Here is a 55,494-nt window from a genome sequence, read left to right as displayed (position 1 = left end):
TTCTGACTGCAAAATCCACGCCGTATTTTCGCGCAACACGCTCAAAGGTGCGGATGCTGGCACTGGACACCTCAATGGTGGATGCACCGCCGCCTTGCTGCAACAGGTGCTTTACCGACTGCTTACCTCGGTAGACTTTCGGGTTCTGCGTTTGGCGCTGCATTTCTGCCAGCGCCTTGCGGATCAGACTTTTCAGCAGCCTTTCCGTCAGCTTTGCGCCGGTCGTGATCACAACCACTGTCTTTTTCTCCAGTTCCTCCTGCATGGTGCATCACCATCCTTTCGGTGCAGGGGAAAACGAAAATCACTTGCTCCAGCTTTCGCTGTCACCGAGGATGGCGGTATGGGCGTTGGCAGCCTCCATGACGGCGTAATATGCCCAATGCTTACGGCTGACATCCGGGAAGGTGTTCAGCTTGCGAAGATTGTCCGCGATGTAGTCCTCATCTGCTTCGCGTCCCAGCAGGCGGTTGACGATGGTAACGACTTCGGCGCGGTTGATCTCGCGGTCTGCGTGGAACGAGCCGTCCCCGTAGCCGTTGATCCAGCCGTGGAGTGCCGCGTATTTGATGTACTCCGCCGCCCAATAGCCGGAAGAAACATCGTGGAAGCCGCTAAACTGCTCCATGATCTCCGCATCGCCGTCGCCATAGACATCAAAGAAGCGGACCGCCATCGTGGTAAATTCCGCGCGGGTAATAGCGTCATTCGGCGCAAAGATGGTCTTGCTCTTACCGTAGGTAATGCCGTTGTTGGCGAGGTATTTCACATAGCCGCTATACCATGCGTGTGCAGGAATATCCGTGAACTTGGTATTTGCCGCCGTGGAAATGGTGTCGCCGTTCTTCTCAGCAAGCAGTCTTGCGAAGATGGCGGCGGCTTCACTGCGGGTCATGCTGCGGCTGGGGCCGAAGGTGCCGTCCGTGTAGCCGACGATGTAAACGCCGTGTCGCTCGGTCTTCTCGATCTCCGGGACGGTAAGCTCGCCGTTCTTGTCGGTCTTGCCTTTTTCCGTCTGATTCAGGTCGCCCTTGACAGTGATATTCTTGTTTTCCTGCGGGTTCTTCTTGTGGTCGGTGAGAATGACCGTCACTTGATGCTTGGCATCCATATCCGTACCGTCGGGCAGCTTGACCGTAATATTGCCGGTCTTTCCGATGGAAACATCACTGCCGGAGATGGGACGCTTGGTATCCGTGCGGATGACATTGACGGTCAGCGTCCAGCGATCGCCGTCCGCATCCTCATAGCCAGTAGTGACCTTGCCGTCCTCATTGGTCTTACCGCTGCCGGTGGGGACGGTGATCTGACCTGCCTTGTCGGTCTTGCCGGAGGCGTAGTTGTCGTTCTTGTCCGTGACAGAAATGCTCATACCGGAAACGACACTCTTGTCCTTGACAAGCTGTACGGTCACGGTGGTCTGGTCATCATAGTCCAGCAGGCGGCTATTGGGCAGGCGGATGGAGATGCTGTTGTCCTTATGGAGCGCAACGGCGGCATTCGCCACAGGATTTTTGGTGTCGGTATCGGTGACGGTCACAAGATAGCCGCCCACAACGACTTCACCCTTGCTGTCCGTGGTGCCGCTGTTGTAGACTTTCTCGATCTCTGCCGCTTCCAGCTTCTCACCGCAATTCTCGCACTCTTTGTGCTTGCTGCCCTCGGAGTCCGTAGTCGGCTCCTTGTCGATGATCCAATCACCCGGCTTGTGACCGGTAGGCTCGGTGTAATCAGTCTTGGTAGTATCTCCGCAGAGGGTGCAGGTGTTGGTGGTGTAGCCCATCTCCGTGCAGGTGGGGGCGGTCACTTCACGCTTGTAATCGTGACCGAGCGCGTTTTTCAGCACAGCGCCGCACTTGGTGCAGAGCTGCGGCTGGGTGCAGGTGGCGGCATCGCCGGGGACATGACCTGCCGCCTCATTACCCTCGATGCGGTGATAGCCGCAGCGGGTGCAGCGGTATTCCATCACGCCCTCGCCGGTGCAGGTGGCGTTGGTGACGAGCGTGCCCTCGTCCCAGCTATGACCAAGCGCGTCGGTGTAGTCCGTGACGAAGCTGCTGCCGCAGCCGTCGCAGCGGTGGATGGTCTTGCCGCCGTTTTCGCAGGTAGCAGCGATGACATGGGATTCGTAATTGTGGGGCAGTGCCGCCGTGATGTCCTCAATGTGATGATCCCCGCAGACGGAGCATTCCCGGACGGTATAACCGGGGCTGGTACAGGTGGCGGCCACGGTATAGACCTCATAGCTGTGTTCGCCCTTGGGCGTTGCCGTCTGCTTCATCTCGCCGCAGCGGGAGCACAGTTCCAGCAGCTTGCCGTCCGTATCACAGGTGGCGTCGCGGATGACGATGCTCTGCCATGCGTGACCGAGGGAGTCCACATAGTCGCGCTTTTCGATCTTGCCGCAGTCCGTGCAGAGATAGCGGTCATAGCCGAGGGTGGTGCAGCCGGCTTTGGTGCTGTCCAGCAGAATATACTTGTGGTTTTCACCACAGCCCTTGTCGATGCAGCAATTTCCATTGCAATTCTTGTTCTGGCAGCCGCAGTTTGGATTCCCGCAGCCGCAGGCGCAGGAGCCATCGTCTTTGGTGCTTTCATCTCGCAGCCAGACCTTCGCCACGCCGTTCTCAGTCATTTCCTTGCCCTTGTAGGTGTAGGTGATCTCATAATAGACCATGTATTGACCGGCTTCTGTATAATTGGGTGCAGAGGTCATGGTGCAGTTGTCTGCGCTATTGCCATAGCGGATAGCAGTGTGGACGCCTGCTTCTGAGAGGTCGCTAACCGTAATCGTGTGCGACTTGCCGTCTGCGATGCCGTAATAGTCCGCGATGACCGCCTTCGCAGCCGTGTAGTCATAGCGGGCGTAATCGCACAGGCTACACTTCTCCACCTCTGCAAAGCGGCCATTCGCCGGCTGGGGCAGCACTTCTGTTACCATGCTGTGACGCTCCAGTTTACTGCTTTCGGTGTGGTTCGTGCCGTAGCAGAACGCGCAATAGGTGCCGCCCTTGGTGGTGACAGTATGGTAAGTGTCGTCTGCGTACTCGTAGGTCACGGTTTCGTCGAGTTTCTGCGTGAACTCGGCAGCACAGTCATACAGCCAGTACACATTTTTCAGATAGCCGTAGTCCGTCGTTGCCATATTGGTGTTGATACCGCCGCAGGTTTCGCAGACGGCTTTCGTGTAGTGATACCCGGTATAGGTCGCATTCTTGCCGGGAACACCATCCATCGTGTCGCCCTTGCCGTTGCCGCCGACCATAGTACCGTCCGAGTATTTCACATTGCGGCTGAGTGCAGACTGACCGTTTTTCGTGTACTCCGGCACACGAAACGCAAGAAATGAGGTCTGCTTGCCGCACTCATGGCAGGTAAAGGTTTCATGAGTTATAACACTATTAGCATCCAGCTCATTCGTGCGACCGGATGCCTGCATCCAGTGTTCCGCAGGGTCATGGTAGCTGTTCTGCTGTGCCGCAAAGGCGGTAGGAAACATGGAGAACATCAGGGTCAGAGCAAGAAGCCCTGCCAAAATCGACCTCGGTCGATGGGGATTGGAATGAAGTTTCATAAAATTACCTCCATTTTTTGAAATTTGATCGTGAGCCGGGTGCTCCAGGGTGGCACGGCAATCCGACGCAGGATGCAAAACAGTCTGCGTCGCTGGTCATCGTTCTGCGTCATTCAGTGTCCTTTCTCAGCGTGATGCCGCCGGCACCGCAGAAACAGAAAACGCGCACCGGGCGCGTTTCTGCCACGGTGCGCGTTAGATTTTAACGGTGAATCTACCGCTGCTTATGAAAAAAGCAGCTACCGATCACCATACAGGTCATGATTGACCAATGCGGTGTAGTAGCTGCTGAGTGTAGTGGGTGCATTGTAGAGCGCCGTGAGTAAGTACGCTCGGATATTTCGGACTTTGGTGGTGTTTTGGAGCATACTGTCCAGCACATACTCGATATGGCTGGCGTCCAACTTGAGTAGGCGGCTTCGCACGACCTCCGTTGGCAGGTCCTCGCCGCCGATGCGGATCGTTGGCTTTCGACTGGTGACGGTATCTACCAGCAAGTCCATGATCTCGTCCAGTAATTCATCGTCCGCGTGACCGTTCTGACGGAGGTATGCAAGGTCGATATTTTCTTCCAGAAGCTCTCTGTACTCGTCTGTCGTATCCATCGCATCCATCTGTTCCGGCTCGCTCACCGGCTCTGTGACTTCCTCCTGTACCGGATAGATAGATGGATCAGTATCACTGATGTAAGTATTATTCTTGTAGTTCTTATTATTACGCTCCGCTGAGGGGAAGTCATCATACTCACTAACAGGCGTTGCGGGTACTTCCTTTTGGGGGCGATGACTTCCGGTTTTAGGAATAAAGTTCTTGACATAAATTTTAGCAGGTCTGCCCATGCCTTGCTTCTTTCGCTCGATAAGACCGACCTTTTCCAATTCGGCATACAGGGCGATTGCCTTGTTGTGACCGCAGCCAAGAGCACTCATGATCTCGCTCATGCGAAAGTAAATGAACACACGCCCATCCTCGTCCATCCAGCGGTTGCGTGCGGACAGGCTCATGCGGTCCAACATAAGCGCGTACAGCATCTTTGCCGACACAGAAAGCGTCTTGTAGGTGGGACTGAAAAGGATTTTGGGGATGCGGAAGAAAGTGTACTGCTCAGCTTCCAGACCGTAGTAGTAATCCAAAGTGATAGGTTCTGACATTATGATTGCCCTCCATTTCTGCGACGGCGTAGGGCAATCCGGGCAACAAAAAACGGCACCGTTCTAAAACAGTGCCGTTTTTCGCTTATTTTGTTGTAACCCAAGCCTTTTCAGCCGTCTTTTGTGTGATTAGGTTTTGTTCCTTATCAACATCAGACCTTAGGGTCTTCCTTTTTTTATCAAGGACTACCCCGATTTACAGGAGTTATCGCCTATGCCCAGCAATATACCATCAAAGTCCGATGAAAACGGCGCAGCCGAATTCATTAAGCACCAGAAACTATGTGACTTGGATTACTATTCCCGCTTTTCGCGCGAGGAACTGGAAACCAAGCACGCCGATATTCTGCATTTGTACGAGGTTCTTAAGAAAGACACCCGCGTTTGGATTGCCTTATCGTTCGCCCTGATTCCGGTCAGTGCGCTTATCTTATGGGACTTTTATCTGCTGCTCACCAATCCCACCTATGCCTTTTATGCATCAAAAAATATAAACATCTCAGAGATTATAGATCTTCTCATACATATCGGAGCCCTTCTGCTGCACGCAGCATGCATCGCATTTTCCGTTTCTGACGGTTTCTATCTCGGCTTTCTTCGCCGGCAGAAAGAGACGGTCGAAGAGTTGCTTACCATCAACGAAACCAAGTAAAGGAGGCTCTTCTCTATGCATTTCTACATTTTCAAGCGCAACGAAACACTGGACGTACTTCTGCTCCCCCACAAGGGAACAAACATGTACAGCTTCGTGAATCTTAGCAAGGCCATATCTGTCCTTGCTTATTTCCCAGCATTGATGCCGCTATTGCTGACCTTGACGACCGGCAGAAGCGTGGCTTAATCCTGAAATACGATATTATTGCTTAAAATCAAAAGATTCCCTCTGCCCATTTTGAGCAGAGGTTTTCTTTTGCCGCAAGCCGCCCATCGCTTGCGGATTCGATTCTTCATTTCTTTATCATTTTTTCGGGACACATACATTCCCTTGCCGATTCCTTTCCTTTGGGCAAAGAAAAAAGCACCAGCAATGAGAAAAGTCATTACTGGCACTTTTAACGTGTCATTTATTGATTTTTTACCGTTACGGTATCACTGCTCACGCATCTTTGCGAAGCACTCGCTGCAATATACCGGGCGATCAGATTTCGGCTCGAACGGAACGCGAGCCTCGCCGCCACAAGCAGCACAGGTAGCGGTGAAGAACTCACGCGGACCGCGTGCAGCGTTCTTGCGCGCGTCACGGCAGCTCTTGCAGCGCTGCGGCTCGTTCTGGAAACCGCGCTCTGCGTAAAACTCCTGCTCGCCGGCGGTGAACACGAACTCCTTACCGCATTCCTTGCATACTAAAGTCTTGTCTTCGTACATGGTTTTTACCTCTCTTTGATACTGTTCCCTCGGGAAACTTGAAATATATGCGTACAGACACTGCGCCTGCTATCGCCTAAATAGGTTTAATGGCTGCCGATTTTCGCTTGATGCGCTGGACGGCATTATCCACAGATTTGATTGGTTTGTGCAGCGCTTCGGACATCTCTTCATACGATAAGCCGTCCAAAAACAACGTCAAAACCTGTGCCTCAAATTCAGACAAAAGCGAGTAGAGCTTCTTTTTCCGCTCTTCCCTCTCCTCATTGCCGATAACAAGCGATTCAGGATCACCATTCGGTGCAGTTACCCGGGTACGCGATTCCGCAAGGTCTTCAAACAGAGGTCGATCGATTGACATGGACTGATTGAGCGGGTCGTGCTTGAGCGACGCTGCCGCCTTCACTGCGGAATAAATCTTCCGCGTGATGCACAACCGTGCAAACGCTCCAAAGGGTGTGCCCTTGCTCTCGTCGTACTCCCGGACGGCATTCAGCAACCCGAGCATGCCCTCCTGCATCAGATCCTCTGCATCGGCGCCTGCCAGAAAGTAGGGCCGCGCACAGGTCTTGACCAGACGGGTATAACGACGGATCAGATTCTCCATCGAGAGTCCGTCTCCCTGCCGTGCCAGACGGCACAGCTTTTCATCCGGAATCCCGTTCGATGGCTGTATTTGATAATCATTTCTCATGTCAATAGCTATTATACGCGGTAGAATTGGAAATGTCAAGAAACGATTGTCATCTTTACCTATATCACACAAAAACGCGCTTCTATTTTTGTGTAATTATGACAATATCGTTGACGTTTTACTCTACAGTTACCGACTTTGCCAAGTTGCGCGGCTTATCGACATCACAGTTGCGCTCCACTGCGATATAGTATGCCAAAAGCTGCATCGGAATAATCGAGAGCGAAGCGGAAAATTCATACAGGCACTTCGGCAGGCGCACGATGTGCTGGCAGACCGACTCGTCCCCGGTGAAATCGTCCGTGGTGACGAGCACGACACTTGCGCCGCGCGCTACAACCTCGCGGATATTGGAGACCGTCTTCTCAAACAGTGCCGGCTGCGTTGCCAGAGCAACAACCAGAGTACCCTCCTCGATCAGCGAAATCGTGCCGTGCTTCAGCTCACCGGCAGCGTACGCCTCCGAATGAATGTAGGAAATTTCCTTCAGCTTGAGCGAAGCCTCGAGCGCGGCGGCATAGTCCAGTCCGCGTCCAAGGAAGAACACGCTCGAGCGGTTTGCATACAGCGTAGCGATACGCTGCATATCCGACTGGCATTTCAGGGTCTGCTCAATACATTCCGGCAGACGCTGCAGCTCAGCGCAGAGCGCACGCTCGTCACCGATGGAGATGAGGCCGCGCACACGCGCGATCTTGACCGAGATGAGATACAGCGCGGAGAGCTGCGCGGAGTACGCCTTGGTGGTGGCGACCGAAATCTCCGGGCCTGCCCATGTATACAGCACACCGTCTGCTTCGCGCGCAATCGTCGAGGAAACGACGTTTACGATCGCAATCGTGAACGCACCTGCCTGCTTGGCCAGACGCATGGCAGCCAGCGTATCCGCCGTCTCGCCGGACTGGCTGATAACGATGCACATATCCTTTTTGCCGATGATCGGGTTCTCATAACGGAACTCGCTGGCAACCTCTGCCGTGCAGCGAATGCGGCACATTGCCTCAATCACGCGCTTGCCGACCATGCCTGCGTGCAGTGCAGAGCCGCAGCCGATGATATGGATATGCTCGATCTCACGCAGACGCTCGTCGGTCAGACCGTTGTCCTCGAATACAACCGCATCATTTTTGATACGCGGCTTAACCGTATCGGCAACTGCCTTGGGCTGCTCCATGATCTCCTTGAGCATAAAGTGCTGGTATCCGCCCTTTTCCGCTGCGGACATATCCCACGTTACGGTCATGATTTCCTTCTCTACCGTATCGCCGAACTCGTTCATGACAACTACGCTGTCCGGGCGAACGATTGCAACCTCGTTATCATCCAGAATAATGTAACGCTTGGTGCGATTGATAATAGCGGTAATATCGGATGCGATCATGTTCTCGCCCTCACCGATACCGATAACCAGCGGGTTGCCGCGGCGTGCAGCAACGATCTCCTGCGTGTTATCCATCGAGACTACGCCCAGTGCGTAAGAGCCGCGCAGACGCTGTACGGCCTGCAGAACGGTCTTTGCCAGATCCTCCTGCTTGCCGGTGTGCAGATAGTCCACGAGGTGCGCGACAGTCTCCGTATCGGTCTCGGACTTAAACTCATAGCCGTGTGCCTCCAGACGCTCACGCAGCTCCTTGTAGTTCTCGATAATGCCGTTGTGCACAACTGCTACCTTGCCCTTGCCGCCCAGATGCGGATGCGAGTTGCGGTCGGACGGCTCGCCGTGCGTTGCCCAGCGGGTGTGGCCGATACCGCAGGTGCAGTACATGTCGCCGCCTTCCTCCTTGATCTTCTCCTCAAGGTTTGCAATGCGGCCGCGCGCCTTGACAACGCGCAGACCGTCCTTCGTGAAGGCAGCCACACCGGCAGAGTCATAGCCACGGTATTCCAGGCTGTACAGACCCTTGATGAGAATCGGAAGCGCATTCTCGCGTCCGGTGAATCCAACGATTCCACACATAAAATAATACTCCTTTGCAACGGTAAATATAACATATCTTCCGCAACATTTCAGTATGAGCCTTAGGCAACACGGAACAATGAAAGCTGCGGCTTCTTGCACGAACTCCGGTCGCGCTGCCGCGCCGCTTTGTGAAGATTTTACGTCCTGACTGCGTTGCGATTTTACGATAATACATCAAGCATTACCGCCAAACACGCCTTGTTGGTCCGTAAAACTCTCTCACAAATCGCTCTTGTTTAATTATTCCGTATTGCCTTACCTCAATATATGCGGTGAATTTCTAATTTTGGGTATAAAAATAGTGCGTTACGCATAACTGCTCTGTCGATACGGTCGCCCGTATGTTTTAACAGCCTGCTGACGATCAACCCACTTGTGACCGAAGGGCACCCGCCGAATACTTTCGATTAACCCTTTCCTCGTCAACTGCGATACCGGCTGCACCGCAGTTCTGGCGCTTAGCATATTATGGAATTGTGCGCAAATGCTCCCACCTCCCTGTTCAGAATGAAGAAAGTGGGTGTGCAAACCACACCCACTCCTGTTGGCTCTTTTACATTATACAACAGACTCGATGACTTTGGCAACCTTTTTTGCCAAAGTATCTACCTGCTCACTGTTCGTGCCCTCTACCATGACGCGCACAAGCGCCTCCGTGCCGGACGGACGAACCAGGATTCGGCCGTTATTGCCCAGCTCCGCAGAAGCCGCATCGATAGCCGCCTTGACCTCGGGCAGCTGCTGCAGGGTAGCCTTTTTATCGTTCGGCACCTTGACGTTGATCATCAACTGCGGCCACGGCTCAACCTCAGCTGCGATCTCCGAGCACTTCTTGCCGCTCGCCTTGAGGATAGACATAAACTGCAGTGCAGTCAGCTCACCATCACCGGTGGACGCATACTCAAGAAAAATAACGTGTCCGGACTGCTCGCCGCCCAGAATGTAGCCCTTCTTGAGCATCATTTCGAGCACATAGCGGTCACCTACATTGGAGCACTCGATCTTCATGCCGTTCTTATCGGCGTAGGCGTGCAGACCCATGTTGGACAGAATGGTGGCAACAAATGCACCGCCGCGCAGCTTGCCTTCCTTCTTCATGTGCGCCGCGCAGACTGCCATAATGCGGTCGCCGTCCAGCTCTTCGCCGGTCTCGTCTACGATCAGGCAGCGGTCCGCATCGCCGTCAAAGGCAACGCCAAGATCAAAATTGCCTGAGCGGACACGCTCCTTCAGCTGACCGAGATGGGTGGAGCCGCAGTTATCGTTGATATTGATGCCATCCGGCTCATAGAAGCGGATTTCCGCCTTGCACTCGACCAGACGCATGAGGCGCTCCACCGTCGTGGAGGAGGAGCCGTTTGCACAGTCCACCGCCACGCGCAGGCCGGACAGGTCGCCCTTGATGGTATCTGCAAGATGGTCGGTGTACTCGACTACCGGGTCGATCTCGCTTTTGAGTACACGGCCGATCTTCTCGTGGGTCATCTTCGGAATAGACTCGAAATCGTCGATCAGGTCCTCAATCCTTGCCTCGGTTTCGTCCGGCAGCTTGTAGCCGTTGCCTGCAAAAATCTTGATGCCGTTGTACTCAAAGGAGTTGTGGCTTGCGGAAATGACAATACCCGCATCTGCCTTGTGCTTGATGGTGAGGAAAGCGACCGCCGGCGTCGGGATAACGCCGAGCAGCTCTACATCCGCGCCAACCGAGCAGATGCCCGCGACCAGCGCGTTCTCCAGCATATCCGAGGATACACGAGTGTCCTTGCCGATCAGCAGCTTCGCCTTGCGGCCGTGTGCAGACTCCTGCGTGAGTGCATATGCCGCTGCCGCGCCGATCTTGAATGCCAGCAGTGCATCAAGTTCCGAGTTCGCTACACCGCGAACGCCGTCTGTTCCAAAATATCTACCCAAATGAAACACCTAACTTTCTTGTATGATAAAGGCGGGAAAACGATTGAATTACAGCATTTGCTGTCCGTCCGCCGGTTCCAGATTCAAATGACGGTAAGCCTGCAGCGTCACGCAGCGTCCGCGCGGCGTGCGGCTGAGAAAGCCGATCTGCATGAGATACGGCTCATAAACATCTTCCAAGGTGATCGCTTCTTCGCCGATGGTCGCGGCCAGCGTGTCCAGTCCGACCGGACCGCCGCCGTAGTTCTGGATAATGCTTTTGAGCATTCTGCGGTCTACGTTATCCAGACCTAACTCATCAATCTCGAGTGCACGAAGCGCAATATCGGCACTTTTTCTGTCAATCGTACCGGTGCCGATTACCTGTGCAAAGTCTCGCACACGGCGCAGAAGCCGGTTGGCGATTCGCGGCGTACCGCGGCTGCGGCGTGCAATCTCGAATGCACCCTCGTGCTCGCACGGTACATTAAGAATGCCTGCCGAGCGTTCAACAATACCGCACAGCTCCTCCGGCGAATACAGCTCCAGACGAAGCATGACGCCGAAGCGGTCCCGCAGCGGACTGGTCATCTGACCGGCACGCGTAGTCGCGCCGATGAGCGTAAATTTCGGCAGGTCGATACGGATCGAGCGCGCCGAAGGCCCCTTGCCGATGATGATATCGAGTGCATAGTCCTCCATCGCAGGATAGAGAATCTCCTCTACCGCACGGTCGAGGCGATGAATCTCGTCAATAAACAAAATATCATTCTCTGAGAGATTTGTCAATAAAGCCGCCAAATCTCCCGCTTTTTCGATTGCCGGACCGCTCGTAACACGGATATTCACGCCCATTTCTGCGGCAATGATGCCCGCGAGTGTGGTCTTGCCCAGACCCGGCGGGCCGTACAGCAGCGTATGGTCGAGCGATTCACCGCGCATTTTCGCGGCCTGTATGTAAATACTCAGGTTTTCCTTGGCTTTTTTCTGACCGATATAGTCCGCCATGGATTTCGGACGGAGCGAATTCTCGGTCTCGTCCTCGCTGAGCTGGCGGGTGGAGATGATGCGCTCATCATCCGTCATGCCGCCGGAAAATTCAATACTCAAAGGTACACTCTCCTACTTGATCAGGCTTTTATCGTCCAAAATCAGGACTTGACCAGCTTTTTCAAGCACTGACGGATGATCTCGTCCGCCTCCATGCCGGCAGCATCCAGACCCTCCATCGCGTGCAGCGCCTCTGCCTGCGTATAGCCGAGCACCATAAGCGCCGCGACTGCCTCCTGCGTGTGGTTGACACCGCCGGAAGCGGCGGCTGCCGCCACCGGAGACGCTGCAGATGCGGTCTCGAGCTGCTCCTTGCTCATCTTGTCGCGCAGCTCGAGTACAATGCGCTGTGCGATCTTCTTGCCGATGCCCGGCGCCTGCATGAGCATTTTTTCATCGCCGGTGATGATGCTGAGCGCCAGTCTGTCCGGCGGTGCGACCGACAGGATGGACAGCGCCGCCTTCGGGCCAACGCCGTTGACACTGGTCAGCATCAGGAAACAGGACTTCTCCTCCTCGTCGATAAAGCCGTACAGCTCAAACACGCCCTCACGGACATTGAGCCAGGTCAGCAGACGCGCTTTTTCGCCGGTTTTCAGCTTGCCGATGGTGTTCTGCGAAGCGTGACAGGCATAGCCTACACCGCCGCAGTCGATCACCGCAAGACCCTGCTGGAGCACGGAAACCGTGCCGTCTACATAATAAAACATCTATTTAAACCTCATAATAAGCCTTCATAGCGCATGGCCTGCCGGGAATGCCCGTGGCAGATGGCAAGCGCGAGCGCATCCGCTGCGTCATCCGGACGCGGCAGCTTGGTGAGATGGAGAATGCTTTTCGTCATTTCCATCACCTGCTTTTTCTCTGCGCCGCCATAGCCGACAACGGACAGCTTCACCTGATTTGGTGTATAGGATACCGGATGCAGTCCCTTCTGGGCCAGCGCCAGCAGAATTACACCGCGCGCCTGCGCAACCTGAATGCCGGTTGTGACGTTTTTCGAGAAGAAAAGCTCCTCGATTGCCACCTCGTCCGGGTGAAATGTGTCCACCAGCGTACAGATATCATCGTAAATCTCACATAAGCGCAGGTGCATTGGTATTCCGGGAGCGGTTTTTGCCGCACCGTACTGCACCGGCGTAAATTTCATATTATCGAACCGCACCACGCCGTAGCCAATCGTGCCGTAGCCCGGGTCGATGCCAAGAATCGTTATCATTTCTTTATAACCTCAAAATTATACCACGTTTGCACACATTGTGCAATAAATTTTAGTGGCAGGTGAATGAAAAATTGAGAATGGCGAATTAAGAACTGCGGTTACGCGCTAATCGCGTTATTGAATTGCCACCCTGTGGGCGGACACATTCATTCTCCATTTTCCATTCTCAATTCTTCTTCTGTTGGCATAACCGCGCCCTTATGCTGCACGGTATACGCCGAGCATTCGGACGAAAATGTCAGATAATCCGCGAGCTTCTCCTGCGGGATGTCAGCGAGCGTTTCCGCTGTCACACCGTCGCGGGTAAGCTGATACAGGAACGACCCGATGAACGAATCGCCCGCTCCGGTGGTATCCACGACCGTCACCAGCAGCGCTTTGGTCTCGGCGCTCGCGTTCGGCGTGTAGACTGCCGCGCCGTCCGCGCCGCGTGTCACAAGCAGCAGCCTGCAGCCCTGCGAAAACAGAAGTTCTGCCGCTTCCCTCTCGGTTTTGCAGCCGGTGCAGAATTCAACTTCATCATCCGACAGCTTCACGAGGTCTGCACACGGCAGAAATTCACAAATTGCTGCCTGACAGCTTTCCGGGCTGTCCCATAGTGGCAGGCGCACGTTCGGGTCGAACGAGAGGAACGCGCCTGCGTCCTTTGCCAGCCGGATGGCCTTGCGATGTGCCTGCTTGACAGGTGCGTCCACCAGATCGACCGAGCAGAAGTGCAGCACGGCACAGTCCGCGAAAATATCCGGCGTGATCTGTGCTTCATCGAGAAACAGGTCTGCCGAGGGATTGCGGTAGAAGGAAAACTCACGGTTGCCGTTCTTATCAAGCGAAACAAACGCCAGCGCGGTATTCGCCCGTCCGGTGCGGAACACACTCGAGGTATCCACGCCGTTTGCGTGCAGCGTTTTGAGAATGTGCGTACCGAATGCGTCCTCTCCCACCTGCGAAATCATCTGCGCTCTGCCGCCGAGACGCGCCACTGTGGTTGCCACATTGGCCGGCGCACCGCCCGCGACACGTTCAAACTGCACGACCTCATCAAGCGCACAGCCGCGCTGCTGCGGCACGAAATCAATGAGCAGTTCGCCGATTGCCACTACTTTTTTCATCGTTCATTCCCCCAGAATATGTCGGTAAATCGCCTGTGCGACACCGTTTTCCATATTGCTGCCGGTGATAACGTCCGCTGCTTCGCGGATGCACGGCTCGCTGTTTGCCATGGCGACGCCCAGCCCCGCCATCTGCAGCATGGTCAGATCGTTTTCGCTGTCACCGATGGCAATGACGTTGGCCAGCGTGCAGCCGAGGTGATGCGCCAGCCATTCCAGTCCGCGTCCCTTGTGCACGCCCATGCGGTTGACCTCGACGTTACGCAGTTCTCCGCCGTACATGACGGACGGTGCCAACTCGAAAATGCCGTATTTATCGAGTGCAGCTGTCAGCGGCGCGATCGCATTCGGGTCATCGTGATAAAGAATCGCCTTGGTGAACGGGCGCGGCTCGCGCGCGATCACCTCGCGCCACGCATTCCCGTCCTCGACAAAATGATAGCCCTCGTCGGCTTCGTCCATGACAACCCGTCCGCGCCGCTGCAGATTCTCGAGAAAATGCCGGAAGGCATGTCCGTAGTACAAATCCTGTGTGGTATACAGGCATGGGTCGGTGTCAATGGCGGCGCACTCGTTCAGGATAATGTCCACCATTTCTGTGCTCAGACCGTCGAAAAACGCCGGTTCCCTGTCGTCCGGATGCTGCACTGCCGCACCGTTTGCGGTGACGAGCCAGTCCGGTGCGGCTTCCAGCTGTTCGCTGAAGCGGCGCACCTCGCGCACGTTGCGTCCGGTACACAGCACGATCTGCACGCCCGCCTGCTGCGCCATGCGTACCGCGCGGGCGTTCTCCGGCGTGATGCGGCTCTGCGCATCCAGCAGCGTTCCATCTAAATCCAATGCCAGAATTTTGTATTGATTCGTCATATTCATACTCGTTTCCTGTTCTCATTCGCGCAGCATGGCACGCCGCGCACGATAATCGGGTAAATAGCGCTCCACCAGCGCCCAGAACTGCGGTCCATGGTTTTTATGTGCAATGTGCGCCAGTTCATGCACCACCACATAGTCGATAGCGGATCCAGGATAGTCCATCAACCGCCATGAGAAGCAAATACTGTTTTTGCCGCTGCACGAGCCGAACCGTGTTCTCGCTGAGGTGATCTTCAGTCCGGCCGGGTACAGGTTCATCAGTTTTGCGTAATGCTGCACCTTGGGCGGCAGCTCTATTTTCGCTCGGCGGATAAGCTCAGCCTGCTTGGTCGCATCCGGCTCCGGATGTGCCGCACGGCGGGACTGCTGATCGGCAAGTACGCGGGCTATCCAATCCGCATGCTCCGCGACAAACCGTTCAATACGGTATTTTGCCAGCCGCAGCGGCGCACGAACGATCACACGCCCCTCGCGCGTCACCTGCACGGCAAGCGTCTTGCGTTTGGAGCGAACCAGTTCGTACTCGATCATATTACTGTCCCTTGCGCTCCAGATTGCGGTTGTAGAAGAACACCGCGACCGAAATGCCGCAGATCAGCAGATAGCCGAGGACGCTCCAGCCGTCCGGCAGCTGACCGAACAGGAAAAAGCCGAGGACAGCCGAGAAGATGACCTGCGTGTAGTCGAACACCGAAATCTCCTTGGCCGGTGCGTTGGCGTATGCGAGCGTTACGCCGAACTGTCCGAGCGCGGCTGACGCACCTGCGCCGATCAGACAGAAGAACTGTCCCCATGTCATTGGGTGGTAGTCCGTGATCATAAACGGTACGCATACCAGTGTGGAGAACATCGAGAAGAAGAACACGATGCGGGCGCTCTTTTCACCTTTCCGGCTGAGTGCGCGCACACAGGTGTAGGCCGCGCCTGCACCCATGCCACCCAGCAGGCCGATAATTGCCGGGAAGGTTGCCGAGGAAAAACCCGGCTTGATAATCAGCATACTGCTGCCGAATGCCGCAAGCACCGCCGCGTACTGAAATACGCTGGCCCGCTCCTTCAGCAGAATGAGCGAAAAGATGATAGCGAAAAACGGCGACATTTTATTAAGAATGTTTGCATCTGCCAGTACAAGATGGTCAATAGCGTAGTAATTGCAGAAAATGCCGAGTGTGCCGCAGGTTGCGCGTATGATGAGCAGTGGCAGGTTGCCCTTTTCCCACTTAAAACCAACCTTTTCGCGGCACAGCACCACGGCGGCCACTGCCACCGCGACCAGATTGCGGAAAAAGGTTTTCTGCGTGAACGGCAGATCCCCCGCCAGACGTATGAATGCCGCCATCATCGCAAAACCGAACGCGGACATAATGATAAAACCGATTGCCTTACTTTTTTTAGAAAGCACTGAAGTCTTCCTCCTTTTTGTTGTGAATTTTCTGACTGCTTCTATTGTAACACACAAACTGTTCCGCGTGGCAGAGAAATCGTCTGTTTTTCGCGTTTTGAATTTTTTCAAGAAAATTTGAAAAAAGGTGTTGACATTTAGCGTTCACATGGATATAATAATTCTTGTCGCTGACAGTGAGGCGACTCGATGAGAACAGAATGCGAGTGTGCTGGAACTGGTAGACAGGCACGTTTGAGGGGCGTGTGTCGATCGACGTACGGGTTCAAGTCCCGTCACTCGCACCACCTTCTTTCAACAACAAAATATGCGGATGTGGCGGAATGGCAGACGCGCTAGCTTCAGGTGCTAGTGTTCGCAAGGACGTGGGGGTTCAAGTCCCCCCATCCGCACCAAGTGAAAGAGCTGAAATCTTTTGATTTCAGCTCTTTTTCTATACTTTTTGCGGTGTTTGGTTTTATGATGTAATTTGTGAAAAACTGCTGTCTAATACCGGTGTCTAATACTTTGCACGACCTGTGTTTTCGCACTAAATTCTTTGCGCTAACATTAGCATTGTATTAGACGATTTTCAGCACCTTTCCCATCGCGGCAGCCGTTTCCTTTTTTGCATTTTCATCGGTGTGCGTGTAAATGTTCAGCGTGGTCGTTACATCGGAGTGACCGAGGAATTCCTGAATCTGCTTGATGTTTACTCCCTGCGCCAGAAGCAGACTGCCTGCTGTATGACGTAAATCATGAAAACGAATTTCCGGCAGGTCATACTTCGCCAGCAGCTTCTTAAAATTGTGTGAAACATAGCCCGGCAGGATGATGCGGCCGTCTGGCCATACGCACACGAAGTCGGAGTCATGGTATTTATCGCCGTATTCGCGCTTATTCGCTTCCTGCTGCGTTTTCAAGCGCTTGAAGTATCCGATTACATCATCATCACGCTGAGCATACGGTGGCTTGTAAAGGACTTGGTGTGCTCATCAATGAGCAGCGTACGCATTTGAGTCATCGTATTGGAGATAACAATGGTCTGATTCTTAAAATTGATGTCGCTCCAGCGCAGGCCCAGCGCTTCGCTGCGGCGCATACCGAAAAGTAATCCCAGCATGATAACCGGCTCCAGTACCTCACCATGAATGACTTCGAGCAGTTTGTTTGCCTGTTCCGGCGTATAGGCTTGCCCCTTAAACCGGTCTGGACGCTTCCGCCGCGGTATACGAGCGCGGTCACAGGGATTGACTGAAATCGTTCCCTTGTCCAGTTCCCTTTCGAGAGTGCCGCGAATAATGATGTTGTGCTTTTTAATCGTTTCTACCGACAGCCCCTCCTTCAATTTTGCCTTGTAATAGTCTTCAATATCATCTATCGTAATTTCCGTAACCAGCTTGTTTTTCTTCTCGAAAAACGGTATAATATGCTTATTGAGATTCAGCGTATACAATTCATAGGTGTTCGTGCGGATTTCATACTTCTTGTATTCTACCCAAGCCAGCAAAGCCTCAACAAATTTGAGTTTTGTGACAAGAAACGAAGTTGATTTCGCATTTTGCGCTTCTAATTCCGTTAAAATGCGGTGCAGTGCTGCATTTGCTTTCGTCTGGTTACGACCTTTCTCCGAGATTCCTGTTGGAATCCACTTTTGATGAAGTTTTCCGTTTTCGTCCTTTTGGTAAACTACGACGTAATACTTACCGTGCTTTTTCTGTAAACTTCCTTTCATTGAGCATCACCTCCCTTTTGAAGTGATGAAAATGTATTTTCATTCATATAAAGTCCTTTCCGTATGGAAAAGGGTTCGTGATTTATCTTTTGAGGTGTTATATTTCGTGCGTTATTTTCAATTAACATTCCATACTTGTAGAGTGTATTGAGGGTTTTTGCCCTCGGATATATATAGTATGGTCGAAAGCCACCTTAAGAAGTGATTAGATAGAAACAGGAGCGCTATTGCGCTCCTGTTTTCTTATGCCCTCACTCCTTAGAACGGTCGATATTCGTTCAAATTTCCCTCAAGATACATTCCTTTCAGAGTGAAATGCAGACGAAACAGCCCATCAATAAAGGGGTCGGGATGCGGACGGCTGACATGACCTGCCATTTCGTCAATGTCCTGCATCGGGCTAAGACATGGCGGAAAATTGCCGTCCAGAAGCGCGTGCAGGCAGCACTCGGTATCACGATGGAGCGGCAGGGCGACCTTTTGAAAATCCTGAAAAGAAACGTGCTCGAACAGCTCTTTCAGCATGACAATCATGTGGTTCAAATCCTCCATCTTGTTTTCACCAAGAATAATGTCCGGCGTCATGAAAAACAGCTTGCCCTCAAAGCAGTTCACGAGGAACAGAACACAGTTCGGCGCACCATTCGGCCACGGGTACTGAAAAAACAGGAACCAATCGAAAACGCGCTTCTCCTTTTCAGTCATCTGGCTTTCACAATCCAGCAGATTGTACTCCAGTTCATCGAGATTCATGCATTCCAAACCGAAGTTGTTTCCAAGGTCCCATGCAAGTTCCTGCACCCGAAGCACCAAATCTCCGGTGACGGCGAACCGCTCTGGTTCACCGAGGTTCTTGACTTCCTCACGGAAGCGCATAACAGTTGTTTCCAGTTCCTTTCGAGGAACATTCAGCATATTTTCAAACAAGGACTGTACAGTTTCAATAGCAAAATCGTTCATAATCGTAACCTCCATAACCTCAAAACAGTTTACCGTCAGCGTAAATCTTCATCAGAAGATGGTGCAATCTAAACAATTCCTGCACCAAATCATTGTGCCGTCCGCGACAAAGAACTGCCATTTCGAGTTCGTCAATGTGGCAGAGTGGGTCGAGTTCGCGCGATACACGACCGGTTAAAAGTGCATAAAGATAACCCTCAACATTGCAATGCATCGGTACGGCAATCTTCTGGAAGTCGGCAACCGTGAGAACGTGGAACAGGTGCATGAGCATCACAATCGCCTTGTTGACTTCTTCCGGCGTGTGACGAGTGACCACCACATTCGGCGTGAGGAAGAACAGTTCGTCCTCGAAGCAGTCGATGAGAAACAAACGCGCTTCCGGTGCTCCATCGCGCCACGGATACATCAAAAAATCGTAAATCTGAAAGGTGCGGCGGTCGCTCTCGGACATCACTCCCGTCATGGTAGCGAGCTGGCAGTCGCGGTCGGCCTTGTTGAAATACTCGATGCGAAGGTCAGCGGTGATGCGTTCGATTTCACAGCAGATGTTGTTTTCGAGTACGTCAGTCAACTCTTTCAAGTCGGACTTACTCAGTTCCATTGCGTGGTTACGAAAGTGCTGAACGGTGTCGTTCAAATAAATGGCTTCTACGGTCTGGATTTTACGAAAAGCATCCTGAAAAGTTGTAATGTTGTTCATGGAAAAACCTCCCTCAATCAGCAAAAACGGCGAACTGGCGATAGAATTTGGGGTCGGTGGACAACTCGGCGATGATGTACGACAGGACTTCGTCTGCCTCGTTCCCGATGCCCTTGCTCCACTCTCGGTAATCGTTCGGGCGCTGGTTGACAGCATAAGCGAAAACCTTGGTCGGCGCGACACCGGATGCCAGATCGTGCAGCGCGGCATAGACCAGATGCACGAACCCGTACAGGCGCGGCATGGTTTCCAGCGTTTCGCGGAACAGCGGATGGTTCGGCGGGACGATAACCACCCGTAAACCGTTGCGGCTTACCAGCTCGAACTTCGCTTTCGGGTCGATGCAGAGCAGCAGCACCGTGCCGACTGCTGCCTTACCGAAGTTCTTCTGCGTTTCGAGAATACACTCCGTAAGCGGCTTCAAACGCTTCGGCAGGCGGTACGGGTAGACGATAACAGTCACCTGCTCTCCGGTCGTGGTCATGCCAAGTCCACCAACTAAATGCTGCGAATTCATAAAGAATCCTCCTTTGAAATTGTATTTGAAAACAAAAAACAGCGTGTAGGTGTGCCTACACGCTGTCTAACAATTTCGACTGGAGGAAAATCCGTGTTCGCTAAATAAGCCCGTTTCGCTTGCATTTCTGCTCAAAAAAGGGTATACTTATTTTGCGTGGTGCGGAAGTTTTTCCGTTGTGTAGGTGGTCTCATCACCTATGCAGGTACAAAAGAGCGCCAACTCTTTTGTACTGCCACGTTTTTTGTTTTCTGAAGTTATATTACCACTATGCAATGGTTATGTCAACATTAAATATAGCGATAACGCCATATTTCATATTTTGTTTACATTTTTATTTTTCTGCGATATACTATAAATACAGATATTACTTATAGGAGGAATTCACATGGCTTGGTCCTATATAAAGCTGTGGAAATTACTGCTCGACAAGGGCATGAAACGTATAGACTTAGCAGCAGCCGCTAATTTAACCTCGAACACACTTGCTAAATTAGGCAAGGACAAAGAGGTATCGATGGAAACGCTCAACAAGATTTGCAACCAGCTCGATTGCGGAATTGAAGACATTCTCGAACACATTCCTGACTAAAAAACAGACCGAAGTCGAACCGCGAAATTCAGCGATTTCTCGACTTCGGTCTATCTTTTTGGGCACAATGTTTTTTGAAATTTTCAAAGTTTATTGATTTTTCCAACGATTGCTGCAGCTACAATCATTGACAAGCAAAAATGCCTACATACTGCACTTGCTATTTTTCGCTTTCCAATCAATAATTATTTTGTATATCTATACGAATTTTACTGCCTGTATTTGTATAATTTGACGGCATTTTCGTCGCCTCAAAAATCACGAAAAACCGTGTTTTTGCAACCAAACCCCGTATGTGATTTCGACCCCTGATTTTATGATTTCGGGGAAACCGTAATGATTACGGGGTCTGGACTGAAAAAATCGTATATTTTTCGATTTTGCGTCTTTTTCACGCTTTTTTGATGCAATGATTTTGATGTTTCTTATACGGTTTTTGTTCGATTTTTTCTGGTTACGGGGTTTTTCGCCTGTTTTCTGGTTGCAACTTTTTCGTTCTTTTTCATTTTCGCTGTAAATAATTACATATTATATGCTAACAGCACCGAAATCTCTGGATTTTCGGTGCTGTTGTGTTTTTCGTGACCTTCAATTCTGCCATGTTGATATTGTAGACATTTTACTGATGAAAGGAGGCTCTGGTTGTTTCAAGTAATTGTTTCCGGCGGTTAGGAAAACCGCACGATATGCACCTTGAAACAGCGTCCATGATTGTGTTTTCGATGAAAAACGCAATCACAATCAAAGTTGGGACGTGTGCAATCGAAACGGAATTGGCGAACACCGGCGGCTCGGATGAGCGCACGGCACGACAAATATTTACTGTCGTTTGCCAATCTACTGCTGCAATTATTGGTCGTAAATATCATATCGAATGCGAATGGCTTAAAGGTTATATTGCACGAAAAAGTGCAATATAACCGATTAAGCAGGTGCTCAATCGGATTTTTCAAATATCACCGAAGCGCCACTGGCTTTTCTACGGCAATGATTGTAGCCTCTCACGAATTTTTTCTTCATATAGATGTTAGGTTGTTCGAAAATTGATTTATTTCCCAACTAATTCGCCCACTTAGGTTTATCATCTTTCCCACTGATTCGAATATCAGCGAACAAAAAAGATGTCTCTCGGGCGAGAGTTGAACGGTATGGCGGGTTGAAATTCCCGGTGCGGATGCACAAAAATCATGGGATAACTATACCCATTCGCAAAGCAATTTTTGTATAGGAGAATTTTATGGGCAGACGAAATAACAACGGAAGTCTTTTCCATCAGCTTATCAATGCACCGGGATTAATGGAGCGACAAGACTTATCGCAGCCGGTATCATTCCAAACAAAAGAAAATTATTGCAACTGGTGTCACAAGGCGTCAGACATTTTCAAAAGCTACGGCATCCGAAATTTAAGCGAAATCGGAAAGGAGGAAATTCAACGCTACGAGAACCAACTTGAAGTTGAGGGCAAATCTGCATCGACAATTCATAATTATCTTGTGCCAATCTGCAAGGCCACGGGTATTGCAATCAAAGATATTCGCAAGCCGATTCGTGCATCAAGCGAGTTTAAGCGCAGCGCTGGCAAAGGGCGTGGTGACGGCGGCAAACCTGCGGAACTGAACAAGTTTCTCGGTCTGCGCGAGGGTGATCTGAAACGGCTGCGCGGCGATTCGCTTATATACAAAAACAGCCATTGTTATGTCATCGTCGATAAGGGTAAAGGCGGTAAATATCAAGAACAGCGGGTTTGCGACAAAGATGTTGCGGACGTACAGAAGTTCTTCGACGGTTCACATCGCAAGCTGTTCATTGCCGGAGATTTTGGTCGCAACTTTGATTACCACGGTCAGCGGCGAGAATATGCGATGAATATTTGTGCTTACTACACCGAGCAGGCCAAAGACCCGAAGTTTCGCAAAGAACTCTACAAAGAGGTTGCGACCCAGTGGCACCAGCTCAACAAGAAGCATCGCGGTCATCTTGAGCCATTGAGTTTCTTCGATAAGCCTTATGTCCTGCGCGGCAAGAACAAAGATTTAGCCATCAAGCAGGGACGGCCGTAGATTCTCGACCGGCTGGCCCTACGGGCCACGAGCGTGCTCCACCTCGCGCATTGGCGAGATAATGTTACGGTGCAGAGTTATTTGGCTCGGCGGTGAAATCACTTTCGTTTCCAATATTCCATAATACCAAAAATGGACGTAACAGCCCGAACGGATATGAAATTATGCAGCAATAGCAAACTAATAACGATGAGGGAATCCGCTTAAACGGATTCCCTCAATGCTTGCAAATAGGAAAAGAGGGGCAGATTTGCCCCTCTCTCCATTTACACCCATCAGCAACGCTGACTGAGACGACAGGCAAGACCCCTCAACAAGCAGCGCCGGAAGCCGAATGGCTATCCAGTGGCATTGCTTGCCACATGTGAAGAATGCTTCAGTTTTCACGAAGCAAAACGTTGCATTCCTTCCGGACCGGATAATGAGAAACAACCATGTTGTATTTTGTGTCCATCCGCGCAATATCAATTCGTTCACTAAAATATCCATATGGAATATGGAACGTATATTCGCTATTCGGTTTAATGCGAATATTCAATTCTCCGTTGCTGCTTGGTGCAGCAAGTTCAAACAAAGTGCTGTTCAAATACAACGTAAATGTGTGATCTGCGCTTGTAAGCATATAATAATAAAGCGATAGCCAGCCGCTTAAGTTGGCTGTGTTTTTTACGCTGACTTCCACATCGACAATCCCAATCGGTCGAGCGCTTTCCGGCAGACAATCTATATTTCCGTTATACTGTTCGATAAATTCTTTGTAAGTAAGGAGTCGAGCAGAATTTACCCGAACGGCATACCCGGTCGTTTCTTCTGCGGATTCTTCTTGGAAATTTCCGTTCAGTTCAACCCATTCATTCATCTGATATGTTTCCACATGAGGGTGCTCCGCGGTAATATTGACATAGCAAATTCGCAACCCAAGCGCACAAATTGCTATCCCAAACACAATAATTTTTATGAATTTTTTATGTTGCATCTGGAAACTCCCATTCATCGCTTTTCTTTGTGTGTGCTTGAATCGTGCCATCCTGTATGGTGTAAATTTCATCGCACAGATCCTGCAGGATTGCAAGATCATGACATGCTAAAACAATCAATGCATTTTGCTTTTGATGCGTTTGAACGAGCGTGCGAAACAAAGAAATTCCGTCCTCGTCTAACGCATTAGTCGGCTCATCGAGCAAAATTAACTGTGGAGATTCTACAAATGCTGCGGCAAGCCCCAGACGCTGTTTCATGCCGAGTGAGTACTTTTTATAGGTACGTTTATCCTGCGGATCAAGTCCGGTTGATTGCAGCGTATGTGCAATCGTATCAGCCGACACCTTCCCTTTTAGGGATGTGAGTATTTTCAAATTATCGAAACCGGTATAGTCATCCAAAAAGGCTGGATTCTCAATCAGCAGCCCGGTGCTTTCCACAGAAGAAATCGTTTTTCCTAAAACAGCGTCATCTACGGTGATTGTTCCACTGCTGGGATAAATCAGGCCGGCTAATAAGCGCAGCAGCATAGTCTTGCCGGAGCCATTGATGCCTCGCAGTCCTACAACAGTGCCGGAACAAAGCTCCATTGATACGTCATCAATCACGCGATTTCCGTGAATCGTTTTGGTTACATGGTGAAATTGTATATTCATTTTAATTAACCATACGGTCGTTATGCGTCCGCACAAACAGAGATGAAAGAGTGCAGACAAACGGCCGCCTTTCTTTCAGAGTATAATTGAGCACAGCGCAACGCGCGGTAGGTGAGTCGTAGATTGAATCGAAAACTCAAAACAGTATTTCATACTAATGCTCCGTACTCATAATATCCATTCGCCTGAAATAAAGCCAGCCTGCGCAAATGGTGATTACACTGCCAAAGCAGCAAATCAGGATTCCTGTAGAGGGGGAAAACCCGTCAGACACGAATACCTCAGATCTGGCAGCCATTGCGAAGTTGCCGATAAAGACAGGAAACTTAAAATATGTGCCGAGCAATACATATGCACTGACTATCACAAAACTAAATATGGGACGGAGAATCAGCGAGAGCAGTAGTTCTAACAACCCCAATAGCATAAAAACAAAGGGCACCGCAGCAAAAAAAGAAAACAGATTCCACGGATACGCATGCAGACTATCTGCTGCAAATGGAAGAAAAGATGGAAAAAGTTCGCTGACGGCAAAGCAACTTTCTGCACCCGTGAAATAGGCGAACAGCAGCGCCGCCGCGACAAGTACCACAGAATAAAGAAATGCACTGCTAACTGCCCAAACGCATTTAGAGATCCACCAGTAAACGCGACGCTGTGAAAGCACGATCATCTGCTTTCCGAACCCCATTAGCTCACGATATGGATAATAGAGCGTCAAATATAAAAACAGCAATATGACAAAAATCCATAACGTCGGCAAGAAAAATCGTTCTCCGGAAGATGGATTCATGCCTGCGAACAAGTAGAGAATATGATCTCCGTAGGTGAACGAGGGGAGGTTCACGAATGTCTGTGATGCACGGTGGTGTAGTGAAATCATCGGGGAACACGAGAGCGTGAACAGCAGAAATGTAAGTGCATATGCCCGCCAACGATACAGCAGACCATACATCAGGTCATACCGTATGAACTTATAAAACATCATTTCTGGTTCCTTTCCGCCATGTGATAATGCAGATAATGCCAATCAGCGCGGCGAACCACCCCAATATGATGATGCCGCGTGTTGCAAAATATGTTTCATGTGCCTGCAAAAAACGAAGAGGAGATAATTCTAAATAGAATTCGGGCGCGATCATCTGATCTGCAAAATATTGAAATCCAATCAGAGCAACAAACGGTACGCAAAGCAGAGGTAACCTCTTTGTCGTAAAAAATGACAGTGCAATCGGTATACATGCCCACAGCCCTGCAAAAATGGATGCTATTACAATATACAGAACATCGTACAGGAGCGGTTGATTCCAAAACAACCATGCACCGAATTGATCGGGCGGTACAGCATAGTAAAGCTCCTCTGCAGCGTCCGGACGTAACGCTGGTACAACGCAGGCCGTTGTTAAATAATTGGCGGTAAGTGCGAGGACAATGACGGTGGCGCCGCTGATAAATGCTGCCAAATATTTAGACGCATAGTACTTTTTTCTCCCGACCCGAACGATCATCTGATTGGCATAGCCTCGTTTGCGTTCCTCTGCAAGCGACCAACCGTAAGGTAACACCGCGAACATCGGCAAGAGGAAGTAAAATAGGCTATGTCCCCATGTCGTAAATTCGCCGCCAATCCAGGTATTATACAGTGTCAGCATAGAAAAAGCCGGATTTCGATCCATAGAGCCGTCTTTCAGTGTATGAAAATCCCAATAAATTTTCATGCGGTTCATAGCAGAAATACCGGCATAAAGACCAGCGGATATTGCAACAGCTAGCGCAAGCGCCAATGTCATTTTGAAGTATTTATTTTGAAAGGCCTTTTTACACTCTAATAAAAGAAGAGTTTTCATGGTTCATCTCCTGTGGACGGTGTTAGACAAACTGCATATTTCTTATTTGGCGTTACGCCTGCCTTGAGCACGCGACCTGCATCCGTCAAAGCTTCCCTTGTTCCGACATAAAGCAGAGTATAGTCCGCCTCATGTCCGGGCAATAATTCAAATTCGAAATGACGGCGTATTTGCTGATCCTTGTCAGTATAGATGGGATGTCCGCTGAAATATACAGGTTCCGGATCAAACTGTTCGAAATACGGGTCCGTGATTTTTTTAACATTCGGATGGATATCGTCTTTCCAATCCAAATCCAAGAAATTGATGAGAAAACGATATGGTGGTTGTTCGGTATCAATTATCATGTCGGGTTGTGGTGTGAGGTCGTGCCGTGCGCTGATATTGCGTAAATGTATGTTGATTGCCAGTACTGCGCTCTGTGCATCCAGCGCTTTCTGTAGATTTTGCCATGTCGGGTCACTGCGATCAATGATACCCGTTTGCGGCAGAGTGTTATAAACTGTGGCTGAAGAAAGTGTCAGTTCCATTGTTCCAATGTCCCACGGAAGCCCTGCACGATAGAGTTGCAGTCCGGCTGTATCGTTATCTGTTTGCACGTCTAAAATCATAGTTTGGTTTGACTGTAATACTTCTGCTTTGGGGTGGAGCGTATAAAATAAGAGCTGCAAATTTGAAAAAGTAAGAATATGAATAATAAGGGAAAGAGCAACAAAAATCAAGCAGAATGCCAGTGATTTATGAAGTTTAAACATTTCTAATCTCCTATGGTCGCTTGTAAAATGAAGTTGGACACCTAAGAAAACAATTTTGCATATTTGGATAAAAGACTGGCCAGTCGGAATCCACAAGTGAACAACAACTTTCGGCAGATTTATAATTTCAAGGTTAAATTCTTGGAAACCGAAGTCGTTTTTGGAACTGTCTGCATTATACCATTCGTACAAAAAAAGGCAATAGATTTGCAGAGTTTGGTATAGCTGTTGCAGTAAATAGCGTACAGCGGTGTGTATCACATCACAAAGTATACGTTCGTTCGTAGATAAACAAACACGCTGCCATGTAGATTGTCCTTTGTGACGGTGATTTCGTATGTGGTTAGATTTAAGGCAATACCGCATCATGGGACAAGAGCGGTTTGTGAGTAAATTTTGCGTACTGACAAGGCGCGGTTTTGCGGTAATACTTGACGTATTACCGTGAAATCGCAACGAAGTCAGGACACAAAATTTCCACAAAGCGCCGCAGTTTTCATTGTGCGGTGTTGCCTTAATATTCGCAAAAAAATTGCGCGCCGCAGAGTGTTGTCTCTGCGGCGCACAATTGTTTTATAGACTGAAAATAATCTCAACTGTGTATTGGTTTTCTGTCTGCCCGATCAGTATCGTTCCGCCATTCTGTTCGATGCATTCAGTAACATTTTTTAATCCATATCCGTGAATACCCTGTCGCTTCTTTTTTGAAAACACAGGATCATATGGATTGGAAAGGCGGTAATACAGAATGCCTGCCTTTTGTCGTAATGTCAGCTCAATTACTTTTTTTACGGATGTATCTGTAATGCCGCTGCAAGCGGTCACTGCATTGTCTAGTGTATTGCCGAGTACGATACTCAAGGCGAGCGGCGATAACGAAAGTTGTGGGGAAATAAAAACATCCATCTGTATTTTGATTCCAGCTGATTGCGCTTTCTGTAACGCATCATTCAAAATCGCATTGACAACAGGATGATCAACATCTACGATCCGGTTAATTTCACGAAAAGACTGTGTAATCTGTTTCAGCGAAGCACTTGCTTGGGCCATATTATTATTTGCCATCAAAGAGGTGACAGCCGTAAGCTGTTTTTGGATATCATGCCACATGCTGCGCGTTTGTTCATTTGTGATTTTTACTTGCTGGTAATAGGCGAGCTGAGATTGCAGCTGTTGTTCTGCCAAGCGTCTGCGCTGTTCATTTTCATAATTTGTGCGGATAAACTGCATATAGGCGAAAAAAACAATATTGATATATAGGATACCAATAACAGAGAAGGTTAGCAATAATAAAAGAAAATGAGACACCTTATCGACTAATTCCAACGATACAATACAGATAAACGCGCTGAAAAACTGGCAGGTCGCAAGTGGAAACAATTCTCGAAGAGGAATATCGAGCAGACGTTTTTTTCCGAAGCAGGCGACTAAAAGAATAATTACAAATGAATTCGTAATTTTAGCAAGAATAATAAAAATGCAGCGCGCCAGTCCTTCTGTCAGAATACGTTCTCTGGATAATCCTAAAAAGAAAAATGGATATTCGCACACAATATCTGATAGGGCGCTTATCGTTGCAAAAGCGGTTGATATTAAAATTGCGTGAGAAATCGTACTCTTATAGGTGGCAAATAAAAAAGTGCTTATCGCAATCCAGCAGATTGTCATGCGAATGATTCCGGTGAGGGGAGCACAACTAATAATCAGGATAGCAAAGCAAAATACAAAATACTTTGAAAAAACTTTTTCACTACGATATTTTGTAAAAAATCCGGAAGCGAATAAATATAATAAGGCTGTATCCATCACTCCGCTGAGAGCTTCAATAAATAAAGTCATATATTCGCCCTCAAAAATGCAGTGAATGCCAAATCAAAGGCTTTTTTCTTGCCACGGCTGATTTTTAAAAGAGTTCCATCTTGCAGTTCCACGTCTGTTTTGAATATGCGTACTACATAATGCAAATTCACCAGAAAACTGGCATGAATACGAAAGAAACTCGCTTTGCATAAATTGGATTCTACATCTTTCAGGCTGAGTCTTGTTTTATATGTTATATGCTGCGTATGGATTAGCAGCATATAGCTTTGAGATTCAAAATATAGAATATCTCGCAGCGGAATGCGCTGCAGCACACCTTCGGAAGAAAAGCAAAAATATCTGGGTGTGAGGATGTGAAGTGCTCGTTCCAGAACTTCTGCAAACTTTTGTTCGCAAATCGGCTTGACCAGATAGTGAAACGCCACATCGTATCCACGCACCGTATATGTAGTGCTTTTTGTAACGAACACGATCAATGGAGTTACGGTTTTCGCCATCAATTCCTCTGCCGCGTCAAAACCATTGGTGCTATCCATTTCGATATCCAGATAGATCAAAGGGAAAAAAGTATCCCGAGATGCCTGCAACAGATTATCTGCAGATGAAAAACATACAGGCACAAGATCTGGCGCATATTGTTTTAATAGAGCCACAATACTCTCGCGCTCTTGTTCCTCGTCATCACATATTGCAACTTGCATAAATTACTCCGTTTAGAATTCACTTCTTGAGATTAGCTTCAGTATCCCGAGCGCCAATTGTTGTTGCTTTTGGGAAAGCCTCGAAAAAATCTGCGTGCACTCATGCTTAAATTTTTCATCGGTATTGATATCATTAGTGCTAAACAATGCTTGAGCATCAATCTCTCATACTTCAACAAGCTGAAGCAATGTGGAATAAGAAGGATAACTGATACCCCGTTCTATTTGCCCGACATAACCGGCTGTCTTTCCAATCTTTTCTGCGAGTTTTTCTTGAGATAGCCCAAGTTCTTTTCTTTTTGTCTGAATCATCGTCCCAAGAATGACCATTATTATCACCTCAGGTATAGCAATACTATTATTGTAAATAGTATACTTACACTTTAGAAGCGACTCATACTACTATGATACAATAGTAAAAGTATCTTTTCAACTATATACTGCAAATAAACGACCAAACTCTGCGAAGATATTGTAATAATCTACATATCAATTATACTTTTTATATCAGGTATAGCATGTTTTGTACAGAGGGAGGGCGAATGTTTATTTCTATGAGAAATATGATTGAAGCATATTGTAGCTATCTCGAAAGGGAAAAAATAATTCCTACAGTTCAGGTATCAGTTTGCATTTATGGGTTGGAACTTCTTGTCTCCAGCGCTATAAATACTGGAGTGATCATGCTTTTTTCAATACTGCTTCATCAGTGGTCGTATGTCGGGTTCTTTTTTCTTGGGTTTATACCCATGCGTTTATTCGCGGGTGGTTATCATGCCGACAATCATTTGAACTGTAGCATGGTATTTTTATGTATCTATTTGTGCTCGATTTATTTAAATTCTATTGCCAATTCAAGCCTGATTGGAGTAATGATGATAACTGAGATTTTGCTTGTTTATCTCCTGTCTCCTGTGGAAGCTATTAACAAAAATCTCACGCAAAGGCGGCGCAAAAAAAGCCGTCAACGAAGCGTATGTATCGTTGTATTAAATGCAGCAGTATTTATTTTGTATTTTCTGTATTGGAAGGACAATACATATATTGCATATTATCTTGTTAGTGGTTTTTTAGCGTCTTTTACAATGATTGCTGGAAAAATAAAATTGATCAAAAACACACAGAAAAGGAGAGAAATCTACTATGAAAAAAATTCTTAATTGGTGCATGCTGCACAGTGGACAGATTATTGCTACACTTGCCATAGTGGCAGCGACAACATCTGTGGGCACTACTTGTATTTTTGATTCTTATCAGCCAGATGTTCCTGAATGTCTTCGTGAATCGTGAATAATTCCATGTGTGGCTAATGTTTCATTGCAGCTAGATCACTGTAAGTGAAGTAATCTAGAGCTCCGGGTTGGAAGTAATATCGCTTTGCGTATTCGGAATCGGTTTCACCAAATCGAGATTGTTCTTGCATCGCATGAAGTTGGAAAATGCAGAAAAACTGTGTTTTCCGACTCCTGTGGTGCTTTTTTATGAAAATATATGTTTTACGCGATGATAAAAAGTCCTTTCCCAGCGTTTGCTATGGAAAAGGACTTCTTATTTTGTGGCTTGAGGAAACATCGAATCGCTAAATATTCATGATCTCGAATTTTGATTGTCGATTTTTCAGGAAGTGTCCAGAGGTATACCGATGCCATTCCCCGCCTCCATTCGATTCACCCGTTAACCACCCGTGAATCGAAATGGAGGTACATAGTGCAGAAAATCAATCTTCGGGATCTGTATCCCGATATTTATAAAACAGATTCCTTTTGGGAAGTAACCGATGAAGCACACGCAGTGTTTCAGGCTGACGAGCGAGCTGAAGCAGCCTATGAGCGGAAGATGTATCGCTATAAGGCGCAATATTCCCTGGACTGTGAGAATGGAATTGAAAATGCAGTCCTGCAAAAGCCGCCGACACCGGAGATGCTTCTGGAGGAAAAGCAGCTGCGTGAGCAGCTCTAACGGCTCACAAGGCGTTCGTCATGATCGAGTATCTATGACGGATGATTTGCTTATGGGTAAAGTAATGAGTAATTCCCATTGCCGTATAGACGCACAGCTGTCTAATATGTGTCTAATAGATTGTATTTCCAAGCAAAATTTCCTCTGCAAAATAGATTTCCTACCAGAATATACCGATTTCCTGCTGGTTTTTTCTCGAATTTTTCAGTATTGATAATTGTGTTTTTTCATCAAACCAACGCATATTCAGCACAAAAATCAAGTTTTATACTCGTTCTATTCATTTTGCAGCTGGTTATATGCACAAAAATCGTATCTTCAGGTGCTAGTGTTCGCAAGGACGTGGGGGTTCAAGTCCCCCCATCCGCACCAAGAATTGTGCTGAAATCGTTGAATTTCAGCACTTTTTCTTTACTTTGCAAATGCCAGTTTTTAACTGACGACACTTTGACGACAAAAGGATTTTTTTACGACGGTGTTCCCTGCCCTCGAAAGCGCTTAGGGCAGCCGCCTCTCCATTGGAAAATTTTCTGCCGATATGCTATAATGATTGCAAAAAATTGGAGAAGATATGAGAACTTACAAATACGCTATTTATATTACTTGCGCAATAACCTTGATTTCCTTCTGCATCGCATTCGCACTCAATTTTTATTTCACGGATTCCAATCCGTTTTGGTGCAATCTTCTGCTCGGTATATTCGGCAGCAGCTCATTAACTTTGCTAACATCTATTGTCGGATATAGAGTTGAACGACGTCGCACGTTCGAAGGATTTTCCTATACCACCAAGGCTATACTGCACGATTTGAACAAATATCAATATACCTGGGAATTAGAAGAAAAGGTCGATTTCTTTTTGAACTATACCGACATCAGTAAAATAGATTGGGATAGGTATTATGGAGATTTTGACTTCTTCACAAGCTTTTTCAGCAAAGATAATGATAGATGTTACATTTACGCCCAAATATATTATCCAATCGTGCAAGTTAATAATGCAATCCGTAATCACATCTGGCATTTTCGATGGTTTCGAGATGGTTCCGGAAAAAACGACGTTGCGATTAAGAAGTTTATTTGTGAAATCGAACCTCACTTGATCGAGATAACGCACACAGAAGCCGATATAACTATTATGGATATACGGAATAAACTTGTCGAGGACATTAGTTTTGAGCTAAATAATAACTATTATAAACTGATGTACGGCAAACGCATATTCAAGCGTAATTGCGTCTCTGATAACTCTCAAAAATCATAAAGAGTATAATAACCCCTCAGTGTCCGAATGAAGTGACACTGAGGGGTTGTACTTTACTTCTCCATCGCCTCGGCCAGCTTGCGGATCAGCTGTTCGCCGTACTGGTACCGCAGCAGATACTCGATGGTCTGCTCCTCCAGCCCCGCAACTTCCTGCACGGTGTCGATGGCGTCCTGCACCTCTGCGGTACCGTCCGGAACGAACGTGCGGCACTGCGGCGCGGTAATCGACGGCACTTTGCGGACCGCATCAAAGTCGATCGTAAAGCCTGCCTGCTGGAGCGATCTCATCTTGATATAGTTGATTTCATCCTTGTTGATGATGTCACACTCGTAGGTCTTGCCATTGAGCAGGACCTTTTTCTTCTCTACCACTTCGTCGTCCTCCTTCTTCGGTTCGGGTTCAACCGGCGCGGTCAGCCGTGCCTTGAACTTACGCCAAAGACTTTCGTCGCGTACCCACGGCTCGGGGCACAGCTTGCCGGTGACATCATAGTGCCGCACGACGTGATCTACGTCAATGCCGTACTTCGCCATGAGATACTTGACCAGTTCGACGGCACGGTCTACCGTCTGCGGCGTGATGGTGTACTTGCCACCTACAATGTCACTGCATATTTCCACACCCAACGAATTACGGTTCATGCAGATACCGCGTAACGGATGATGGCTGCTCTCAATTGCGCCGCCGCAGTGCCATGCTGCATCTCTATCACGCACGGACTGCGTAACGCTGTCCTCATCGACAAAATAGTGTGCACTTGCCCGTCGGCCTGCGCCCTGAAAATAGTGCGCGTTGCCCTCGTCGGTATCGCCGTCGTTGGCGGTATAGTGCATGACGATGTACTTGATCGAATTACCGCCGCGGCCGGAGTAGTAGTTGCTCGAATCAGCCGGCACAAACGGAATGTTCATCAATCGTTCTCCTCCCCTAACTTATCCACTGCGTCCTTTGCTGCGGACAGCATCTTCTTGAGCCACTGCGGCACGGGTGCGCCCAGGCTAACTGCGTTTTCGACGATCGAGCCCAACTCCGTGAGCGTGTACCATACGACCACCAGCGGGCACAGCAGTGTCGTATACTCAAACGGCAGCACGACGCCCGGCAGGTGCCCGAGCATGGCGCCGATGAGCAGATCAGCCGCACCGGCCACCATTACTACAATAACTGAGCCGATCTTGTGAAAGATGCCGTCTCGTGCCGACTTGCTCGACCACTCGCCGCGGTGCATTGCTGCTGCGGTGCCGGTGAGATAATCCACCGCCATGCAGCCCACAAACAGCACTACAAGCCAGCCGAACCAGCCCCAGAGTGAGGTCAGCAGCGCGACAACTGCCGTCACGGCCAGCTTAAAATCGTTTACTTTATCCATGGTTTTACCTACTTTCTTACGCGATAACGCGATTATATTCGTACTGTACGCTGCGCCAGTGCTTGATGTAGATGTTGTTGGGGTACATAACTTTTGTCCTTTCCGGGCATTCGCCCTGTTCAACTGTAAAATTTCCTACGTTTTTTGTCTGTTAGTCAAAGATCTTGTGTAATCGGTCCTCAACCCAGACGGCCACCGCCGACAGTGCCGCCCATGCAAACATAAACTGCGGGCAAACCTGTCCCATGATGTTACCGGGCACGCCAGAGTAGTCCCACACGTCAAGACCAAGCCAGACGTTCAGCACCAGACCAGCCAGCAGCTCCAGTACGGTGCAGATCACAGCACCCTGTGCCATCTGCAAGATGATCGGCGGTCGCTGCTGGATCTCATTCAGCAGGCCAACTGCCACAAAGCATACGCCGCCGAGTACACCCATCGACCAGTGCGTGTATCCGCGCCATGCGATCTCGATCAGCATGTACAGCACACCGCCGATCACCGCGAACAGCAGGTGCTCAAGCACAGACTTAGGCGTAATTCCACGCAACACTCAAGACCTCCTCTGCCGTCGCTGCATTGCGGAGATCCACCTCGGCCGCCTGCTGGATGCTTACGCGCGGCTCGACATAGGCTGCAATCGCCAGTGCCAGCGCACACAGGTCAGCATACTGCCAAACCGTACATTCATCGCCGGTAGAGTTCCAACGCAGCTCACGTTCCACGCCCGCAGACTGCGCAACCTGCTGCACCGCCAGCGCCGATGTAAGCTGTGCCTGCTTTTCCGACGTTACAGCATACTTCTTACCATCCGTCCATGTCAGCGGATTTTCGGACAGCCATGCAGCGAGGTCTGCCTTGCTGTCTGCGATACGCTGCTCACGCAGATCATCAACTGAGGTCAGCGGTGTGCCGTATTCCTCGCCGACGGCCTGTAAAAGCAGTGCGTCGTTCTGCTCATTCACACGCGCCTGCAAGTCCGAACCATCTGCAACCTCGGTGACATACTCGTCATACTCCCACTGCGTGTTTCCGTCTGCGTCTGTGGTTTCAAACGGATTCAGGCAAAACCTTACCCACGCGCGTCCCAGTTTGTTCGGCTGGCTGTTTGCGGAGATTTTCTCCGGCTTGTTATCGCCATGTACTTTCATTTATGTCACTCCTTTCAGGGTTCACACATGAGACGCGCGGAGACGTTCGAGCCCGAATACGACGAGGCGTTGGCCGCAATGAAGTCCAACAGACCCGCAGGCGAGCCGCCGCTCCAGTCCCCACCAACACACAGCACGCTCCAACCATAGTGCGACCACACGAAGTCTGGAATGTACGTTGTTTCCGAACCGCCGATAGTTTTGGGGATGAGTAGACCGTTGTCAGTAACGGTCAAGTCCTTAATCCAACCGGACGCAGGCAGCGTGCCGATTTTGGTATAACCGGTCGTCGTATCGTCCGCGTACTTGCTCGGGTCGGTGCAGTAGTAATCAGTTGTGCCGTCCGCGTTGAAGCCGTCCACCCACTGGGATAGATTACCCCACAGGTTTTCAATCCACCTATACTGTACAGCACACTCTCTTGACCCAGCAGTTGAATTTCCGGTGTGATATAGCATCGTATCCGTCATTCCATTTCTGACAGAGCCCGAATATTCACTTTTTGTAACGCCTGCTCCTATCGTGATCTGACAATTCCAGTCTGCAAATTCGATGAGGTACAGCCAGATGATAGCACAGTAAGTTGCAAAATCGTACAAGTGCCACTTGTCGCCGTTTTTCTTAGCGTTGCTGCGTGCGGTTGTGCGAGTGATATTTACAGTAGACGAAACACCGGATTTACTTCCGGGAATAGTGTATCTTCCCACATACTTTCCACTGCCCGGATGTTTCGTCATTCCAGTCTTGGGCTTATCCGACACATAGAAATACTGCTTCGTACCGTTACGTTTCGCCGCAACATAGAACTCCGGAATAAACACCATGGTAAAGTTATTAGAACGTGAGAACCCGCTGTCACCCTTCCACGCTGTCACTGTTCCGGATGCGTTGAGGTTACATTCCCTCATGCCACTCCACGGTGCATAGCTATCAAACGGACTACTGCCAGAACCCGTACCAACCGCAGGTTTAGGCTCAGTTGTCACCGAGCGCGTAACCAATCCGTAAGGGTCAGTGCTCGGTGTTAAGCGTGTCAGCGCTGTGGAGCTGTTGCTTGTATCCCAGCAAACACCGAACACGTTAGCGTAACTCAGCGTCAGCGACTTGCTCTGACCGCTGGCGGTAATCTCTACCGTGCCCTCTGCGGTCTGGTTACCCTTGGTAGCCTTGATTGCCCAAGTACCCGCCTTACCGACGGTAAATACCGCCGTGCCGGTGCTCGTCTTGGTCAATACCGTACTGCCCAGTGTAGCCGTAACCGTCGAACCGCTATCTACGGTTACGGTAATCGTACTCTGGAATTTCTCAAGATTGACACTCAGCGCCGTGTAGTAGTCCTTGGTCATCACCTCAGCCGTGTACGTCACGCCGTCCAGCACGCACGACAGCGTGTAGGTGGTATTGATACCGAGTACGCTTACAGTTGCCGTCTTGCTGCTGTCCACCGTACCGGTGTAGGTTTCACCGCCGCCCTTGAGCGTCCATGCCTGACCGACAAAATCGCTTGCAAACGTCAGCGTAATCCGACTGCCGCCGGATGCAGGTGCATCCACCTCGCCCACAGTGTCATTCGCCGTAAAACCGAGATACTTGCCCTTCGTACCCTTGATTTTGTCCTGCTTTGCCGCAAACAGTGCAGAATGTGCGCTTGTGCTCGTGTTATGCGTGGACACCGCATTTGCAGCCGTGCCGGACGGGTCAGCACCAACGTCACCGGCACCCAGCGCATCTACTTTCTTTTCAAGCGCTGCTGTCGCTCCTGCTTTTTCTGCACCGAGGTCAGCAGCGGTCAGACTTCCGTCCTTGACGGTCTGCTTGACCTTCTCGGCCAGTTCGGTGGTCTTGACACGTTCGCCCACCGCGTCAGCATTCTTTTTCAGCTCGGTGTCGATCGCGGCAAAGTTCTGGTTGAGCACTTCAACATCGCCGAACTCCTCGTAGCCGGGTTTATTCAGATGATAGTTAGGTGTTTGCTCCATCCGGCAGCACCTCCTCCTTAATTTCTCGCCAGGTGAGCTTTTTCAGCTCGCCCCATGTTAACTTCTTGATCTGCTCCCATGTGTTGTACAGCAACGATGTTGTGCAGACCATGTTCGCAGGCACAATGTCCGCAAGCAGTTCTTCGACCGCCTGCTGATTGCGCTTTGCGGTCAGCGCGACTTTGACCGTCAGTGTGTACCTGTCGCCGTCCAGTTCCAGCTTGTAGCCGTCCGCACCGCAGAGCGTTTCAAGCTGCTGCCGCAGGCGGCGCACCGAGAACGGCAGCTGCGCATTGATTCTCGCCAGCACGCGGAACCGGCGCTCGTCCAGTGTGTCCGTGTCCATCGGCGTGATGCCGAAGATTTTCTCGTACCGCGCGATACCTCGTTCTCCGGCAGTGCTAACAAACTGTGTGTCTAACACTTCGTCAACAGCAGTGTTCAAGCGGTCAAATTCCCGCTGCTCTGTATTGCACAGCAACGGGAATTCGTAGGTTTTCAGCAGAATTGACGGTAAATACTCATTCAGTTTCTTTCGCATTATGCACCGCCAATCGTTTTCAGGCGTGGAATTTCGTCCGCTGCCAGCTCGATGTTCTTCACACTGCCGTTGATGGTCGTGTCCTCCACGTCCACCACGCAGTCGAGTGCAAGCAGATGCGTCTCAATCTGCGAGATACGGACAACGGTCGTCGCACTGTCCGCCCAGACCTTCGCAAGCTCGGCAAAGTACATCTTGACCGCGCTCTCCACTTGCGACTGTGCGCTCGACCACGCCCAGCCGGCGGCAAAAGTGACGTTGGCTGTAATAGTGAGGTCAGCGTACTTTGCACCGGTGACAGTCACCGTGTGTCCGATCGGCGCAAGTCCTAAGCCTTCGCCCTGATTGCCCTCGGGGTCGATGGCGGTCTGTACCTTGCTGATAAGCTCGGTGCTCGGTGCGGTAAAGTCGGACGCGATAATAGTCAGCTTGACCGTACCGCCGCCATTCCAGACCGGATAGACCTTGACACCGCCTACACCAGTAATCGCGTTGGTTTTGTCCTTGTAGTCGGCAACATTGCCGCCGAATGCTTCACCGTCGATACTGGCGTAATACTTCTCACGCAGGGTGTCGGTCGTGTCGCCGTCCTCAGCAGGAATGAGCACCGCCGCAATCTGGGCGGTTTCCAGACCGTTCACATTCTGAATCGGCAGCAGCAGACCAGAATATTTGTTGCCGACCGTGCCGAGCGTTTCGGCTTCCAACTTGTAGTGACCTGCCGAGATTTTCTCGGTAACTACATAGTTGACTTCATCACAGTTGAACCGCAGACCGGCAGACAATTCAATGTCGGACGGCGTGAACACGCCCTCGATAACAGCAGCCGTTTCGCCTTGAATAGCTACGCCGCGCTCTTTGCAGCGCAGCTGGAGATATTGCAAACTCGCGGTGTCCACGAAAGTTTCGTCCATGACCACATCAAGCTCCATGTAGCATTTGACCAGTTCCGCGGCCGCCGGTGCAAGTGCGTCATAGATGATGCTGCCCTCGCGCTTATCGACCGTATCCGGCACGGATTCCAGCATACGATTCATAATGTAGTCAAACGTCATTTCGTCCGAGTATCGTCCGATCATGCCGCTTCACCTCCAAACTCAAATTCGCTTTCCACGTCGCCCTCGGTCGTGGTTACGGTAAATTTCACAAGCAGGCTGCGCTTGCCCTTGGTGAACGAAAACTGCTCAACCGAGAGCACACGATCATCTGCCATGAGCGCATCTTCAATCGCCTTGGCGACCTTGGCCTGCAGATACGGCGTCATGGTCTGCCCGAGCAGGGCGTTCAGCTCGATACCGTAATTCCAGCTGTAAATCGCGTACTGAAACCGCTCGGTCTGGAGAATCAGGAAGATGGCCTGCTTCATGGCTTCCAGTCCGTCCAGCTTGCCGCCGGAGCACGGATAACCGTCAAACCGCAGCGCATAGGTGCGCGTAGGCTGTGTTTCGATCTCGAAATCCTGCACGAGATCGTCATTATACTCTGTCGGCAGCATTACAGCGCCCCTTTCTTGTCTAAAATGAGATATTCCTGACCGCCCTGTTTCCTTAGCAGAATGAGCTTGTCCCCTACCTTAAACGAGGACGCGCTCACGCCGTCGCGGACAGCCAGAAAGTTCTTTTTAAGCACTGTCTTCTGGTCAATCTGTACCTGAAACGGCGATAACGAAATAACTTTGCCATAGTACCAGTCAGCAGGTCGTCTTGCTTCAAAGACGTTTTCTGCAATCTGCTTCATGGCATTAAACATATCAGGCACTAAACTCACCTCGAATTCCGCTCAGGTACAAATCCATCGTGTACAGGCCATTGCTGAACGTGTGCTTAGCCTTCTCCACGCACATATAGTTCTTGATGTTGATGTCGCCCAGGCCCATGCCGACGCAGACCGAAGTACCGGCACGCGCCCGAACATCCCCGAACACCTTCTGCATGGTCAGTTCGCGGTGAATAATGTTGTAGTATTTCATCAGCGCCTTGGCCTTGGTTTGCAGGTCAGCGGTGTTGAGGGCGTTATCCAACTTTTCGTAATACTGGAGCGTGCCCCATTTGCTCTGACTTGCCGTGTTGTTCATGACATGGACTTCTCGCACGCCGGTTTCATCATTGTCCCACGCCAGCTTTATGCGGTTGTACACGTCGCTGTCAATCGAGGACGTGTAGCTGTAACCCTGGGCGGTGTCCTCGTCGATGTAGAGCGGCAGGAGCAGGCTCTCGTAGGGTTTGAGGCACAACTTGCCGAAATCGTCATACAAGACGTACACCTTACCGGTGTTGATGATGGTCAGGTCACTGGCATTGCCGAGCATATCAAAGAGCGTCCCCTCCTCGATACGCTGCGGGATTTTGTACTTTGTATCGGTCACGGTACCAACCTTGAGACCGTAGTCCGCAGCCAGCATTTTCAGCACCTCGGCGTAGGTCTTGTTGGTGTACGAGATTGTGTCCTTGTTCTTGAAATAGCGCAGTTGGTCATAGGCCGTGACCTTAATCAGCCGATTGTCTGAGCGCGACTTCTTAAAGACGTAGCCGTAAAAGACATTGGAGCCATTGAACCGGAACGACACTGGATTGCCCTCGTGAAAATTGAGGGTATCGTCCTTGACCACCGTAAACGTCAGCGAGGATGCCGCGCCGCTGCGGGTGGTTTCCCACACGATGTCGCCCTCGATCATCGGCTGCTGAAGCTGACCGTTCCTGTTCTGGATGATCAGCTCCGCGCCCGGCATCTGATAAGACGGCACATTACGCAAGATTTCCTTGCGCGTACCTGCTGCACCTGTGACAGACTTAACAACACCAGTCGTGATATCCTTCTTTTTCTTCTCGGTACTCAAACCGGATGAACCGGACGAACTTGAAGAACCAGAACCGCCGATGATGGCGGTACCTTTTCGCCTGCCCCAGTTGTTACATTCGGCATTCGAGGACATCAAGAGGTCGAAGTGGTACACACCGTTTTCGATTTGAATCATACCGCCACGGTCATTAACCGTGTACGTCACTCCATCAAGCGCTGTACCTGTACCCTGCACTGTAACCTTAGTACCAAACGGTACGCTCGGAGGTGCAGCGCAGGTATGCTTGCTTGGGTCTAACCTGTTGCCGAGCGCATCAAGGAAACCGCCCTCCATGGCATTATTCGCCGGATAGTATGCCGTGAACAATGCCTTTACAGTGTTCGTTGCCGTACCGCCCGACTTCGCGCCGGAATAGTTAGATACTGTGTCCTTCGACGATACATAGTTCAGCGGATTGACCGACGAACCGTTCAAGTGCATACCAAAATGCAGGTGACAGCCGGTCGAGTTGCCAGTTGTACCAACGGCCGCGATTTTCTGACCGGCGGTGACTTTTGCGCCCTTGGAAACATACAGTTTCGAACAATGTCCGTAGAAACTCATCAGACCGCCGCCATGGTTAATACTGATGTAGTTACCATAACCTCCGTTCAAACCAGATACCGTTACAGTGCCCGATCCAAAAGCGAGAATCGGCACGCCCGATGCCGCTGCCAAGTCAACACCATCATGAAACTTGACAGTGCCGTAAATTGGGTGTACGCGGTTACCATAGCCGCTCGACATACGTGAGTAGGACGGACACGGCCAAACATATTTACCCATGTTCTCCCCTCCTTAACTCGGCAGCTTGAGCACGGTACCGGGGTAGATCCACCAGCCGTTACTGCTGCTTGATCTACCGTATTTCTTCGCTGCGGCTTCAATGGCAGCCTTGTTCAGATTATAGATAGACTGCCACTTAGTACCGTTCCCCAGCTTCACCCGGGCAATGTCCCACAGCGTATCACCGGACTTGACGGTATACGTCTTGCCGGCCGGTGCGGTTGTGGTGTCGCGCTTCTGCGTGACGGTCGCTTTCTTGGTGCCGCTGCTGCTGCTCTCGCTTTTCTTGAACTCGATCAGCTTGGTCTTGACATCCACATAAGTCAGCAGTTCGATTTTCGCCATCACGTCAACGCCGTAGCTACCGGCATCCTCGCTCAGTTCGTAGCTTTCCAACGATACCATGAGCGGCTTGTCCGGGTCGTTCGTCATCAGCAGATTGCCTGCGTCATCCGTGCGGATAACCAAAAACTCGAACGGCTTGCACTCGCGTTTCAGCTTTTCCAGCAGTGACATATAATACTGCGCCGGCTGGTAGCCGTTCGGGTAACAGGCAAACGGGTATTCCCTGTTCGGCAGGAGCGCATTGAAGCTGTACTTACTCAATCCGGGTGTCTTGATGATGTTGCGCTGCCCCTCGTTGATGAGGTTGATGGTCTTGTTCTGGTTGCTGATCTTGATGGTCAGCGCACTCGGCGTAACCGGAAGGCGCACACCGTCCATGTAAAACTCGTACATCAGATATGCACCCCCTCTGCACTGGTGACAAGCGCCTCGGTGACCTTGGCTTCCAACAGATTGACTACGCCGTCCAGATCCATCTCGTTCGAGATGTTGTTGTGGTTGACCATTTCCACCTTGATCTCGGCGGTGGTGTACTTGTTGATGACCTGCCGCTCGGCAATATCGCGCAGCAGCTTGATGTCGTCCGAGGATACGCTCACATCGTCCGCAATCTGTGCGGTGTTGTCCGCGATGTTGGACAGCAGGCCCGTTGCCGGATCGTCCGGCAGGTCAAGACCCAGCTTTTCGGAGATGCTGTTCTGGAGGTTTGCGCCCCAGTTGTAACCGTTGGCGTAAGCCGTTGAATACTCGATCTTCTCCTTGTGCTTCACGTACTCCGTCCACCCGGACTGATCCTTGATCTTCTGAATGCTGTCGGTGTAGCTGTCGTAGAATGTGTCCAGACCGCTGGTGATATTGATCTTCACGCCCGGAATAAGATTGATGAGCTTCTCGATTGTCCTCACCATACCGCGGATGACGCCGACAACATACTGGCTGAGCTGCAAAAACAAAATCTCAATCGACGCAATCGGGTGCTGGAACACGTTGCCGAGGAAGTTGATAAGATCGGCAATCACGTTGTAGACCGGCAGATAGAACATATTGTAGACAAACGCGCCTGCCATCGCAAACAGGCCGCAGATCACGCCGACAGCGCTCGTCGTTTCGTTCTTCGCCCGGTTCGTGTAGTTGATGTACGCCGCGATCACGCCGATGAGAATGATGATCGAGCCGATAATCAGCACGATCGGGTTGAGCGACATGACCGCATTGAGCATTTTCTGCGCGGCTGTCAGCGCCTTCGTAGCCGCAGCGCAGATCTTTGTCCAGTTCGCCGCTACCGCAAACAGCGCAAAGGCTGCCGCGGCCGCAAGCACCAGCGGACCAATGATCTCGATGTTGTTCGCCACCCAGTTGATGGCTTCGAGCAGCGGCTGCAAGGCCATGATCGCCATATTGCTGGCCTGCGTCCAGACGTCCGACCAGGTGAGCGGAATCTCGTTGAACTTCTGGTTGGTTTCCTCCGCCGAGGACAGCAGCGCGGACTTGACAACGCCCGCCGTCAGCTCGCCCTCCTGCGCCATGCTGCGGATCTCACCGACCGATACGCCGAGGTAATCCGCAATCGACTGAATGATGGTCGGTGCCTGCTCGAATACCGAGTTCAGCTCCTCGCCGCGCAGGACACCGGAACCCATCGCCTGCGTGATCTGCAGCATGGCGGCGGCCTGTCCCTCTGCCGAGGTGCCGGCGATCTTGAACTGCTTGTTCAGCTGCTCGACAAACGCGATCGTTTCCTGATTGCTGCTGAATGCGTCACCGGCCAGCAGACCCATCTTCGCGACCGCATCCGCCGTAGCGTTGTACGCGCCGCGCGAACGCATAGCCGACTGATAGATCAGCTCCTGCAGGTCGGCGGTGCTTTGCAGACCGTCGTTCATCAGATTCAGACGCGCCGTGGTCTGCGTCATTTCGTCCGACATACTCACGATACCGCTCACCAGCTTGGAGCCGAGGAACGCGGTGCCCAGCTTTTTAAGTGAGGCCGTCAGGTTTTCCGCCGGCGGCTGCGCCGAGGTCATGCTGCTCCGCAGCTCCTCGACTTCGCTCACGGTTCGGGTGAGTTCTTCGCGCACACCCGTCAATTCGCTGTTAAATTGTGAATAAAGACCGGTCGGTGCAGCCTGTTCGGTCAGGCTCTGCATCCGTTCAAACCGGTCGTTGACCGTACTCAGGCTGGACGAAATACGGCTGAGTACATTACTCATGCCATCGCGCAGCTGGACGGTGTTGGATAGTGCCATAGAACTCACCTCCCTCGTTTCGTCTTATCCAGCGCCTTTTCCTCTTCCTCACCTCGCACAATGCACGAAGCTGTGATAAAGGCTCTCTCTTCCGTCGGCAGGCTCAAAAATGCGGACGGCAGGATGTGAAGCTCCTGCAGGCAGAAATGTGCGACGGAAGCCTCGTCATCCCCGTCCCGAATCAGTTTTTTGCCTGTTCCACCAGATCAGGAGCATCACCAAAGCCGCAGATGTCGAACAGCTTTTCCGTGTAGTTCGTATACTCGCCCGGCGTCAGCATGGCCGAGATCAGCTCCTCGGCGCATTTCACGCCGTAGCTGTCCTGCAGTTCTGCGTCGTTGAGGTTCGGATAAACCGTGCAGGCGGCTGCCAGCTTGGCAAGGTACAGCACGTTGTCGAATTCCTGACGGAAGCTGCCGCGCTTGCCCGGCACCTGTACGCGGTACTGGCAGTCGCGGCGCAGTGTTTCGTCCTCGCGCGAGGAAATGCAGCGCACCTCCCACTCGAGCGGCTTGCCGTCCTCATCGGTGAAGCGGTCAGACACGACCAGCTTCACGTTTTCAACCTGCTTGGCGTTCTGCGCCAGAAATGCGGTAAGATTACCCATTGTACAAATTCCTCCTTATTCCATACCGGACAGTTCGGTAAACTCCTCGGGCATATCCCAGCCGTCGAACGTACCGGAAAGCTCCTCGTCAAGCAGACTGTCGCCTGCGTCGAACTTCGCCAGAATCGAACTGTCGATCAGGCAGCCGGTGTGCGTGATAGTCTGACGGCCGGCGGACGAGGACGGATCCTCATTGGACACCTGAATCTCAAACGGCGTCATCCTGCCGGTCTTGCAGTAGGTCAGGAACCAGCGGCGGAACACGCTCTGGTTAAAGTGCGCCGTGCCCTTCCACGAACCGGACCAGCCGGTCGGCTTCTTACCGATGCCGGTACGGCCGAGGATTTTCACGTCCTGCGAATTGACCTTCGCGGACGACTCAAAGCTGTACAGCTGCATCATATTGTAGCGGTTGCCGTCAATGGTGACGTAGCACTCGGCCATCGAACCGGATACCGCATCATTTGCTTCCATAACAGGAGCGTTCAGCATGACTTTTCCCTCCTTTATTCAACGATTACCTTCATGTAAAGCTGTTCCATCGCGGAAACCGGCTGTACATGGTCCTCGACCGCAACAGACTTCTTCATGTCGCCCTGCGACACGGTGACGCTGCTGCTGTCGAAGTTCTCAATGGCGCGGATGGTCTGGAGCTGGGTGTGGTGCGCTACAATGTCGCTCCACAGGCTCACGCGGCCGCTTGCGTCGTTCTGCACCTTGCCAAGGTACTTCGAGTTAAACAGGCTTGCGATGTCATTGGCGATCTGGTCGAGCACGCGCATGACCTGATTGGACGAGAAATCCGCGCTCTTTTCGTCCGTGACGGACACGAACGTGTTGATGTCGGTCAGCACGCGCGTCTGCTCACCCACACGGTGGAACGTGAACTCACCGGCCTTGATTGCCTTTTCAAGCTGGGTCTGGGTGTAATTGGTGTCGATGTCGTACTCGCCGGTGTAGGTCGAGTTGGTCATCGAGCGGTTGACCGCGCACGCGGATTCCGCGCCGGTCGTCCAGTAAACCGCCGACGGATCGTCAGATGCACCGACCAGACCGTTCTTGACGGAAATCACGCCCTCATAGTCTGCCGCAGGATAGCCATGCAGCACGCACTGGAACTTCACGCCCTGCTCATCACGCAGGCGGCGCGTCCAGTTGGCGAACAGACCCTTGACCGTGCTGTTCTTCGTGTCGCAGCCGACCGCATTGAAGCTGTACGGCTCGATCTTGTCGAGGAACGTCTGGTAAGCTGCATCCTGCACCGCGCCGGTCGTGCCGCCGGTGAGCAGCAGGCCCGCGTTCTCGGTCAGCGCCTCGCTGCCCTTCCAGTGCAGATAGTCGTTGTCGGAAAGGTCGGAAACTGCCTTAACTGCCTTCTGCGTGTCCACAAGGGTCGTGCCGAGGTAGGTCGAAACGTCGTAGACCTCGTTCGTCGATACCGTGAAGCCCTCGTTCTGCTGAATCACGATCTTCAGTTCGTTGCCGATCTTGCCCGGATACTTCGCCTCCGCGTACTTGCAGGCTGCCTTTGCACCGCCGCTGTTCAGACGGAACAGGTGCAGCGTCTTGGCATTTGCGAAGATCTCGCGCAGCGGACGCAGCTCGTCCGCCGTGTAGGCGTAGCCGGTCAGCGCAAGTGAGCCCTTCTGGAACTCGCTGTTCTCGATGGTCACGACCTCGTTCTCCGGTCCCCAGTCGAGGGACAGCGGGAAAGCCGCCGTGCCGCGGTCGCCCAGGGTCGCAGACGCGCGAGCCGCCGATACAAAGTTGATGTACGCACCGGGCAGAAGCTTGTTCTGTACGGTATACATACCGCCGCCTAAAGCCATTTAATTCACCTTGCCTTTCATAAAGTTGTCAATGAGCGCGTCAACCTCGGAAAAGGTGTAGCGCTGATCCTTGTCGAGCAGCACACCCAGCAGGTCGCGCCGCTCGCGGTATCTGTCGAAGGTCAGGAGCTGTGCGCCGGTAAACGCCGGTGCTCCTGCCTCGGTTTTGCGTTTAACTGCCATTTTCGTTCTCCGTTCCTACGGTGGTCTGCAAATTCTCCATCGGAATATCTTCCGGGATTTCCCGGACAAACTGCCGGTAGTCTGCGAAGAAGTGCAGCACCTCGTCTGTAATTTCCCACGAGAGATTGCTCCCGCGCAGGCTTTCCGTGCGCCGCAGCAGCAGCGTGAGCGTCTGTGCAGTCTCTCGGCACTGCTCCTGCGGACGGCCGTCCGACGGGAAGAACCGCACGTCCATGTGCTGCACGATCTCATGCAGGCCGGACGGGTACGGCGTGACGTCCGCACGAAGCTGCCGAATGGAGAAGCACGGCGCAGAGAAGCCCTGCTCGATACGTTCGGTGTAGATGTCGTACTGCGCCGATGGATAGACCGTGCGCAGCTTATCGACGATTTCCTGTACTACGTTAATCATTTGCCCTCCATCATGCGGCTGAGAAATTCCTCGCTTTTGGCCTTGATAAAGTCCGGCGCTTCTTTCTGGAAGTCGAGCAGACCCTCACGCAGCATATGCCTGCCCTCGACAAAGCCGTTCACAAGGCGCTTGCCGATGGCCGGAACGTACCGTCCGACCTCCTGCCGGTGGCCGTTCTCGACGTATGGTGCATACTCGATATTGTTATAAATATCCGCGTGGTACACCTTGCCGCTGCGCTTCGCCTTGGTGATGAACCAGTTGCGCCGCAGATGACCGCGGTCAACCGGTGTCAGTTCCTTGACGTCGGTCAGCAGGCCGTTCATCATCTCATCGAGCAGGCCGGTGTAGAAAGCGTCCATCTCCGGTTCGCTGGCGGCGGCCTTAATGCGTTCGTTTAAGTCGCGCAGCTCGTGAAAATCACAGCTTCCCCAGCTTGCCATTACACTCGCTCCTCTCGGACGGCGGAAAGCTGCTGGTGCGTCGGATAGACCGCGCTCTCGCCGCTGTATTTCAGCCGATAGGTCGCGCCGTACTGCTGAACTGCAATGCGGCAGCCTGCCGGAACGGTCAAGTCCGGGGCACAGTAAATCGTCGCCTGATAGCTGATCTGACCGCTGTTTGCGTCCGTCTTGCTGTCCGGTGTGCCCGAGAACGACAGCGCACACGGGATATTCTCGTGCAGCACCGCGTCCGGTGTAACAACGGTTTCGCCGCCCACTTCCTGTTTGCTTGCGCCGGTGACGGTCATCACGCCGTCATAGGTCTGCTCCAGCAGCGCACGCTCCAGCTCCGGATTGCCGAGCATACTACCACCTCATCTTTCGATAGGCGTTCAGCTGCGCCTTGTAGTCGGTGAGGAAGTCGCCTGAGCCTGCCAGTGCCGCCAGCTGTTCCGCTGCGGTTGCAAAGGAAAAGGACGTATCCCCTCTGGACACGCCCTTTGCGGCAGGCTGCATATTCTCGTTCTGGAGCTGTACGCCGTTTACCAGACCGCGCACCATCAGCGCCGCCGTGTTCGTCAGACCGTCCGGTGCTTCGGTCAGATTGCAGTAATTGCAGATCTGCTCGAGCACCAGTTCGCAGGCGAACTCAAGCGTTTCCTGCGGCAGGTTCGGCAGCAGACTTTGCGCCCGCAGCATCAGCGTTTCCCTTGTCATTTCTGCGCTTCCCCCTCGGTTTGTCCTCGGTCGGCTCGGTTTCCTCCTCGGCGGTCACGGTTTCTACGGTAAAGCCCGTACGTCCGGAGAACCAGCTTGCGAGCCACTCGTTATCCGTCTGTGCCTCACCATTCACGAACTGCACGCCGCCGATCTTGCGGTCGTACCCCTCGCTCGGTGCCTTGATCTTGTACATAGCGCTTCCCTCACTTTACCTTGAAGTTGCGCAGTACGCCGGCTGCGCGGGACTTCTTGAGCACGGTTGCCGCAACCATCTCGACATCACCGGCCTTGACCGGGCCTGCGGTAGAGAAATCCGGCAGCGTGGTCGAGATCACCTTGCCGCCCATCGGAGATACGGCGTGGAAACCGTCCAGACCCAGACGGACTGCGTACAGGTCGGTCAGACCCGTAACCGTGGTCTTAGACGAGGACGCGCCGTATTCACGCGACGTAATCGGCACGACCGGCTTTTCCTTCTTCTCGGCGGTGTCGTAGTAATACTGCATATCCATGAACGGAATGCCGTTGTAACCGCTCATCTGACGGCCGAAAGCGTCCTCGGAGTGGGTCAGATAACCGGCACGGCGGGCGCAGGAGCGGATCTTGGTCAGCAGCGCCGCATTGCCGATGAGCATAGTCGGCACGCCGTCCAGCTCGGAGAGGAACTCGTCGAGCATATCGAGCACGGTCTTGTAGTTGGTGTCGATGGCCGCCGAGGTGGACAGATCGATCGCCTTGGAGGCGTCGGCGTTGAGCTCGGTGGAGGTGCCGACAAGCAGCGTATCCAGACCGTCAAAGCCCTTGGTGCCCTTGTCGCCGTTGATGGCGGTGTAGTGGAACAGGTTGGTGGTCGCCTTGATGTGCTCCTCGAGCTGGAACTGCACCTCGTTGATCTGACCGTTTGCGGTATTCGCGAGGACGCGGTCGATCTTGAACGTACCGCCGAAAATCTTGAGGTCAACCGACTTGGTTTCGCGGTCGGCTACGGTTTCGGCGTAGTCGGCGTTGATGTCACGGAAGTCCGCGCCTGCCGGAGTCTTGAGCTGAGTGTAGCCATAGGTCAGCGTAGAGCCGCCGGTACCGGGCGATACCGAGTTGTCAAAGGTCAGTGCCTCCAGCAGCATGGAGCCGCGGCGGAACTGATCAATAACCTGCTGGTCCACATGGTTTGCCATGCCGACCTTTGCCTGTGCGAGAGTGATAGGCATTTTTCATTCCTTCTTTCTGTTAGCCGTTGGTGTTGTATACTTCTGCGAGAGCGGAACCGAGGTCGTTTACCGTGTTCGGGTTGCCGCCGGACTGCGGATTGTAGCCGCCGCCCTGACCGCCGTTCGGGTTTCCGCCCTTGTCGCCCTGCTTGCCGGACTGACCTGCACCGTCTTCCTCGAACAGCCATGCCTTGTCCTTTTTCAGACTTTCGACCTGCGCGTCAAGGCCGGTGATCTTGCCGTCCGTGCCGATCTTGATGTCGTCCATCGAGAGCGCCGCGCGGGTCAGCTGCGGATCGCGTGCATGAGCACGGGTCAGTGCCAGGTCGATCGCCGCATCACGGCGGATGTTCGCGGTGTCGGTATCGTACTTAGTCTGGAGGGTCTTGAGGTCGTCCTCCAGCTTCTTCGGGTCCTTGCCGTCCCACGCCTTGGCGGCGGCACGCAGGTCCTTGATGGTGTTGTTCGCCGTGGCCAACTCCTGCGCCTTGGTGTCCAGGTCGGCCTTGGGAACGTAAGCGCCGCCGGCGGCGTTGACGACCTCAAACTTTGCGTCCTTCGCCGCCTGCTGGAACTGCTCCCAGGTCAGTGCGCCCTTTTCAAAAAGGGTTTTGAGAAATTCCATTGTTTTTTGCTCCTTTCATCGAAAAATGGGTATGAAAAAACCACCTTGACAGTTGTCTTGGTGGTTAGTTCTTAAATTGTACGACAAAGGCGCCTCGTTTCCGAAGCGCCCTTATCGGGATCTCTGGTATTTTGGTGGGTGTGCCCCTTCCCACATTTCTTTTGACCCGGAGGGTGCGTAGCAGCACAATCTCTACTTCAAAATATCTTTTCTATCAATTTTCGCAAACAATTTGTTACGATGCCGGCCGCATGGACATCGGCAGCGCGTTCTGGTAAATTCCCATGACCTTCATGCGGAACTGCTGTTCGTTCAGCGTATCCGGGTCACCGGTGTTATGCGGATCAAAGTAGCCGCACGCATCCGGCATTTCTTCTTCCAGATAGTCGCACAGGTCAGGGTTTTCCTGCTGAAAAGCGTCATACGCATCCGAAAGCGTTGCAGGGAAATCGAACGAAAAACGCTCTGCATCGTACTCGCCGTACAGGAACTTTGCAATCATCAGCATCAGTTCATTGGTGTATTTCATAACGCAGTCCAGTCCTTTCTTGGCGTCCGCTTGACTACCACACTGACGATCTCGCCGGTGTCATCCGCCGAAATAACAGAAATGCCGTCGTAAAAACGAACATATTTGCCGTCCGGCTGTTGGTAGTTTGCGGGCTTATTCAGTATACGCAGTAATTCTTCCTTGGTGAACGTGAATTTATCCTTGCCGGTTTTCTGACCGAGCACACGGTTGAGTGCGTGCTCACGGAACGCAAATCCGGCATCGCTGAAATACTGATAGGTTTCTTTCAGCTTGGCGCGGTACTCCGGGGAATAGGTTTCGGTGCTGTCGATTTTCTCAAACAGGCGTTTGTTCTCCATCATTATCCCCCATTTCTTACTTTCAGTATACTTGATATTGCGGAATTCTTCAAGCGTTTTCGGTGCTTTTTCACCCAAGACGCGCTGATATTCTTCCCACTCGGTTTTGTCTGCGTCCCCATCAACATACTTCTTCCGCCATTCCTCATATGTCAATTTCTTCTCGACATACTCGGTCTTGCCGGTCGTGGGGTTTCTGGCTGCACGCTTACTGCCAATCCGGAACTCCGTCACCGGAACGGTGGTACACCGGCAGCGCGGATGCAGCGGCGGATAGTTAATGCCGGTTTCATGCTCCGCAAGCGGAAACTCGCGCTGATCCAGAGCACCGCACACTGCGCAGGTCTTGAGGTCGAGCGCCGCCTCGAACCGATAGGACTTGACGCCGGTTTCCCGATAGCCCCGTTCGGTCGCCTCAGCGGCGATATGGGCGCTCTCGGTGTGGATGAGCGTTGCCGCGCGGCTCTCGGACACGCCCATGTGCTTGGCAAACTCTTTCGTCATGCGGTCGAGCGAGTCGCCGCGGACAAAGCCGCGTGAGAGCGTCTGCATCAGCTCACGGGTCAGCTTGTCCTTGTCTGCCCAGATGCGTGAGGAAAACTCACTGCCGAGCCACGGCGCGGCGAGTATCTTCTCGACCGTCTGCGGGTCAATGCGAGCGAATGTGCTTGCAACATTCATCTGCTGACTGACGGCGTACACCGTGCGGTAGTAGGTGTCGGTGTAACGCTCCTGCAAATGGTCACGCAGCACATCGCGCTGAGAGCCGAACAGCTCCCTCATCCGCAGTTCAACCTGTGTCTGCAACGCCTGTAAGCGTGAGATGCGCGACCGGAGATAAACCTCCTCCAATTCCTTGTCAAAGCCGCCAGCAAGCGCCTTGTCGCGGAACTCGTCCAGTGACATCCGGAAGTCCTCCAACTCTGCATCCCGCAGTAGCCTGCGTGCGTCTGCCATGCTGACGCTTTCGTTTGCGGTGTATCTGGCGTAGAACAGGGTCAGTTCGCGGTCAAGCTCATGCAGAATGCGCTCGTACTCACGGCTGACGCGGCGGCACAGGTCATCGTCCTCGCGTTTCTGCTTTTCGGCCAGCTCGATGGCACGCTTGCGCCAGTAGGCGCCGTTCAGCTTATCCGCTGCTGCCATCGCCTACACCGTCCTTTGGCGGAAACTGAAACTGCGGCTGCTTCTCGGCTGCCGCCTGCTGTTCCTTTTCCAACTGCTTTTGCTCGCTCTCGGCATCGTCTACCCACGGATGGTTTGCGAGGATGGTTCTGTCCGAGATAATGCCGACCGACTGCTGCGCGATCTGTGCGGTTTCAAGGTCGTTCTGGACCATGTTGCGCGTCCAGGTCTGGAGAATGCGTTTCGGCTGTGCGATACCCTCCAGTCGGCAGATAGCGCGTACCAGCTCGGCGAAACCGCTGCGGAACTGCGTTTCCAGCATCACGGCCTTGAGCTCCAGCAGACTGTACAGGTACTTGAGCGCCACACCGGACGAGTTGCCGAAATTCTCAGGGTTCGGGTCAACGCCCATGCCGGAAACGAAGATCTGACGGCGGGTTCTTTCGAGGAAGGCGTTCCGCGCCTCAAACGGGATCTCCGCGCGAATGGTGTCCACGCCGCCGTCCCCCTCGACCTTGATGAGCTTGCTCTTTTTGAGGTCGCTCATGAACTCGGTCTTGTCCGTGCCGCCGTAGTTCTTGATGACGAAGATGACCTCCTGTACGTCCTCCATATCGTTGGCGAAGCCGGAAACCACCTTGTCGTAGGCGTCGATCAGGTCGCGGTACAGCGGCAGGTCGCCCCGCCGGTCGGCGTTGTTGTAGAACGGGATAAACGGCACCGCGCCGAGGCCGTGCCGCAGCTCCTGCCCGACTTCCGGATATTCGAAGTAGGTGTAATTGCCGGACACGCCGTTCTGACGGTAGAACCGGCAGGTCGTGTCATCCCAGTATTCGCACACCTGCACGGTCTGACCGCTCTGCGGGTCGAGCATGGTGTAGCAGCGCAGCACGCCGACGAGGTCGCTCTCCAGTGTACCGGAGAACACCGGCACAATCTGTTCCGGGTCTACGGTGTGGTAGCGGAACCTGCCGTCTGTGCCGCGCCAGTAATGCAGCCAGCCGACCGAGGTGTTGCTCGCGTCAATGCCGAGCTGCATGGCCGTTGCAGTGTACTGATCTCCGAGAATCTCTGCGATTCGCTCGTTGGCGGTCTTGTTCCCCACGTCAAACACCGGCGGGTAGCTCAGCGCGTAGGAAACCTTCTGCGTCACGAGCAGATTATGCCACGAGTGCGAAATGCGGTTGTCCGCGAGGTGCAGCGGATTGCCGAGCGCCTGTTCGGTCTCTGCCTGCCGCTGCAAAACGCTGTTGTCCTGCTTGATGCGGTTGACGTTGCTGTAATAGCGCCGCGCCTCGTCCGCCTCGCGGATGAACTGCCCGTGCCCCTGCAAAAGCCGCTGAATCGTGCGGCTGTTCACTTTCACCATACGCTGACCCCTCCTTTCCTGGTAAACTGCTCCGCAACGCCGGTTGTCGCGTCGGGAGCGTCATCGTGGGCGTTTTTGCCCTCTTTCTGATAATGCAGCATTGCTTTCGCGTACTCCGGCCAGCGGTCACGCCAGTTGACCGGATAATAAATATGATCCTGCACCCACGTCGAGTTGGTGAGGATACGCGCGACCTTGTTTTCGCTCTGGTGGAACCACTCCACACGGCAGCGGTTGGAACCAAGCCGTTTTAGCTGCTCCTGCACGTTGCGGGCAAAGCCGCGGCCGCCGTTGTTGCTCTCGATTTTCGCAAGGTTTACGCCGTGCGCCAGCAGCCGCCGTGCGGTTTCCGGCTCGGTGATCTCCATCGGGTCCTTGGTGTAGTAGATGTCGAGCACATAGGCCTCGTGGTTATACTCGCCGTAGATGATGCTGCACAGATAGTCCGCGCCGGTGTCCGCCGTGTCGGTGTAGCTGCGGATATGCGTGAACAGCGGCCTGCCGTTTGCATCGCGCGGAATGTCCGTGTAGGTCTTGAAGCTGCTGTACAGACGGCCTTTCAGGTCGATCGGCTGCTGCTGGTAGTTCGCGCTGGCGATCTCCTCGCTCATCGTGCGAACCTTGTCCTCGTAGTCCTCACGGGTGAGAACCGCATCGCACAGCATGGTACCGTCGTCCTGCAAGGCTTTCATCGTGATGAGTTCCGCATCCGGCCAGTGCTCCAGCGCACGGCCTGCGAGGTCGCCGGTCGCCCAGCGCGTCATGATGATAACGATCTTGTAGCCGGTTTCGGTTCGGGACAGCATGGTGTCCGTGAACCACTGCCACTGCTTGTCGAGTGCACCCTCGTTGAACGCTTCCTCGGCTTTCTTGATCAGGTCATCGAGAATCAGCTTGCGTGCGCCGAAGCCGGTCGCCGTGCCGCCAGGAGAGGTTGCGAGGTAGCTTGCGTACTGCCCCTCGAGCGCCCACTTGCCCGCAGCGGCCTCGCCGTACTTGATGCGTGTCGCCGGAAAAATGTCCGAGAACACAATGCGGTTCGGGTCGAATTTTTCCTCCGCAATGCCGTCACGGACTGCCCGTGCGAACGTTGTAGACAGCGTTTCGTTGTAGCTGCCGGTCATGATCTGCTCGGACGGATCGCGCCCGAACAGCCACTGGCTCAGCAGCACCGCCGTGCGGCTCTTGCCGTGGCGCGGCGGCATATTGACCACCAGTACCTTGCGGTCGCTCTCGCAGAACGCCTGCAAGCGCCTGCACAGCGTTTTGAGGTACGGCCTGTCCTCGCGGTAGAAGTCCGGCGCCATCAGCTTGCAGAACGACCAGAAATCACGCCGGGCAAGCTCTATGCGAGCCGCCCTGCGAATGCGAGGGTCAACCATCGTCCGCCAGCTTCCGCAGCTCCTCTGTGGTCAGACCGGCAAGCGGGTTTTCCACCTCGAGAGTGCCGGAGTGCTCGATTTTCTGCACAAACGCGCCCGCCGCCTTGGCTCTCAGCTCTGAAGCCTTGAGCCGGTCCTTGGTTTCCTCGCCCTTGTCACGCATGACGTTCGTCCAGAAGGCGTTGATCTCCTCCATGTCGGCAATGCGCGGCGTTTCAAGCAGCTTGTCGCGGTCTGCGATGAAAACAGCAAGTTTCCGCAGGTTTTCACTGCCGATGGACTGAAATCCGTTGTCATCCCTCGCCTTGTATCCGGCAAGCCGCGCCGCTTCTGCCGCCGTCTTGCCCTGCTTGTAATAATCCACCCAAGCCTGCTGCTTGGCTGTCAGTTTGCTCACGTGCTCACCGTCCTTTCTGAAAATGGGTAAAAGAAAACCGCCTACGAAGTAGACGGTTTACAAATTGTTCGATTGTGTAATCTGGAATTTTATGCTATACTAATAGTACCCTATCTATAGGAGGAGTATCATGCCTAATTTACGAGAACGCATTCATGGATTTATACATCCATCTCACCAATCCACATATTCACCTTCATCGAATTTTCAGGATTATCTATCTGTATTCGATACCAATTTCGA

64 protein-coding genes, 2 tRNA genes and 1 pseudogene (2 of these 67 running past the window's edge) are annotated in these 55,494 nt (G+C 52.0%); 11 read left to right on the top strand and 56 right to left on the bottom strand.

Features of this window, described 5'->3' with window-relative positions; all coding sequences use genetic code 11:
- The 3 genes from DW724_RS03470 to DW724_RS03460 all read right to left on the bottom strand — a co-directional run.
- On the bottom strand, nt 1–265 hold the 5' portion of the coding sequence (locus tag DW724_RS03470; protein WP_118760671.1) for a PcfB family protein. The gene continues 212 nt to the left of window position 1, outside the view; 265 of the gene's 477 nt are visible here — the first part of the coding sequence; the start codon lies at nt 263–265; the stop codon falls past the left edge of the window.
- A gap of 39 nt (nt 266–304) precedes the next feature.
- Nucleotides 305–3,574 (bottom strand): S-layer homology domain-containing protein, encoded by a 3,270-nt coding sequence (locus tag DW724_RS03465; protein ID WP_118760670.1) that lies wholly within the window; start codon nt 3,572–3,574, stop codon nt 305–307.
- A gap of 239 nt (nt 3,575–3,813) precedes the next feature.
- Nucleotides 3,814–4,725, bottom strand: coding sequence for a DUF6017 domain-containing protein (locus DW724_RS03460; RefSeq protein ID WP_118760669.1), 912 nt, complete (start codon nt 4,723–4,725; stop codon nt 3,814–3,816).
- Nucleotides 4,726–4,939: 214 nt separating this feature from the next.
- Here DW724_RS03460 and DW724_RS03455 point away from each other — a divergent pair, with 214 nt between their 5' ends.
- Both DW724_RS03455 and DW724_RS15540 read left to right on the top strand, forming a co-directional pair.
- The gene (locus DW724_RS03455) at nt 4,940–5,377 is read left to right on the top strand and encodes a hypothetical protein (protein WP_118760668.1); all 438 of its coding nucleotides are present in this window, start codon (nt 4,940–4,942) and stop codon (nt 5,375–5,377) included.
- A 15-nt stretch (nt 5,378–5,392) separates the two neighbouring features.
- Complete coding sequence (locus tag DW724_RS15540) at nt 5,393–5,566, top strand: hypothetical protein (RefSeq protein WP_158580204.1); 174 nt, start codon at nt 5,393–5,395, stop codon at nt 5,564–5,566.
- On the opposite strand, the gene DW724_RS03450 is transcribed toward DW724_RS15540, so the two are convergent.
- The 12 genes from DW724_RS03450 to DW724_RS03395 form a co-directional block, all read right to left on the bottom strand.
- Complete coding sequence (locus tag DW724_RS03450) at nt 5,563–5,766, bottom strand: hypothetical protein (RefSeq protein ID WP_118760667.1); 204 nt, start codon at nt 5,764–5,766, stop codon at nt 5,563–5,565. The genes DW724_RS15540 and DW724_RS03450 overlap by 4 nt on opposite strands.
- Nucleotides 5,767–5,814: 48 nt before the next feature.
- Complete coding sequence (locus DW724_RS03445) at nt 5,815–6,090, bottom strand: zinc-ribbon domain containing protein (RefSeq protein WP_117490422.1); 276 nt, start codon at nt 6,088–6,090, stop codon at nt 5,815–5,817.
- Between the two features lie 76 nt (nt 6,091–6,166).
- On the bottom strand, nt 6,167–6,784 hold the full coding sequence (locus tag DW724_RS03440; RefSeq protein ID WP_118760666.1) for a sigma-70 family RNA polymerase sigma factor: 618 nt from the start codon (nt 6,782–6,784) through the stop codon (nt 6,167–6,169).
- Between the two features lie 118 nt (nt 6,785–6,902).
- The gene (gene glmS / locus DW724_RS03435) at nt 6,903–8,741 is read right to left on the bottom strand and encodes a glutamine--fructose-6-phosphate transaminase (isomerizing) (protein ID WP_110436908.1); all 1,839 of its coding nucleotides are present in this window, start codon (nt 8,739–8,741) and stop codon (nt 6,903–6,905) included.
- 561 nt (nt 8,742–9,302) lie between these two features.
- Nucleotides 9,303–10,655, bottom strand: coding sequence for a phosphoglucosamine mutase (glmM, locus tag DW724_RS03430; protein WP_110436909.1), 1,353 nt, complete (start codon nt 10,653–10,655; stop codon nt 9,303–9,305).
- Nucleotides 10,656–10,703: 48 nt separating this feature from the next.
- The gene (gene ruvB, locus DW724_RS03425) at nt 10,704–11,744 is read right to left on the bottom strand and encodes a Holliday junction branch migration DNA helicase RuvB (RefSeq protein ID WP_181967744.1); all 1,041 of its coding nucleotides are present in this window, start codon (nt 11,742–11,744) and stop codon (nt 10,704–10,706) included.
- Nucleotides 11,745–11,785: 41 nt separating this feature from the next.
- Nucleotides 11,786–12,394 carry a Holliday junction branch migration protein RuvA gene (gene ruvA / locus DW724_RS03420; protein WP_118479681.1) on the bottom strand — a complete coding sequence of 203 codons (609 nt, stop codon included), beginning with the start codon at nt 12,392–12,394 and terminating at the stop codon, nt 11,786–11,788.
- Between the two features lie 11 nt (nt 12,395–12,405).
- The gene (gene ruvC, locus DW724_RS03415; RefSeq protein ID WP_337764176.1) at nt 12,406–12,903 is read right to left on the bottom strand and encodes a crossover junction endodeoxyribonuclease RuvC; all 498 of its coding nucleotides are present in this window, start codon (nt 12,901–12,903) and stop codon (nt 12,406–12,408) included.
- Nucleotides 12,904–13,052: 149 nt separating this feature from the next.
- A complete protein-coding gene (locus DW724_RS03410; RefSeq protein WP_118760665.1) occupies nt 13,053–14,015 on the bottom strand; it encodes a carbohydrate kinase family protein in 963 nt (320 codons plus the stop codon).
- A 3-nt stretch (nt 14,016–14,018) separates the two neighbouring features.
- Nucleotides 14,019–14,882: a Cof-type HAD-IIB family hydrolase gene (locus tag DW724_RS03405; protein WP_158580203.1), complete on the bottom strand. Its 864-nt coding sequence runs from the start codon at nt 14,880–14,882 to the stop codon at nt 14,019–14,021.
- A gap of 21 nt (nt 14,883–14,903) precedes the next feature.
- Nucleotides 14,904–15,419 (bottom strand): M48 family metallopeptidase, encoded by a 516-nt coding sequence (locus DW724_RS03400; RefSeq protein ID WP_118760663.1) that lies wholly within the window; start codon nt 15,417–15,419, stop codon nt 14,904–14,906.
- 1 nt (nt 15,420) lies between these two features.
- On the bottom strand, nt 15,421–16,290 hold the full coding sequence (locus DW724_RS03395) for a DMT family transporter (protein WP_256372134.1): 870 nt from the start codon (nt 16,288–16,290) through the stop codon (nt 15,421–15,423).
- Nucleotides 16,291–16,492: 202 nt separating this feature from the next.
- Here DW724_RS03395 and DW724_RS03390 point away from each other — a divergent pair.
- Together DW724_RS03390 and DW724_RS03385 are read left to right on the top strand one after the other, a co-directional pair.
- A tRNA-Leu gene (locus DW724_RS03390) sits at nt 16,493–16,577 on the top strand.
- A gap of 22 nt (nt 16,578–16,599) precedes the next feature.
- Nucleotides 16,600–16,685 (top strand) — tRNA-Leu (locus DW724_RS03385).
- A gap of 165 nt (nt 16,686–16,850) precedes the next feature.
- Here the strand turns inward: DW724_RS03385 and DW724_RS16220 are convergent.
- From DW724_RS16220 to DW724_RS03360, 5 genes are all read right to left on the bottom strand, one after another.
- Nucleotides 16,851–17,192 (bottom strand): site-specific integrase, encoded by a 342-nt coding sequence (locus tag DW724_RS16220; protein ID WP_158580202.1) that lies wholly within the window; start codon nt 17,190–17,192, stop codon nt 16,851–16,853.
- A gap of 17 nt (nt 17,193–17,209) precedes the next feature.
- Entirely contained in the window at nt 17,210–18,004 is a 795-nt protein-coding gene (locus DW724_RS03375; RefSeq protein WP_118760661.1) for a site-specific integrase, read from the bottom strand.
- A gap of 258 nt (nt 18,005–18,262) precedes the next feature.
- Complete coding sequence (locus tag DW724_RS03370) at nt 18,263–18,964, bottom strand: hypothetical protein (RefSeq protein ID WP_118760660.1); 702 nt, start codon at nt 18,962–18,964, stop codon at nt 18,263–18,265.
- Between the two features lie 19 nt (nt 18,965–18,983).
- Nucleotides 18,984–19,667: a hypothetical protein gene (locus DW724_RS03365; RefSeq protein WP_118760659.1), complete on the bottom strand. Its 684-nt coding sequence runs from the start codon at nt 19,665–19,667 to the stop codon at nt 18,984–18,986.
- Between the two features lie 13 nt (nt 19,668–19,680).
- Complete coding sequence (locus DW724_RS03360) at nt 19,681–20,184, bottom strand: hypothetical protein (protein WP_118760658.1); 504 nt, start codon at nt 20,182–20,184, stop codon at nt 19,681–19,683.
- Between the two features lie 388 nt (nt 20,185–20,572).
- Here DW724_RS03360 and DW724_RS03355 point away from each other — a divergent pair, with 388 nt between their 5' ends.
- From DW724_RS03355 to DW724_RS03345, 3 genes are all read left to right on the top strand, one after another.
- The gene (locus DW724_RS03355; RefSeq protein WP_118760657.1) at nt 20,573–20,776 is read left to right on the top strand and encodes a helix-turn-helix domain-containing protein; all 204 of its coding nucleotides are present in this window, start codon (nt 20,573–20,575) and stop codon (nt 20,774–20,776) included.
- A 686-nt stretch (nt 20,777–21,462) separates the two neighbouring features.
- The gene (locus DW724_RS03350) at nt 21,463–21,696 is read left to right on the top strand and encodes a hypothetical protein (RefSeq protein ID WP_118760656.1); all 234 of its coding nucleotides are present in this window, start codon (nt 21,463–21,465) and stop codon (nt 21,694–21,696) included.
- Nucleotides 21,697–22,013: 317 nt separating this feature from the next.
- Complete coding sequence (locus tag DW724_RS03345; RefSeq protein WP_118760655.1) at nt 22,014–22,838, top strand: hypothetical protein; 825 nt, start codon at nt 22,014–22,016, stop codon at nt 22,836–22,838.
- A 376-nt stretch (nt 22,839–23,214) separates the two neighbouring features.
- On the opposite strand, the gene DW724_RS03340 is transcribed toward DW724_RS03345, so the two are convergent.
- From DW724_RS03340 to DW724_RS03305, 8 genes are all read right to left on the bottom strand, one after another.
- Entirely contained in the window at nt 23,215–23,814 is a 600-nt protein-coding gene (locus DW724_RS03340) for a DUF5028 domain-containing protein (RefSeq protein WP_158580201.1), read from the bottom strand.
- A complete protein-coding gene (locus tag DW724_RS03335; RefSeq protein WP_243105679.1) occupies nt 23,804–24,427 on the bottom strand; it encodes an ATP-binding cassette domain-containing protein in 624 nt (207 codons plus the stop codon). Before DW724_RS03335 ends, DW724_RS03340 begins: the two co-directional genes overlap by 11 nt.
- A gap of 202 nt (nt 24,428–24,629) precedes the next feature.
- Nucleotides 24,630–25,463, bottom strand: a complete 834-nt coding sequence (locus tag DW724_RS03330) for a hypothetical protein (RefSeq protein WP_158580200.1) — start codon at nt 25,461–25,463, stop codon at nt 24,630–24,632.
- Nucleotides 25,450–26,322: a hypothetical protein gene (locus tag DW724_RS03325; protein ID WP_118760652.1), complete on the bottom strand. Its 873-nt coding sequence runs from the start codon at nt 26,320–26,322 to the stop codon at nt 25,450–25,452. The genes DW724_RS03330 and DW724_RS03325 overlap by 14 nt, the downstream gene beginning before the upstream one ends.
- Complete coding sequence (locus DW724_RS03320; protein WP_118760651.1) at nt 26,319–27,077, bottom strand: hypothetical protein; 759 nt, start codon at nt 27,075–27,077, stop codon at nt 26,319–26,321. The genes DW724_RS03325 and DW724_RS03320 overlap by 4 nt, the downstream gene beginning before the upstream one ends.
- A 573-nt stretch (nt 27,078–27,650) precedes the next feature.
- The gene (locus DW724_RS03315) at nt 27,651–28,916 is read right to left on the bottom strand and encodes a sensor histidine kinase (protein ID WP_118760650.1); all 1,266 of its coding nucleotides are present in this window, start codon (nt 28,914–28,916) and stop codon (nt 27,651–27,653) included.
- A complete protein-coding gene (locus DW724_RS03310; protein WP_118760649.1) occupies nt 28,913–29,599 on the bottom strand; it encodes a LytR/AlgR family response regulator transcription factor in 687 nt (228 codons plus the stop codon). The genes DW724_RS03315 and DW724_RS03310 overlap by 4 nt, the downstream gene beginning before the upstream one ends.
- Before the next feature lie 165 nt (nt 29,600–29,764).
- Nucleotides 29,765–29,929 (bottom strand): helix-turn-helix domain-containing protein, encoded by a 165-nt coding sequence (locus DW724_RS03305; RefSeq protein ID WP_118760648.1) that lies wholly within the window; start codon nt 29,927–29,929, stop codon nt 29,765–29,767.
- 212 nt (nt 29,930–30,141) lie between these two features.
- Here DW724_RS03305 and DW724_RS03300 point away from each other — a divergent pair, with 212 nt between their 5' ends.
- The 3 genes and pseudogenes from DW724_RS03300 to DW724_RS03290 form a co-directional block, all read left to right on the top strand.
- Complete coding sequence (locus DW724_RS03300) at nt 30,142–30,759, top strand: accessory gene regulator B family protein (protein WP_158580199.1); 618 nt, start codon at nt 30,142–30,144, stop codon at nt 30,757–30,759.
- A complete protein-coding gene (locus DW724_RS03295) occupies nt 30,743–30,889 on the top strand; it encodes a cyclic lactone autoinducer peptide (protein ID WP_118760646.1) in 147 nt (48 codons plus the stop codon). The genes DW724_RS03300 and DW724_RS03295 overlap by 17 nt, the downstream gene beginning before the upstream one ends.
- Nucleotides 30,890–31,306: 417 nt before the next feature.
- Nucleotides 31,307–31,555: pseudogene (locus tag DW724_RS03290) on the top strand (sigma-70 family RNA polymerase sigma factor); the annotation flags it as partial.
- Between the two features lie 1,320 nt (nt 31,556–32,875).
- On the opposite strand, the gene DW724_RS03275 reads toward DW724_RS03290, so the two are convergent.
- From DW724_RS03275 to DW724_RS03140, 28 genes are all read right to left on the bottom strand, one after another.
- On the bottom strand, nt 32,876–33,736 hold the full coding sequence (locus DW724_RS03275) for a peptidoglycan recognition protein family protein (RefSeq protein WP_118760643.1): 861 nt from the start codon (nt 33,734–33,736) through the stop codon (nt 32,876–32,878).
- A complete protein-coding gene (locus DW724_RS03270) occupies nt 33,736–34,194 on the bottom strand; it encodes a phage holin family protein (RefSeq protein ID WP_118760642.1) in 459 nt (152 codons plus the stop codon). The genes DW724_RS03275 and DW724_RS03270 overlap by 1 nt, the downstream gene beginning before the upstream one ends.
- Before the next feature lie 151 nt (nt 34,195–34,345).
- Nucleotides 34,346–34,747, bottom strand: coding sequence for a putative ABC transporter permease (locus DW724_RS03265; RefSeq protein WP_243105678.1), 402 nt, complete (start codon nt 34,745–34,747; stop codon nt 34,346–34,348).
- Nucleotides 34,725–35,345 (bottom strand): hypothetical protein, encoded by a 621-nt coding sequence (locus DW724_RS03260; RefSeq protein ID WP_118760641.1) that lies wholly within the window; start codon nt 35,343–35,345, stop codon nt 34,725–34,727. Before DW724_RS03260 ends, DW724_RS03265 begins: the two co-directional genes overlap by 23 nt.
- Before the next feature lie 14 nt (nt 35,346–35,359).
- On the bottom strand, nt 35,360–37,324 hold the full coding sequence (locus DW724_RS03255) for a hypothetical protein (protein ID WP_118760640.1): 1,965 nt from the start codon (nt 37,322–37,324) through the stop codon (nt 35,360–35,362).
- Nucleotides 37,308–37,865, bottom strand: a complete 558-nt coding sequence (locus DW724_RS03250) for a putative phage tail protein (protein WP_118760639.1) — start codon at nt 37,863–37,865, stop codon at nt 37,308–37,310. Before DW724_RS03250 ends, DW724_RS03255 begins: the two co-directional genes overlap by 17 nt.
- The gene (locus tag DW724_RS03245; RefSeq protein WP_118760638.1) at nt 37,865–38,944 is read right to left on the bottom strand and encodes a baseplate J/gp47 family protein; all 1,080 of its coding nucleotides are present in this window, start codon (nt 38,942–38,944) and stop codon (nt 37,865–37,867) included. Before DW724_RS03245 ends, DW724_RS03250 begins: the two co-directional genes overlap by 1 nt.
- Nucleotides 38,941–39,360 carry a DUF2634 domain-containing protein gene (locus tag DW724_RS03240; RefSeq protein ID WP_118647964.1) on the bottom strand — a complete coding sequence of 140 codons (420 nt, stop codon included), beginning with the start codon at nt 39,358–39,360 and terminating at the stop codon, nt 38,941–38,943. The genes DW724_RS03245 and DW724_RS03240 overlap by 4 nt, the downstream gene beginning before the upstream one ends.
- Entirely contained in the window at nt 39,360–39,614 is a 255-nt protein-coding gene (locus tag DW724_RS03235; protein ID WP_118760637.1) for a DUF2577 family protein, read from the bottom strand. Before DW724_RS03235 ends, DW724_RS03240 begins: the two co-directional genes overlap by 1 nt.
- 1 nt (nt 39,615) lies before the next feature.
- Nucleotides 39,616–41,490 (bottom strand): XkdQ/YqbQ family protein, encoded by a 1,875-nt coding sequence (locus DW724_RS03230; protein ID WP_118760636.1) that lies wholly within the window; start codon nt 41,488–41,490, stop codon nt 39,616–39,618.
- 12 nt (nt 41,491–41,502) lie between these two features.
- Nucleotides 41,503–42,228: a LysM peptidoglycan-binding domain-containing protein gene (locus tag DW724_RS03225; protein WP_118760635.1), complete on the bottom strand. Its 726-nt coding sequence runs from the start codon at nt 42,226–42,228 to the stop codon at nt 41,503–41,505.
- The gene (locus DW724_RS03220) at nt 42,228–44,081 is read right to left on the bottom strand and encodes a tape measure protein (protein ID WP_118760634.1); all 1,854 of its coding nucleotides are present in this window, start codon (nt 44,079–44,081) and stop codon (nt 42,228–42,230) included. Before DW724_RS03220 ends, DW724_RS03225 begins: the two co-directional genes overlap by 1 nt.
- Before the next feature lie 181 nt (nt 44,082–44,262).
- Entirely contained in the window at nt 44,263–44,688 is a 426-nt protein-coding gene (locus DW724_RS03215; RefSeq protein WP_118760633.1) for a phage tail assembly chaperone, read from the bottom strand.
- 15 nt (nt 44,689–44,703) lie between these two features.
- Nucleotides 44,704–45,180, bottom strand: a complete 477-nt coding sequence (locus DW724_RS03210; RefSeq protein ID WP_188885548.1) for a phage tail tube protein — start codon at nt 45,178–45,180, stop codon at nt 44,704–44,706.
- Between the two features lie 14 nt (nt 45,181–45,194).
- Entirely contained in the window at nt 45,195–46,517 is a 1,323-nt protein-coding gene (locus tag DW724_RS03205) for a phage tail sheath family protein (RefSeq protein WP_118760632.1), read from the bottom strand.
- The gene (locus tag DW724_RS03200; RefSeq protein WP_117490472.1) at nt 46,518–46,700 is read right to left on the bottom strand and encodes a hypothetical protein; all 183 of its coding nucleotides are present in this window, start codon (nt 46,698–46,700) and stop codon (nt 46,518–46,520) included. It lies immediately after the preceding gene.
- Nucleotides 46,690–47,112 (bottom strand): phage tail terminator family protein, encoded by a 423-nt coding sequence (locus tag DW724_RS03195; protein ID WP_118760631.1) that lies wholly within the window; start codon nt 47,110–47,112, stop codon nt 46,690–46,692. Before DW724_RS03195 ends, DW724_RS03200 begins: the two co-directional genes overlap by 11 nt.
- Nucleotides 47,109–47,555, bottom strand: a complete 447-nt coding sequence (locus DW724_RS03190) for an HK97 gp10 family phage protein (protein WP_118760630.1) — start codon at nt 47,553–47,555, stop codon at nt 47,109–47,111. Before DW724_RS03190 ends, DW724_RS03195 begins: the two co-directional genes overlap by 4 nt.
- On the bottom strand, nt 47,555–47,920 hold the full coding sequence (locus tag DW724_RS03185) for a hypothetical protein (protein ID WP_118760629.1): 366 nt from the start codon (nt 47,918–47,920) through the stop codon (nt 47,555–47,557). Before DW724_RS03185 ends, DW724_RS03190 begins: the two co-directional genes overlap by 1 nt.
- A gap of 1 nt (nt 47,921) precedes the next feature.
- Nucleotides 47,922–48,272 (bottom strand): hypothetical protein, encoded by a 351-nt coding sequence (locus DW724_RS03180; protein ID WP_147358630.1) that lies wholly within the window; start codon nt 48,270–48,272, stop codon nt 47,922–47,924.
- Complete coding sequence (locus DW724_RS03175) at nt 48,205–48,468, bottom strand: hypothetical protein (protein ID WP_118760627.1); 264 nt, start codon at nt 48,466–48,468, stop codon at nt 48,205–48,207. The genes DW724_RS03180 and DW724_RS03175 overlap by 68 nt, the downstream gene beginning before the upstream one ends.
- Nucleotides 48,469–48,478: 10 nt before the next feature.
- Nucleotides 48,479–49,483: a major capsid protein gene (locus DW724_RS03170; protein ID WP_118760626.1), complete on the bottom strand. Its 1,005-nt coding sequence runs from the start codon at nt 49,481–49,483 to the stop codon at nt 48,479–48,481.
- Nucleotides 49,484–49,502: 19 nt separating this feature from the next.
- Nucleotides 49,503–50,108 (bottom strand): phage scaffolding protein, encoded by a 606-nt coding sequence (locus DW724_RS03165; protein ID WP_118760625.1) that lies wholly within the window; start codon nt 50,106–50,108, stop codon nt 49,503–49,505.
- A gap of 235 nt (nt 50,109–50,343) precedes the next feature.
- The gene (locus DW724_RS03160) at nt 50,344–50,637 is read right to left on the bottom strand and encodes a hypothetical protein (RefSeq protein WP_118760624.1); all 294 of its coding nucleotides are present in this window, start codon (nt 50,635–50,637) and stop codon (nt 50,344–50,346) included.
- A complete protein-coding gene (locus DW724_RS03155) occupies nt 50,634–52,124 on the bottom strand; it encodes a minor capsid protein (RefSeq protein WP_118760623.1) in 1,491 nt (496 codons plus the stop codon). The genes DW724_RS03160 and DW724_RS03155 overlap by 4 nt, the downstream gene beginning before the upstream one ends.
- The gene (locus DW724_RS03150; RefSeq protein WP_118760622.1) at nt 52,108–53,472 is read right to left on the bottom strand and encodes a phage portal protein; all 1,365 of its coding nucleotides are present in this window, start codon (nt 53,470–53,472) and stop codon (nt 52,108–52,110) included. Before DW724_RS03150 ends, DW724_RS03155 begins: the two co-directional genes overlap by 17 nt.
- Nucleotides 53,466–54,854, bottom strand: a complete 1,389-nt coding sequence (gene terL / locus DW724_RS03145; RefSeq protein ID WP_118760621.1) for a phage terminase large subunit — start codon at nt 54,852–54,854, stop codon at nt 53,466–53,468. The genes DW724_RS03150 and terL overlap by 7 nt, the downstream gene beginning before the upstream one ends.
- The gene (locus DW724_RS03140; protein ID WP_118760620.1) at nt 54,847–55,251 is read right to left on the bottom strand and encodes a terminase small subunit; all 405 of its coding nucleotides are present in this window, start codon (nt 55,249–55,251) and stop codon (nt 54,847–54,849) included. Before DW724_RS03140 ends, terL begins: the two co-directional genes overlap by 8 nt.
- Before the next feature lie 130 nt (nt 55,252–55,381).
- Here DW724_RS03140 and DW724_RS16355 point away from each other — a divergent pair, with 130 nt between their 5' ends.
- Nucleotides 55,382–55,494, top strand: the 5' portion of a protein-coding gene (locus DW724_RS16355) for a DUF4231 domain-containing protein (protein ID WP_118760619.1). Its footprint extends 466 nt past the window's final position; only the first 113 of its 579 coding nucleotides appear in the window; its start codon is at nt 55,382–55,384; the stop codon falls past the right edge of the window.

Source organism: Butyricicoccus sp. AM27-36, assembly GCF_003480945.1.
GTDB lineage: Bacteria > Bacillota > Clostridia > Oscillospirales > Butyricicoccaceae > Agathobaculum > Agathobaculum butyriciproducens.
Note: the sequence above shows the minus strand (reverse complement) of the source record. Positions and strands in the feature narration are given on the sequence as shown.

Excerpts from the sequence above, each read along its gene's own strand:
- DW724_RS03465 (WP_118760670.1), bottom strand. The coding sequence starts at position 3,574 with ATGAAACTTCATTCCAATCCCCATCGACCGAGGTCGATTTTGGCAGGG.
- DW724_RS03460 (WP_118760669.1), bottom strand. The coding sequence starts at position 4,725 with ATGTCAGAACCTATCACTTTGGATTACTACTACGGTCTGGAAGCTGAG.
- DW724_RS03455 (WP_118760668.1), top strand. The coding sequence starts at position 4,940 with ATGCCCAGCAATATACCATCAAAGTCCGATGAAAACGGCGCAGCCGAA.
- DW724_RS15540 (WP_158580204.1), top strand. The coding sequence starts at position 5,393 with ATGCATTTCTACATTTTCAAGCGCAACGAAACACTGGACGTACTTCTG.
- DW724_RS03450 (WP_118760667.1), bottom strand. The coding sequence starts at position 5,766 with ATGACTTTTCTCATTGCTGGTGCTTTTTTCTTTGCCCAAAGGAAAGGA.
- DW724_RS03445 (WP_117490422.1), bottom strand. The coding sequence starts at position 6,090 with ATGTACGAAGACAAGACTTTAGTATGCAAGGAATGCGGTAAGGAGTTC.
- DW724_RS03440 (WP_118760666.1), bottom strand. The coding sequence starts at position 6,784 with ATGAGAAATGATTATCAAATACAGCCATCGAACGGGATTCCGGATGAA.
- glmS (WP_110436908.1), bottom strand. The coding sequence starts at position 8,741 with ATGTGTGGAATCGTTGGATTCACCGGACGCGAGAATGCGCTTCCGATT.
- ruvA (WP_118479681.1), bottom strand. The coding sequence starts at position 12,394 with ATGTTTTATTATGTAGACGGCACGGTTTCCGTGCTCCAGCAGGGTCTT.
- ruvC (WP_337764176.1), bottom strand. The coding sequence starts at position 12,903 with ATGATAACGATTCTTGGCATCGACCCGGGCTACGGCACGATTGGCTAC.
- DW724_RS03410 (WP_118760665.1), bottom strand. The coding sequence starts at position 14,015 with ATGAAAAAAGTAGTGGCAATCGGCGAACTGCTCATTGATTTCGTGCCG.
- DW724_RS03405 (WP_158580203.1), bottom strand. The coding sequence starts at position 14,882 with ATGACGAATCAATACAAAATTCTGGCATTGGATTTAGATGGAACGCTG.
- DW724_RS03400 (WP_118760663.1), bottom strand. The coding sequence starts at position 15,419 with ATGATCGAGTACGAACTGGTTCGCTCCAAACGCAAGACGCTTGCCGTG.
- DW724_RS03375 (WP_118760661.1), bottom strand. The coding sequence starts at position 18,004 with ATGAAAGGAAGTTTACAGAAAAAGCACGGTAAGTATTACGTCGTAGTT.
- DW724_RS03370 (WP_118760660.1), bottom strand. The coding sequence starts at position 18,964 with ATGAACGATTTTGCTATTGAAACTGTACAGTCCTTGTTTGAAAATATG.
- DW724_RS03365 (WP_118760659.1), bottom strand. The coding sequence starts at position 19,667 with ATGAACAACATTACAACTTTTCAGGATGCTTTTCGTAAAATCCAGACC.
- DW724_RS03360 (WP_118760658.1), bottom strand. The coding sequence starts at position 20,184 with ATGAATTCGCAGCATTTAGTTGGTGGACTTGGCATGACCACGACCGGA.
- DW724_RS03355 (WP_118760657.1), top strand. The coding sequence starts at position 20,573 with ATGGCTTGGTCCTATATAAAGCTGTGGAAATTACTGCTCGACAAGGGC.
- DW724_RS03350 (WP_118760656.1), top strand. The coding sequence starts at position 21,463 with ATGCACCTTGAAACAGCGTCCATGATTGTGTTTTCGATGAAAAACGCA.
- DW724_RS03345 (WP_118760655.1), top strand. The coding sequence starts at position 22,014 with ATGGGCAGACGAAATAACAACGGAAGTCTTTTCCATCAGCTTATCAAT.
- DW724_RS03340 (WP_158580201.1), bottom strand. The coding sequence starts at position 23,814 with ATGCAACATAAAAAATTCATAAAAATTATTGTGTTTGGGATAGCAATT.
- DW724_RS03330 (WP_158580200.1), bottom strand. The coding sequence starts at position 25,463 with ATGATGTTTTATAAGTTCATACGGTATGACCTGATGTATGGTCTGCTG.
- DW724_RS03325 (WP_118760652.1), bottom strand. The coding sequence starts at position 26,322 with ATGAAAACTCTTCTTTTATTAGAGTGTAAAAAGGCCTTTCAAAATAAA.
- DW724_RS03320 (WP_118760651.1), bottom strand. The coding sequence starts at position 27,077 with ATGTTTAAACTTCATAAATCACTGGCATTCTGCTTGATTTTTGTTGCT.
- DW724_RS03315 (WP_118760650.1), bottom strand. The coding sequence starts at position 28,916 with ATGACTTTATTTATTGAAGCTCTCAGCGGAGTGATGGATACAGCCTTA.
- DW724_RS03310 (WP_118760649.1), bottom strand. The coding sequence starts at position 29,599 with ATGCAAGTTGCAATATGTGATGACGAGGAACAAGAGCGCGAGAGTATT.
- DW724_RS03305 (WP_118760648.1), bottom strand. The coding sequence starts at position 29,929 with ATGGTCATTCTTGGGACGATGATTCAGACAAAAAGAAAAGAACTTGGG.
- DW724_RS03300 (WP_158580199.1), top strand. The coding sequence starts at position 30,142 with ATGTTTATTTCTATGAGAAATATGATTGAAGCATATTGTAGCTATCTC.
- DW724_RS03295 (WP_118760646.1), top strand. The coding sequence starts at position 30,743 with ATGAAAAAAATTCTTAATTGGTGCATGCTGCACAGTGGACAGATTATT.
- DW724_RS03275 (WP_118760643.1), bottom strand. The coding sequence starts at position 33,736 with ATGAACATTCCGTTTGTGCCGGCTGATTCGAGCAACTACTACTCCGGC.
- DW724_RS03270 (WP_118760642.1), bottom strand. The coding sequence starts at position 34,194 with ATGGATAAAGTAAACGATTTTAAGCTGGCCGTGACGGCAGTTGTCGCG.
- DW724_RS03260 (WP_118760641.1), bottom strand. The coding sequence starts at position 35,345 with ATGAAAGTACATGGCGATAACAAGCCGGAGAAAATCTCCGCAAACAGC.
- DW724_RS03255 (WP_118760640.1), bottom strand. The coding sequence starts at position 37,324 with ATGGAGCAAACACCTAACTATCATCTGAATAAACCCGGCTACGAGGAG.
- DW724_RS03250 (WP_118760639.1), bottom strand. The coding sequence starts at position 37,865 with ATGCGAAAGAAACTGAATGAGTATTTACCGTCAATTCTGCTGAAAACC.
- DW724_RS03245 (WP_118760638.1), bottom strand. The coding sequence starts at position 38,944 with ATGATCGGACGATACTCGGACGAAATGACGTTTGACTACATTATGAAT.
- DW724_RS03240 (WP_118647964.1), bottom strand. The coding sequence starts at position 39,360 with ATGCTGCCGACAGAGTATAATGACGATCTCGTGCAGGATTTCGAGATC.
- DW724_RS03235 (WP_118760637.1), bottom strand. The coding sequence starts at position 39,614 with ATGTTTAATGCCATGAAGCAGATTGCAGAAAACGTCTTTGAAGCAAGA.
- DW724_RS03230 (WP_118760636.1), bottom strand. The coding sequence starts at position 41,490 with ATGGGTAAATATGTTTGGCCGTGTCCGTCCTACTCACGTATGTCGAGC.
- DW724_RS03225 (WP_118760635.1), bottom strand. The coding sequence starts at position 42,228 with ATGTACGAGTTTTACATGGACGGTGTGCGCCTTCCGGTTACGCCGAGT.
- DW724_RS03220 (WP_118760634.1), bottom strand. The coding sequence starts at position 44,081 with ATGGCACTATCCAACACCGTCCAGCTGCGCGATGGCATGAGTAATGTA.
- DW724_RS03215 (WP_118760633.1), bottom strand. The coding sequence starts at position 44,688 with ATGGGTAATCTTACCGCATTTCTGGCGCAGAACGCCAAGCAGGTTGAA.
- DW724_RS03210 (WP_188885548.1), bottom strand. The coding sequence starts at position 45,180 with ATGCTGAACGCTCCTGTTATGGAAGCAAATGATGCGGTATCCGGTTCG.
- DW724_RS03205 (WP_118760632.1), bottom strand. The coding sequence starts at position 46,517 with ATGGCTTTAGGCGGCGGTATGTATACCGTACAGAACAAGCTTCTGCCC.
- DW724_RS03200 (WP_117490472.1), bottom strand. The coding sequence starts at position 46,700 with ATGGCAGTTAAACGCAAAACCGAGGCAGGAGCACCGGCGTTTACCGGC.
- DW724_RS03195 (WP_118760631.1), bottom strand. The coding sequence starts at position 47,112 with ATGATTAACGTAGTACAGGAAATCGTCGATAAGCTGCGCACGGTCTAT.
- DW724_RS03190 (WP_118760630.1), bottom strand. The coding sequence starts at position 47,555 with ATGGCAAGCTGGGGAAGCTGTGATTTTCACGAGCTGCGCGACTTAAAC.
- DW724_RS03185 (WP_118760629.1), bottom strand. The coding sequence starts at position 47,920 with ATGCTCGGCAATCCGGAGCTGGAGCGTGCGCTGCTGGAGCAGACCTAT.
- DW724_RS03180 (WP_147358630.1), bottom strand. The coding sequence starts at position 48,272 with ATGACAAGGGAAACGCTGATGCTGCGGGCGCAAAGTCTGCTGCCGAAC.
- DW724_RS03175 (WP_118760627.1), bottom strand. The coding sequence starts at position 48,468 with ATGTACAAGATCAAGGCACCGAGCGAGGGGTACGACCGCAAGATCGGC.
- DW724_RS03170 (WP_118760626.1), bottom strand. The coding sequence starts at position 49,483 with ATGCCTATCACTCTCGCACAGGCAAAGGTCGGCATGGCAAACCATGTG.
- DW724_RS03165 (WP_118760625.1), bottom strand. The coding sequence starts at position 50,108 with ATGGAATTTCTCAAAACCCTTTTTGAAAAGGGCGCACTGACCTGGGAG.
- DW724_RS03160 (WP_118760624.1), bottom strand. The coding sequence starts at position 50,637 with ATGAAATACACCAATGAACTGATGCTGATGATTGCAAAGTTCCTGTAC.
- DW724_RS03155 (WP_118760623.1), bottom strand. The coding sequence starts at position 52,124 with ATGGCAGCAGCGGATAAGCTGAACGGCGCCTACTGGCGCAAGCGTGCC.
- DW724_RS03150 (WP_118760622.1), bottom strand. The coding sequence starts at position 53,472 with ATGGTGAAAGTGAACAGCCGCACGATTCAGCGGCTTTTGCAGGGGCAC.
- terL (WP_118760621.1), bottom strand. The coding sequence starts at position 54,854 with ATGGTTGACCCTCGCATTCGCAGGGCGGCTCGCATAGAGCTTGCCCGG.